This window comes from Burkholderia sp. lig30, from assembly GCF_000687455.2.
Taxonomy (GTDB): domain Bacteria; phylum Pseudomonadota; class Gammaproteobacteria; order Burkholderiales; family Burkholderiaceae; genus Burkholderia.
In genome coordinates this window covers 1-55756 of sequence record NZ_JGVW01000059.1, presented here as the reverse complement: position 1 = coordinate 55756, position 55756 = coordinate 1, and the positions used below count along the sequence as shown (strand labels likewise).

The following is a 55756-nucleotide window of genomic DNA, read 5'->3' as shown; positions in this document are numbered from 1 at the left end:
TGCGTGCGCTTTGGCCGCTTTCAGCGCTCGCGAATCAGGCCGATCTTCCGGCGAATAGCGCCGCCACGACGAACTCGGCAATTTATAAATTTTTGTGAATGGGTAAGTTTATTAAAATTTGCAAAAACAAGGGGTTACGCTAAAAATCGACCGAATGTGTATACTGCCGGGCATGAAGATGTCCGTGCCTGGAGATTCGAGGACTGGAACATGATGCAAAGGGCTCAATCACAACAAAGAATCGGGGCAGGTGCCCCGAAGGCCACGCTTTCGGAGCAGGCCCACGAGTACTTGCAGAATGACCTGCTGGCCGGTGCGTTCTCGCCGGGCGAGAAATTGCGTCCCCAGGCGCTTCAGGAGCGATACGGCGTCGGCATCAGTCCCATCCGTGAGGCACTGATGCTGCTCAGCTGCGATGGACTCGTCACGAACGAAGGCCAGCGTGGCTTCAGGGTTGCGGAAGCGTCCCGGGACGATCTTCTGGACATCCTTGACGCTCGAAAGAAGATCGAGACGGAACTTCTCGCCGATGCCATCGAACACGGCGACGAAGAGTGGGGCGCGCAAATCACCGCGGCCTTTTACAAACTGGCACACACACCGCTGCCTGCGGCCGACGATGCCCATGCCGCGACGCGCTGGGAACTTGCGCATCGACGTTTCCACGCTGCGTTAATGAGCGCGGCCCGCTCGAACTGGTTGCGGCGCATCGACGAGCAACTGGTGCGTCACTCCGAGCGATATCGCCGCATGCGATTCGCGGGGCCTGTTCCGAAAGAAGTGTTGGCGCGCGACATCATCAGCGAGCACAAGGCGTTGATGGAAGCCACGCTCGATCGTGAAACCGAGCGTGCGTGCGCGTTGCTGCTCGCGCATATCGATGAAACCGCGAAAGCGGTGGCGCCGTTTCTACCCTGACTCGGTCCCGGGCGGTTCCGGTAGTCGCTTCAGCCTGCCGAGCGCGATGCCGGATGCGATGTCCGGCGCGATGCGCCCGGGAAAGGCAATGAGGCGGCCAGCAGCGCAGCGGCCGCGACGCTGCCAGCCATGAAAAACAGCGCGTTCGAGAAATCGGGCGAATGCCCGCGGATCCAGCCGATCATATACGGACCGAGGAACCCGGAAAATCCGCTGATTACGTTGACCAAAGCAAGCCCTCCGGCCGCGGCCGGTCCCGTCAGGAATGACGAGGGGATCGACCAGAACACGCTCAGCGAGGCGCCGATACCGGCCAGCGCGACACAGACGAAGGCCAGTTCGAGCGTCGCGGTGCCGGCAAGCGCACTCGCGGCCAAACCCAGACTTCCGATCGCCAGCGGAATGGCCAGGTGCCAGCGACGCTCGACAGACCGATCCGAATGCCGGCCGTTCAGGACCATCGTGATGGCGCCCAGCAGAAACGGAAGTGCGCTCAGAAATCCGACCTGGATCGTCGACATTCCGGAAATCTGCTTCACGATCTGCGGCAGCCACAACGTGATGCCGAAGAAGCCGATCCCGACCAGCAGATAGAGCAGGCCGAGCAACCACACGATCGGTTCCCGCAACGCCACGCCCAGCTTTTCCGTACCCATTGCGGCGGCGGATTCCTGGTCCTGTTTCATCTTGTCGATCAGCCAGACACGTTCGGATTCCGAAAGCCATGTCGCGTGGCCGGGTTCGTCCGACAGCGAAAAATAGGTGAACACGCCAAGTGCGATCGCCGGCAACGCCTCCAGGATGAACATCCATTGCCAGCCCGCGATGCCGGCCAGGTCGTTCATCGACATGACGGCGGCGGAGAGCGGTGCACCGATCACGACGGCGATCATGTTGGCAGACATCACTTGCCCGATCGCCCGGGCCCGGTGCTCGGCCGGAAACCAGCGCGTCAGATAGTAGAGGACGCCGGGCAGGAAACCCGCTTCGGCCACGCCGAGAAGGAAGCGGATCACCACGAAGCTCGTCTCGTTGAATATGAACGCCTGCATCGCCGACGCGATGCCCCAGGTGACGATGATTCGTGCCAGCCAGATGCGCGCGCCGAAACGCCGTAGCGCCAGATTGCTGGGGATCTCGAACAGGATGTAGCCGATGAAGAAGATTCCGGCGCCAAAGCCGTAGACTTCAGGCGTGAAATGAAAGGTTTTTGTCAAGTCGAGCGCCGCGAAGCTCACATTGACCCGATCGAGAAAATTCACGAGCCACAGCACGAACAGCAGCGGCACGATCTTGAGTGTCACCTTGCGCATCGCGCTCACGGCAACTGACTGGACCATCATTGTCTCCTGACTGGCGTGTAAGACCTCCACGTGACCGCATGTCCGGGAGGAAGCGTTGTTGTTCCGTCGACGGCACTCCGTCCGACCCGGCGCATTGTTGGTCTGTAAAAATTCAGCGTCAACATAAAATTCGTGCTTTTTATAAATTTCATGTTCCTCTATTATGTGAGGCATGCAAACCTTTCCGCGCCTGCCGCGTGCCTGCGGACGGCGCGAAGACCTTGAGGAACCGAATTGACGCCATCGACGTTGCCGCTCGAAGAGCAGATGCCCCTGCCGACCGCAGAGGCGGAGCTGTATGCCCGCACAGTCCAGTCCTGGGCATTGGAGGTGTCGCCCGGCCTCCCTTCCGAACGCAATGTCGCCTACGGACCGAGCAGGTTCCACCTGTATGACGTCTTCTATCCTCGTGCGGCCGACATGCCGCCCGTCGTCATCTTCTGGCACGGCGGGGGCTGGACAAATGGATACAAGGAGTGGAGCTACTTCATGGCGGAGCATGTGACCCGCCTGGGGGCAACGCTCGTGCTGCCGAACTACCGGCTGGCGCCCGAATTCCGCATGCCGGCTGCCTTTGAAGACTGCGAGCGCCTACTGTGCTCGCTCGCCGCGTCGAGATCGTTCAACGGCGATATGCGCAAGGTCTATGTCGCTGGACATTCGGCCGGCGGTCATTTGGCCACGCTGACGGCACTGCGCTCCAGCCGAAACCGCGAAATTGCGCGGGCAGGCGTCGAGATTCGAGGCGCCGCGCCGATAAGCGGGATCATGGATCTCGCGCATCCGGCTCCCGGTGCCGGGAGCCTGGAGGCGCGAGTGTATGACATGGTGCTCGCGCGAGACGACGACGACGGGGTGTTGAGTCCCGTCTGCTGGGCGGCCGGCAACGAGGTTCCGCTCGTGCTGAGTTACGGTGAATACGATTCGGAACGCGTCATCAGGTCGAATCGGCGCCTGGCTGCATTGCTGGCGTGCCAGTCGGCACCGGTCGCCGCACACGTTGCCGGTGGCCGGAATCATTTCGATACGCATCTTGCGCTGCGTGATCCGGGCGACGACTGGTACACGACGCTGGGCGAACTGATTTGGGGAAATGGACGATGAAGGAAGTGATCGACACCGGTTTGCCTCCGCTCGGCCAGCCTTTTTCGTGGGCGGTGCGCGCAGGATCCCTGGTTTTCACGGCGCACGGTCCGGTCCGGCTCGACGGCACCATCGACACGGGGCCGATCGAGGATCAGGCGCGTTTGACCTTCTCCAATCTGGCGCGCGCAATGAGGGCCGCGGGCGGCTCTCTCGATGATGTGACTCAGGTACAGATCCAGATGACGGACATCGACAGTATGCCGAGCATCGACAGGGTGTACCGGGAGTTCTTTCGCCCACCCTATCCGAACCGTTCGAGCGTGGCCGTGAAGGCGCTCGTCGTGCCCGGTATGAGTATAGAGATCGTCGCTAGCGCAGTGCTGGCGGACCAGGCCGGGGCAACCGTCCCGGGAGATTGACGGGGTGTTTCAACGGCAAGACGCCGGGGTGGTTTGCCGACGCGATGGGCGAAGCGGGGTATCGAACGCTCGTGGTGCCGTCTTTGCGCCCGGCGAACGCTTCGCGCTCTTTCGCTCGGAAGCTGCTGCTTTGGCGGGAAATTCGCTCCTGACTCAATGAAGGGTTTCCTGTCGTCGTGCAGCGGCAACCTGATCCGAACATCGGATCCGTTCCGGCTCGCTGGTAATCGCTTGTGGTCGTCGCTCGCGAGTACAAGCGGGATGCGATGCCGCCGATCTGACCGTCAGGCATCCTGAAAGCCGGCGCTCTTGCCCGGCCCCGGACACGCGCTGCGCCGGCCCCGCCATCGCACAGCGGTATACTTCCGTCCTTTCATTGCCTTTTTCTGGCGTCAAGGATTTCAAATGAGCGCACTGCCTCCCTGTCCGAAATGCAACTCCGAGTTCACGTACGAAGACGGCGGCGTCTACATCTGCCCGGAGTGCGCACATGAATGGTCGGCGCAAGCTGCCGCGACGACCGAAACGTCCGAACGTGTCTATCGCGATTCGGCCGGCAACGTCCTGCAGGACGGCGATACCGTCACGGTCATCAAGGACCTGAAGCTGAAGGGCGGCGGCGGCGTGGTCAAGATGGGCACCAAGGTCAAGAACATCCGTCTGGTGGACAGCGACCACGACATCGATTGCAAGATCGACGGCTTCGGCTCGATGAGCCTGAAATCGGAGTTCGTCCGCAAGGCGTAACGTCGTGCGCGGCGCATGACCGGCGGCGGCAGGCCTGCCCCGGTTCGCCCGCATTGTTCCATTAGTGCGAGATTCATTCATGACCCGATTGATCAAGCGCGCGTCCGCCGAGGCGCGCGCATTCGAACGCAGCGAGCCGTCGTCGTACAACGGTTCCTCAAAGCTCAAGACGCCGCGCGTGAAGCGCCGCACCGAAATCGACGCGCACGACGAGGTGCCGGTGCTCGAGGCGCCGCGCAAGCCGCGTTTCGCGCCGGTGACGTTCTCCGAGGAGCGCGGCGTGCGCTACCTGCATTTCGGCACCGAGTGGGTGCAGGGCGCGATGCGGCTCTCGAAACCGCTTCACATCGAGCTGGAATACGCGCAGCAGATGATGGCGTGGCTGCTGTTCCTCGAAACGCCCGAGCGGATCGTTCAGCTCGGGCTCGGCACGGGTGCGTTGACCAAGTTCTCGCATCGCTTCCTGCCGCGCGCGCGCGTCGAGGCGGTCGAGCTGAACCCGGCCGTGATCGTCGCGGCGCGCACGATGTTCGAGCTGCAGCCCGACGATGCGCGCCTGACCGTCCACGAAGCGGACGCCTGGGACTTCGTCAACGATCCGGCCAACCGCGGCACGACGGGCGCGATGCAGATCGACCTGTACGATGCGACCGCGCGCGGCCCGGTGCTCGACAGCGTCGCGTTCTACCGCGCGGTGCGCGGCTGTCTCGCCGACGCGGGCATCGCGACGATCAACCTGTTCGGCGATCACCCGAGCTTCGTGCGCAACATGAAGCACCTGAACGCGGCGTTCGACAACCGCGTGATCGCGCTGCCGGAAGTGCATGACGGCAATCGCATCGCGCTCGCGTTCTCCGGCCCGCCGCTCGAGGTCACGTTCGCGCAGCTCGACGCGCGCGCAAAGCTGCTCGAGGAGCAGTTGCACCTGCCCGCCCGCTCGTGGGTGAAGGCGCTGAAAGCGTCGGTCGAGCCGCGCGCGAAGACGTTCTCGATCTGACGCCTCATGCGCCGGCCGCACGCCGGCGCGCGCGCATCACGGGGACGGACCGCTCCGGGTTCGTCCCTGCTTGACCGCACCGATGCGGCTCCTATACTGGCCCGATGCCAGGGGAGCCGCAGCTTACCCGTTTCGTCGCTCCTCTCGCGCCGCCGTACCCGTTCACACAATCGATAATCGGGAATGTTGAGGAGACGTCATGGCTCACGATGCCGACGCCAACCAGGCCGCCAAGCGCTGGCTCTGGCTGCTGGTCCTGCCGCTGGTCGCGATGGTCTGGGTGCCGTCGTACAGCAAGATCGAACCGCAATGGTTCGGCTTTCCGTTCTTCTACTGGTATCAGCTCCTGTGGGTCTTCATTAGCGCGGTGATCACGGCGCTCGTGTACTTCAAGACGAAAAACTGCTGGAAGGCGGGCAGCCCGCAGGGAGACGGCCGATGAATCGCGCCGCGACCTTCGTCTTCGTGCTGTTCTTCGTCGGGGTGACGATCATCGGCTTTCTCGCCGCGAACTGGCGGCGCGGCAATCTCGCCCATCTCGACGAGTGGGGGCTCGGCGGCCGGCGCTTCGGCACGATCGTCACCTGGTTCCTGCTCGGCGGCGACCTCTATACCGCGTACACGTTCATCGCGGTGCCGGCGCTCGTGTTCGGCGCGGGCGCGATGGGTTTCTTCGCGCTGCCTTACACGATCCTCATCTATCCGTTCGCGTTCGTCGTGTTCCCGAAGCTGTGGAGCATCGCGAAGCGCCACGGCTACGTGACGGCCGCCGACTTCGTCAACGCGCGTTACGGCAGCCGCACGCTCGCGCTCGCGGTCGCGGTGACGGGCATCGTCGCGACGATGCCGTACATCGCGCTGCAGCTGGTCGGCATCGAGGTCGTGATCGGCGCGCTCGGCTTCGACACGAAAGGCTTCGTCGGCGACCTGCCGCTGATCATCGCGTTCGCGATCCTCGCCGCGTACACCTACACGTCCGGCCTGCGCGCGCCCGCGATGATCGCAATCGTCAAGGACATCCTGATCTACATCACGATCGGCGCGGCGGTCGTCGTGATTCCGGCGAAGCTCGGCGGCTTCGGGCACATCTTCGCCAGCGTGCCGAGCGCGAAACTGCTGCTGAAGGCGCCGGATGCGGCGAGCCTGAACGGCTATAGCGCGTACATGACCCTCGCGGTCGGCTCCGCGCTCGCGCTGTTCCTGTATCCGCACTCGATCACGGCGATCCTGTCGTCGTCGTCGGGCAACACGATCCGCCGCAACATGGCGTTGCTGCCCGCCTATTCGTTCGTGCTCGGCCTGCTCGCGCTGCTCGGCTACATGGCGCTCGCGTCGGGCGTGAAGGACATGCCGCAATACGCGCCGTACTTCAAGGCGTTCGGCCCGAATTTCGCGGTGCCCGCGCTGTTCCTGGAGTTCTTCCCGCCGTGGTTCGTCGGCGTCGCGTTCGCGGCGATCGGCATCGGCGCGCTGGTGCCGGCGGCGATCATGTCGATCGCGGCCGCCAACCTCTACACGCGCAACATCCACCGCGAGTTCGTCAACCGCAACATGACGCACGAGCAGGAGACCAACGTCGCCAAGCTGGCGTCGCTGATCGTCAAGGTCGGCGCGGTCGCATTCATCCTCGGACTGCCGCTGACCTACGCGATCCAGCTGCAGCTGCTCGGCGGCATCTGGATCATCCAGACGCTGCCCGCGATCGTCCTCGGCCTCTATACGCGCATCCTCGACTATCGCGGCCTGCTGCTCGGCTGGGTGGCCGGCCTCGTGTGCGGCACGTGGATGGCGATCTCGCTGAAGCTCGCGGGTTCGATCTTCACCGTGCATCTGTTCGGCTATGCGATCCCCGGCTATGCGGCGGTCTGGTCGCTGATCGTGAACCTCGTCGTCGCGATCGTCGTGAGCGTGCTCGTGCGGGTCCTCGGCATGGCGCATGCGGAAGATCGCACGCGTCCGGAGGACTATCTCGACGTCGTCGAGAGCTGATGCGCGGCGCGTGCGGCGCCGTCACGCGCCGCGCGCAAATGACAATCCCCACGCAGCGTCGTCCACTGCGTGGGGATCGGCCTGACCTTCTCATCAACGCCCGTCGCGTTGCGGCAACGGGCGTTCGTGCGCCGGCGTTACTGCGCGTGCTTCGCGAGCGCCTCGCGCTGGGATACGTCCTCGACGTTGATCATCCACTGCACGCCGAAGCGGTCCTTCAGCATGCCGAAGCCGAGCGCCCAGAAGGTCTTCTGATAGGGCATTGTCACTTCGCCGCCGTCGGCGAGGGCGGTGAACACCTTCTGGCCCTCTTCGGCGGTCGCCGGGTTCAGCGACAGCGAATAGCCGGAGTGTGTGCCGGACGGATTGCTGCAGTCGCCGTCCGAGCACATCAGCATCGACTCGCCGATCGTGAAGCTCGCGTGCATGACCTTGTCCGCCAGTTCGGGCATGGCGGGGCGGTTCGGGTCGGGCGGCGCGTCCTTGAAGCGCATCATGAACATCGTCTTCGCGCCGAGCGCTTTCTCGTAAAACTTCAATGCGGCCTCGGTCTGGCCGTAAAAGCACAGATACGGTTGTACTTGCATTGACGTCTCCTGTCGAACAGATGTCGACCGAACCCGGCGCTTCAGCGCCTGGCGCGGTTCCGTGCAAAGCGGTTAGCGCGGGTGTCGACCGGCGTTCGTGCACGGGCACGTGCTCCGGTTCCGCGCATCGCGCTCTGGACTCTTGCAACGTTGACTGACTGGGACGGGCGCGCCGGGAAGCGGCCGGCGCGCCCGTGACGTGGATTGTAGTGCGCCGCGTCGACGGCCGGATGAAAAATAAAACGGCCGCGAACACGCGGTTCGCGGCCGTGGGGGGCGTTGTCGCAGCCGCCTGCCGGCGGGTCAGCGCAGCGCGTCGATCATCTTCTCGAGCTTCACCGCGTCGGCGGAGAACAGGCGGATGCCTTCGGCCAGCTTCTCGGTCGCCATCGCGTCGTCGTTCAACTGGAAGCGGAACGACGCTTCATCGGTCGCGACGCGCACCGCACGCGCATCGCCGCGCGCGTCCGGCGACAGCTTGCGCGTGACGGCTTCCGTGCTGTCCTGCAGCTTCTGCAGCAAATCGGGACTGATGGTCAGCAGGTCGCAGCCGGCCAGCTCGACGATCTGGCTCGTCGTGCGGAAGCTCGCGCCCATCACCTCGGTGTCGTAGCCGAAGGTCTTGTAGTACGTGTAGATGCCGCGCACCGACTGCACGCCCGGATCGTTCGCGCCGCCGTTCTTCACGTCATCCCAGTCGGCGCCGGCCTGCTTCTTGTACCAGTCGTAGATGCGGCCGACGAACGGCGAGATCAGCTGCGCGCCGGCTTCCGCGCACGCGGCCGCCTGCACCAGCGAGAAAAGCAGGGTCATGTTGCATTTGATGCCTTCCTTCTGCAGGATCCCGGCCGCGCGAATCCCTTCCCAGGTCGATGCGAGCTTGATCAGCACGCGTTCGCGGCCGATGCCGGCTGCTTCGTACAGCTTGATGATCTCGTGCGCCTTGTCGACCGAGCGCTGCGTGTCGAACGACAGGCGCGCATCGACCTCGGTCGACACGCGGCCCGGGATCAGCTTGAGGATCTCGGTGCCGAACGCGATCAGCAGGCGGTCGATGATGAAGTCGGCGCTTTCGCCGCGATGGTCGCGGACGGTCTTTTCGAGAACCGGCCGGTAGGCATCCTTCTGGACCGCCTTCAGGATCAGCGACGGGTTCGTGGTCGCGTCCTGCGGCTTGTACTGCGCGAGCTGCTGGAAATCGCCCGTGTCGGCGACGACGGTGGTGTACTGCTTCAGCTGGTCGAGTGCGGTAGTCATGGCGAATCGAGAAGAGGGCGCGGCGCGCCGGGGTTCCCCAGGGGCCGCGCGAGCGCGGCGGCGAAGCGAGGCGGCGCGGGGCGCGCCGCCTTCGATGCACTATTCTAGGCCCGAAAGACGGCACGCACGTGGCGTGCGCCGGGCCGTCGCGGCGTCACGCGGGGCGCCGCGCGTTGAGGATCACCTGCGTGACGATCCCGGCGACGAGGCCCCAGAACGCGGAGCCGATCGACAGCAGCGTGAGGCCCGATGCGGTGACCATGAACGTGACGAGCGCCGCTTCGCGCTGCTTCACATCGTGCATCGCGTTCGCGAGGCCGCTCATGATCGAGCCGAACAGCGCGAGCGCGGCGACCGACACGACGAGCGCCTTCGGCAGCGCCGCGAACAGCGCGGCGATCGTCGCGCCGAAGATCCCGGCGATCAGGTAGAAGGTGCCGCACCACACCGCGGCGGTATAGCGCTTCGAGCGATCCTCGTGCGCTTCCGGCCCGGTGCAGATCGCCGCGGTGATCGCCGCGAGGTTGACGCCGTGCGAGCCGAACGGCGCGAGCACGAGCGACGCGAGGCCGGTCGTCGCGATCAGCGGCGACGACGGCGTGTGATAGCCGTCCGCGCGCAGCACCGCGATGCCGGGCACGTTCTGCGACGCCATCGCGACGACGAACAGCGGGATGCCGATGCTGACGATCGACGCGACCGAGAACGCCGGCATCGTGAACACCGGCTGCGCGAGCGCGACGTGGAAGCGGCTGAAGTCGAGCAGGCCCAGGAAGCCGGCCATCGCGGTGCCGGCCGCGAGCGTCGTGACGATCGCGTAGCGGGGCGCGGCGCGCTTCACGATCAGGTAGGTGAAGAACATCACGAGCACGAGCGCGGTCTGGAATTGCGCGGCGCGGAAGATCTCGATGCCGATCTCGAACAGGATGCCGGCGAGCAGCGCGGCGGCGATGCCGGCGGGAATCCGGCGCATCAGCGTGTCGAACAGGCCGCTCACGCCGACCGCGGTCAGCAGCAGCGCGCACACGATGAACGCGCCGATCGCTTCCGCGTACGGGACGCCGGGCAGCGACGCGATCAGCAGCGCCGCGCCGGGCGTCGACCATGCGACGACGACGGGCGCGCGAAAGCGCAGCGACAGGCCGATCGTGGTGAGCGCCATGCCGATCGACAGCGCCCAGATCCACGACGAGATCTGCGCATCGGTGAGGTGCGCGGCGCGGCCGGCCTGGAACATCAGCACGAGCGAGCTGGTGTAGCCCGTCATCATCGCGACGAAGCCGGCGACGAGCGCCGAGACCGAGGTGTCCGCAAGGAAACGACCGCTCGCGCGGCCCGCGCTCGCGGTGGACGACTGATTCATGCCTCTCTCCATGATTGACCGCCGCTATTGTGCGGCAGCCATTATTTGCTGAGCGTGCGCATCGCGGTTTCGAGACCGGCGAGCGTGAGCGGGTACATGCGCTGGCCGAGCAGGTCGCGGATGATCGCGATCGACTGCCGGTATTCCCACAGCCGCTCGGGCTCGGGATTGAGCCACACGTGATGCGGGAACTGGTCGGCGAGCCGCCGCAGCCACGCGGCGCCCGGCTCCGCGTTGTTGTATTCGACCGAGCCGCCCCGCTGCAGCACCTCGTAGGGGCTCATCGTCGCGTCGCCGACGAAGATCAGCTTGTAGTCGGGCGTGAACTTGTGCAGCACGTCCCAGGTCGGCGTGCGCTCCGCGTGGCGGCGCCGGTTGTGCTTCCACAGGTAGTCGTACACGCAGTTGTGGAAGTAGTAGAACTCGAGGTGCTTGAACTCCGCCTTCGCCGCCGAGAACAGTTCCTCGGTGCGCTGGATGTGGTCGTCCATCGAGCCGCCGACGTCGAGCAGCATCAGCACCTTCACGTTGTTGTGGCGCTCGGGCACCATCCGGAGGTCGAGCCAGCCCGCGTTCGCCGCGGTGCTGCGGATCGTGCCGGGCAGGTCGAGCTCCTCGGCCGCGCCCTCGCGCGCGAAGCGGCGCAGCCGCCGCAGCGCGACCTTGATGTTGCGCGTGCCGATCTCGACCGAATCGTCGTAGTCGCGGAACGCGCGCGCCTCCCAGACCTTCACGGCGGTGCGATGCCCCGCCGACGGCCCGCCGATGCGGATGCCTTCCGGGTTGTAGCCGCCGTGGCCGAACGGCGACGTGCCGCCGGTGCCGATCCACTTGTTGCCGCCTTCGTGGCGTTCCTTCTGCTCGTCGAGCAGTTGCTTGAGGCGCTCCATCAGCTTGTCGAGGCCGCCCATCGCGTCGATCTGCGCCTTTTCCTCCGGGCTCAGCTCGCGCTGCAGGCGCTTTTCGAGCCAGTCGAGCGGAATCTCGAACGCGTCGGACGGCAGCGCCGACACGCCGTGGAAATACGCGCCGAACGCCTGGTCGAACTTGTCGAAATGCTGCTCGTCCTTCACGAGCGTCATGCGCGCGAGATAGTAGAACGCGTCGATCGACGGCGCGATGAGCCCGGCCTTCAGCGATTCGAGCAGCGTCAGGTATTCCTTCACCGAAACGGGCAGCCTGGCGGCGCGCAGCGCGTAGAAGAAATTGAGCAGCATGGCCGTGCCTTTCCGGTGGGCGCGCGGTCAGCGCGCGAGCTTCAGTTTCAGGTTCGCGCGCACGGCCGGCCACTCGGTCGGCAGGATCGAGAACACGACAGTGTCGCGCAGCTCGCCTTCGCGGCCGATCTGGTGATTGCGCAGGATGCCGTCCTGCTTCGCGCCGAGCCGCGCGATCGCGGCGCGCGACGCGTGGTTCATGAAATGCGTGCGGAACTCGACGGCGATCGCGCCGAGCGTGTCGAACGCATGGCCGAGCAGCAGCAGCTTCGCCTCGGTGTTGAGCGCGGAGCGCTGCACGCGCTGCGCGTAGAAGGTGGTGCCGATCTCGAGGCGGTGGTTCTTCTCGTCGACGTTCATGTAGCGCGTGGAGCCGACGATCTCGCCCGACGTGTCGCGCACGACGAACGGGCACCAGCCTTGCTCGTCGCGCTGCTTCAGCGCGGTTTCGACATACGTGCGTTCCTCGCCCGGCGCGGGGATGGCCGTGTACCAGAGTTTCCACAGCTCGCCGTCGGCGGCTGCCGCGGCGATGCCCGGAACGTGGTCGAGCGTCAGCGGCTCGAGCCGGACGTGGCGGCCTTCGAGTGCGACGGGTTCGATCCAGCGGCTCATGCGTGTCTCCTCGATGAAGGTGGCGGGGCGGCCCGGCTCAGCGGTTGTGCCGGTTCATGTAGACGAGCCGCTCGAACAGGCTCAGGTCCTGCTCGTTCTTCAGCAGCGCGCCCGCGAGCGGCGGCACGATCTGCTTGCGGTCGGCGCCGCGCAGCGCGTCGGGCGGGATGTTCTCGGCGAGCAGGAGCTTCAGCCAGTCGAGCAGTTCCGACGTCGACGGCTTCTTCTTGAGGCCGGACACGCCGCGCAGCTCGAAGAAGCTTTCGAGCGCGGCCTGCAGCAGCTCCTCGCGGATGTTCGGGTAGTGGACCGCGACGATCTGCTGCATCGTCGACGGATCGGGAAACTGGATGTAGTGGAAGAAGCAGCGGCGCAGGAACGCGTCGGGCAGCTCCTTCTCGTTGTTCGACGTGATGATCACGAGCGGGCGGTGCTTCGCGCGCACCGTCTCGCGGGTCTCGTAGACGTGGAATTCCATCCGGTCGAGCTCGCGCAGCAGGTCGTTCGGGAATTCGATGTCGGCCTTGTCGATCTCGTCGATCAGCAGCACGCTCGGGTGATCGGCATCGAACGCCTGCCACAGCACGCCCTTGACGATGTAGTTCGCGATGTCCTTCACGCGCGCGTCGCCGAGCTGCGAATCGCGCAGCCGCGACACCGCGTCGTATTCGTACAGGCCCTGCTGCGCCTTCGTCGTCGACTTGATGTGCCACTGCAGCAGCGGCATGCCGAGCGCCGCGGCGACCTCCTCGGCGAGCATGGTCTTGCCGGTGCCGGGCTCGCCCTTGATGAGGAGCGGGCGTTGCAGCGTCAGTGCGGCGTTGACCGCGAGCTTCAGATCGTCGGTGGCGACGTACTGCGAGGACCCTTCGAAACGCATGGCGGCGCTCTTTTCGCGAAAAAAAGCCCAGTATAAGTCAGAAGGGCGGCGCGGTCGGCACGCGCGCGCAGCGCAGCGCGGCGGGGCAGGGCCGAGGCGGGCGCCCGGGCGCGATGTGGACGCCTTCCCCGCCGACGCGGTACAATCTGGCCGTTTTTTTGGCCTGCGTGGCGACCCGATAAGCAAAACGGCGCGGGCCGTTGCCGCTTAGGCGCCAGTTTCCCCTCAAGCTAGGTTACAAGAGCTATGAACAAATTCGTCGGCAAACATGTCGTTGTCGCAGCGCTCGTGGCGCTCGCGGGCAGCGCGCAGGCGGCCGGTGTGGTCGGCAACCCGAAGGACGGGGCGAGCAAGGCCGCCATGTGCATCGGCTGTCACGGCATCGCCGGCTACCGCGTGGCGTACCCGGAGGTCTACCGGGTGCCCATCCTCGGCGGCCAGAACCAGCAATACCTCGAGAACGCGCTGCAAGCCTACCGCAAGAAGGATCGTCACTTCCCGTCGATGAACGCGATCGCAGGATCGCTGACGGATCAGGACATCGCCGATCTGGCGGCCTACTACGCCGCGCAGAAACCCGACTCGAAGGACAATCCCTACAAGTAAGCGTCGCGCTTGCTGATCTCACACGCGGGATAGGAGCATTCATGAACAAGGCATTCAAGACGGCAGCGGCGATGGTGCTCGCGGCCGGCTTCGCGATCGGCACCGCGCACGCGGCGGACCTCGCGAAAGGCAAGGATCTGGTCGAGTCGCACAACTGCGCGGCTTGCCACGGCGCGAAGTTGAACAAGCCGATCAACGCCGAGTATCCGCGCCTCGCCGGCCAGCACGCCGACTACCTGGTCTGGGCGATGCGCCAGTACCAGATGGGTCTCGGGAGCCCGCTGCTCGGCCGCAGCAACGCGATCATGCAGGCGCAGGTGCAGAACCTGTCTGTCGCCGACATGAAGGACATCGCGGCCTACATCGAGTCGCTGCAGGGCGACCTGGTGTTCAAGAAGTAAGCGCGCCGGCCCCGGACGGGCCGCCGGGTCGCGAGATGCCCCGCCTCGGCGGGGTATTTTTTTGTCCGTGCGCGGCGTGATGCGCGCACGGCGGCGCGCGTCAGCCGCGCGACGCGCGGCGCAGGATGCGCTGCAGGTACGCGTCGGAGTCGGGCGGCGTGCCGGTGCGCTGCGCTTCCCAGATCGTCTCGCCGAGGCATTCCATGATCGCGTGCTGCGCGTCGTGCGTGGAATCGAGCTTCGCGGCGAGCTTGTCGTGCGCGGCGCGAATCCCGGGCGGCTGGTCGATCGACAGCTGCTCGCTGATCGCGAGGTGCATCGACAGGTGCAGGAACGGGTTCGTGCGGCCTTCCTCGGGCGCGTAGTTCTGCGTCGCGGCGCCTTCGGTGTCTGCGAGGTCGGCGTGGTATTCGGGATGCTCGACGATCCAGTCGGCCGCCATCGCTTCCAGCGGGGTCAGGATGTCGCCGGCGCGCTGCTTGCGCCAGGTGTCGATGAAAAAGCGACGCACTTCGTCGCGGCTCGGATTGAACATGATGGGGGCGATCGGAATTCGCGCGGCGTCATGCCGCGTCGGCGCATTGTACGCCGGCTCGGCCGGCGCCGCTGGCGGCCCGCTGTCGGCAGGCACGGGCAGGCACGGACAAGCACGGACAAGCACGGGCAAGCACGGGCAAGCACGGGCTGGCTCGCGCGCCGAACCGCCGATACACTCGATTCCCTTCCGTCATCCGCCCGTTCGCCCACCGCGCCGCCATGGTTTCCTCCCTCCGACCCTCACCGTCATCCGCCGCCGTGCAAGGCGCGCTCTACGTCGCGCTGTCCGCCGCCGCGTTCGGCGCGATGGCGATTTTCGGCCGCTACGCGTATGCGGGCGGCGTCGACGTGCTGGGCCTGCTGATCGTGCGCTTCGCGATCGGCGGCGCGGTGCTCGCGGCGATCGCGCGGCACCGGCGCGTCGCGTGGCCGCGCGGCCGGGCGCTCGTGCCGCTCGCCGCGATGGGCGCGTTCGGCTACGTCGGCCAGTCGTTCTGCTACTTCAGCGCGCTGCAGCACGCGCAGGCGAGCCTCGTCGCGCTGCTGCTGTACCTGTATCCGGCGTTCGTCACGCTGCTCGCCGCATGGTGGCTCGGCGAACGGCTCACGCGCGTGAAGGGGATGGCGCTGGTGCTGTGCGTCGCCGGCTCCGCGCTGATGGTCGGCGGCGGGCATGGCGAGCCGCTCGGCATCGCGCTCGCGCTGGCGGCCGCGGTGATCTATTCGCTGTATATCGTCGCGGGCACGAAGGCGACGCGCGGCATCGACCCGCTCGCGACGACGGCGGTGATCTGCGTATCGGCCACCGCCATGCTGATCCTGCTCGCCGTCGTCCGCCGCGCCGCGCTCGGCGTCGCGCCGCACTGGCCGGTCACGGCAGGCGGCTGGGCCGCGATGCTGGCGATCGCACTGGTGTCGACGGTGGCCGCGATGCTCGCGTTCTTCGCCGGCCTCGAGCGGCTGGGTGCGGCGCGCACGTCGATGCTGTCGACGCTCGAGCCGGTCGTGACGGTCGCGCTCGCGGCGCTGCTGTTCGGCGAGGCGCTGTCGCCGATGCAGTGGATCGGCGGCATCGCGATCCTCGCGGCGGTGCTGTGGCTCGTGCGCGCAGGCGGCGCGGCCGACGACGCCGCGACCGCGACGTCCAACGCGTGACCGGCACGCGACGGCGGCTCACTCGACGGGCGCGGGCGTCTTCGGCCTGAATTCGCAGAGCGGCTCGATCGCGCAGTGCCAGCATTCCGGCCGGCGCGCCTTGCACACGTAGCGTCCGTGCAGGATCAGCCAGTGATGCGCGTCGTGGCGGAACTCCGGCGGCGTGAATTTCTCCAGCGCGGCTTCGACGGCCCGCACGTCCTTGCCCGGCGCGAGGCCGGTGCGGTTCGCGACACGGAAGATGTGCGTGTCGACCGCGATGGTGGGCTGGCCGAACGCGGTGTTGAGCACGACGTTCGCGGTCTTGCGGCCGACGCCGGGCAGGCTCTCCAGCGCCTCGCGATCCGCAGGCACTTCGCCGTCGTAGCGCTCCAGCAGGATCCGGCTGGCGGCGACCACGTTCTTCGCCTTGGTGCGAAAGAGGCCGATCGTCTTGATGTACTCGGTGACGCCTTCTTCGCCGAGCGCGACAATTTGCCGCGGGGTGTTCGCGACGGGGAACATCCTGCGCATCGCCTTGTTGACCGATACGTCGGTCGCCTGCGCGGACAGCATGACCGCGATCAGCAGCTCGAACGGCGTCGCGTATTCGAGTTCGGTCGTCGGATGCGGATTGAGGCTCTGCAGCGTTTCGTAGATCGCGCGTCGTTTGCTGGCGTTCATTGCGAGTGCGTGTCGGGCGGCGTGGACGGGCCGCTGTCGTTCGAGGGCTGGCCCTGATCCGCTTGCGGCGCCTGCCCGGCGAGCCGCTTGCGGCGCGCTTCGGCCGCATCGATCTGCGCCTGGACGGCGGCGCTCACGCTTTCGGTGTTCTTCGGCGCGTTGCCTTGCTCGGCGAGCTCTTCCTTCTTCTTGCGGGCACGCTCGAGCGCCGCGGCGATGATCGCACGCTTCTTCGCGTCGGCATCCGCCGCCGCGTCGGCGGTCGCCGTCGGTTGCGCGGCGGGCTGCGAAGCGGGTTGCGAGGCGAGTTGAGCGGCGAATTGAGCGGCGGGCTGCGCCGCGGCGCTGGCCGAGCGGCGCGCGGCTGCGCGCGCTTCGGCCGCCTCGCGCTCGCGGCGCTGGCGCGCGAGCCGGCGCTCGTGGCGCTCGCGCGCGTCGTCGGCCTGTTCCTGTGTCCATGCGTCCCAGCCGGTGCGCTCGCCGGTGACGGGCAGCATCGCGATGCAGTCGACCGGGCACGGCGGCACGCACAGATCGCAGCCGGTGCACAGCGACGCGATCACGGTATGCATCTGCTTCGGCGCGCCGGCGATCGCGTCGACCGGGCAGGCCTGCATGCACAGCGTGCAGCCGATACAGAGCTGCTCGTCGATGAAGGCGACGGGGCGGGGGCGCTCGACGCCGTGTTCCGGGCTGATCGGGATGACGGGCTTGCCGAGCAGGCGCGCGAGGCGCGCGACGCCTTCGGCGCCGCCGGGCGGGCACTGGTTGTAGTTCGCGTCGCCGGCGGCGATCGCTTCGGCATACGGACGGCAGCCCGTATACCCGCACTTCGTGCATTGCGTCTGGGGAAGCAGATCTTCGATGCGATCCGCGAGGGTCTTGGAATCGGTCACGGTGACAACAGGCGACGGCGCGCGGCCGCGCCGCGCGGCGTGGCCGGAATGGTTTGCCAAATCAGGATTATCGCCGATTTCCCGCATTGCGCTTGACGGTGCCTGTGCCATAATCGAAGCGCTTTTTTGCAGGGGCGCAGCAGCAGGTACGCCGTGCGCGGTGTGCCCGTTCCAGTGTCGCCGGTGCCGCGCGGCCGAGGCGATCGATCCGGATGACGCGGCTCACATAGCAAAACGCCACCATGAATCAGCCAAAAATCAAAAGAGACCCTGAAGGCACACGCCGCCGCATCCTGTTGGCCGCGGCCGAAGAATTCGCGAGTGGAGGCTTGTTCGGCGCACGCGTCGACCAGATTGCGCGCCGGGCGGAAACCAACGAGCGCATGCTCTATTACTACTTCGGCAGCAAGGAGCAACTGTTCACCGCGGTGCTCGAGCATGCATTTTCCGCGCTGACCGAGGCCGAGCGCGTGCTCGAGCTGGATGGCGTCGCGCCTGTCGAGGCGGTCACGCGCCTCGCGCATTTCGTCTGGGACTATTACCGCGACCATCCCGAGCTGCTGCGGCTCATCAACAACGAAAACCTGCACGAGGCCCGCTACCTGCACAAGTCCACGCGGATCCGCGAAATGATCTCGCCGATCGTCGCGATGCTCGGCAACGTGCTGGCGCGCGGACAGAAGGCCGGCCTGTTTCGCACCGACGTCGATCCGCTGCGCTTCTACGTGACCTTGTCCGGGCTCGGCTACTACATCGTGTCGAACCGGTTCACGCTCGCCGCGACGCTCGGCCGCGATTTCAGCGCGCCGGACGAGCGTGCCGAGATGGTCAAGATGAATACCGAGGTGCTGCTCGCGTACCTGCTGCGCCGCTGACCCGCACCAGCGGGCCGTGGGCCGGAGCGCGGAGCCGGAAAAGGAAACGCCGCCATGCGAAGTGCATGGCGGCGTTTGTGTTTGCGCAAGCGGCGCGTCAGGCGGCCTTGCGGGCGCGGGCGGGTTTCGCCGGGCGCGCGCCGCGCTTCGCCGCGGCCGTTTTCGACGGCGCGCCGGTGCCGGGCGCTTTCACCCGCATGCGCTTCGCCGCGGCGGCCTTTGCCTGTTCGGCCGTGGCGGATGCGGAGGATGACTCGACTGCCACGGGCGCAGCGGGTGCAATCGGCTCGACCGTTGCCGTCACGGCGGAGGCGGACGGCTCGACCGGCGCCGGCGCGACCGGTGCGGGCGGCACGGCTGCGAGCGGCGTCGCCGCGTCCGGATGGCTCTTCGTGGCGCCGTGCTTCGGCTCCGGCGCATGCTCGCGGATGAAGTCGCGCAGCTGCGGATAAATGATCGTGCGCCAGCGGCGGCCGGAGAAGATGCCGTAGTGGCCGCATTTCTCCGCGGTCAGGCTGCGGCGCTGGTCGTTCGGGATGCCGGTGCACAGCTCGTGCGCGACGTGGGTCTGGCCGCTGCCGGAAATGTCGTCGAGCTCGCCCTCGATCGTCATCAGCGCGGTGTGGCGGATGTCCTGCGGACGCACGCGCTCGCCGTCGATGTCCCACGTGCCTTCGGCGAGGCTGAAGTCCTGGAACACGATGCGGATCGTCTCCAGGTAATACTCGGCGGCCATGTCGAGGACCGCGTTGTATTCGTCGTAGAAGTTGCGGTGCGCTTCCGCATCGTCTTCGTCGCCGCGCAGCAGGCTTTGATAGAAGTCCCAGTGCGATTGCGCGTGGCGCTCCGGATTCATCGCGACGAAGCCCGTGTGCTGCAGGAAGCCGGGGTAGACCTGGCGGCCTTCGCCGGGGTAGTTCGCGGGCACCGTGTGGATCACGTTGTTCTCGAACCACGAGATCGAGTGCTGCGTCGCGAGCGAATTCACCGACGTCGGGCTGCGGCGCGCGTCGATCGGGCCGCCCATCATCGTCATCGTGAGCGGCGTGTCCTCGCCGCGGCTCGCCATCAGCGAAATCGCCGCGAGCACCGGCACCGTCGGCTGGCACACCGAGATCACGTGCAGATTGCGCGCGCCGATGTGGCGGATGAATTCCTGGATGTACGCGACGTAATCCTGCAGGTGGAACGGGCCGACTTCGACCGGCACCATGCGCGCGTCGATCCAGTCGGTGATGTAGACCTTGTGATCCTGCAGCAGCGTGCGCACGGTGTCGCGCAGCAGCGTCGAGTGATGCCCCGACAGCGGCGCGCAGACCAGCACGACCGGTTCGTCCTTCAGCTGGCCGACCGCGCCCGCGTCGTCGGCGTAGCGCTTGAAGCGCAGCAGCCGGCAGAACGGCTTCTCGAGGATCGTCTGCTCGACGATCGGGATGTTGTGTCCGTCCTTGACGATCTGGTGAATCGCGAATTCGGGCTTCTCGTAATCCTTGCCGAGCCGGAACATCAACTCGTAGGCCGCCGACATGCGCGTCGCGCCGGGGATCAGCGACAACGGACTGGATGGATTGGCGAAGGATTTGGAGGCGGCCTGGGCCCAGGCGGTGAGCGGGCTCAGCAATGCCCGCTGGAATTCGTGCAGTTGGTAAAGCATGCAGGCTCCCGAGGGGAGGACGGTGCGCGAGGGCGGCGCGTGGCGTCGCGGCGTGCCGTGTGGGTCAGCGACCGGCCGTGATGCGACGCAGCCGGTCAGTCGTCGTCGATCATATCGGACAACGATGCGTGGTGCAATGCAACAATTCCATGATTTTTCACGAAACTTTTACGATTTGACCATCCTTGAAGATACATCGTGGATGCGTCTTTGGGGGCCGGCTTATCGGCCGGCTGCCGCTTCGGCGGGCGTGGGCTGTCCGGCCGCCCGCGCCATCGCTTCCTCGTGGTGCATCAGGTTCATCGCGGTATGCACGAGCGCGACGTGCGAGAACGCCTGCGGGAAGTTGCCGACGAGCCGGCGCGCGGCCGGATCGTATTCCTCGGCGAGCAGGCCGAGATCGTTCGACAGCGACAGCAGCCGGTTGAACAGCCGGTGCGCCTCGTCGATGCGGCCGAGCAGCGCGTAGTTGTCGACGAGCCAGAAGCTGCACGCGAGGAACGTGCCTTCGCCGGGCGGCAGGCCGTCGTCGTACTGGGTCGTGCAGTAGCGCTGCACCAGGCCGTCGTGGAGCAGGCCGCGCTCGATCGCGGCGACGGTGCCGACGACGCGCGGATCGGTGGGCGGCAGAAAGCCGAGCAGCGGCAGCAGCAGCACGCTCGCGTCGAGTTCGTCGCTACCGTAGCTCTGCGTGAACGCCTGCAGGCGCGGGTTCCACGCGTTCGCGCAGACGTCCGCGTGGATCTGCTCGCGCAGCGCGCGCCAGCGCTCGAGCGCGCCGGGCAGGCGGAACATCTCCGCCGACTTGATCGCGCGGTCGAACGCGACCCACGCCATCACCTTCGAGAACGTGAAATGGCGGCGGCCGCCGCGCGTTTCCCAGATGCCCTCGTCGGGCTCCTGCCAGATCTTCTCCAGATGGTCGAGCAGCGTGCACTGCACCGACCAGACCGTGTCGTCGGCCTGCAGGCCGCCCACCCGGGCGAGGTGCAGCGCCGCCATCACTTCGCCGAACACGTCGAGCTGCAGCTGGTTGGCCGCGTTGTTGCCGATCCGCACCGGCCGCGCGCCCTGGTAGCCGGGCAGCCAGTCGAGCGTCATTTCGGGCAGGCGGCGTTCGCCGGCGATGCCGTACATGATCTGGATCTGCTCGGGCGAGCCGGCCATCACGCGGCCGAGCCACGCGCGCCACGCGCGCGCCTCGTCGTAATAGCCGCCGCGCATCAGCGCGAGCAGCGTGATCGTCGCGTCGCGCAGCCAGCAGTAGCGGTAGTCCCAGTTGCGGGTGCCGCCGAGCTGCTCCGGCAGCGACGTCGTCGGCGCGGCGACGATGCCGCCCGTCGGCTCGTACGCGAGCGCCTTCAGGGTGATCAGCGAGCGCCGCACGGCTGCCGCGTAGCGGCCTTTCACCTGGCAGCGCGCCGACCATTCGAGCCAGTGGTTCTCGGTGCGCGCGAGCATCGACAGCGGATCGCGCGCGGGCGGCGGCCGCAGGTGCGACGGTGTGTAGCCGAGCGTGAACGGCACGCGCTCGTCGGCGCTCACCGTGAATTCGGCGAGCGTGTGCAGGTTCTTGCCGGTCAGCGGCACGGGCGTGCGCAGTACGACGGTGTCCGGTCCCGCGATCGCCTTCATGCCGCCTTCCTCGCGGGCGAGCTGCGTCACCCACGGAATCGAGAAACCGTAGTCGAAGCGCAGCACCAGCTCCATGCGCATCTTCATCGTGCCGTGCCGGCCGACGACGATCCGCACGAGCTCCGACCAGCCGTCGCCGGGCGGCATGAAGTCGACCACCGTGACGGCGCCGTCGGCGCTCTCGTAATCGGTTTCGAGTATCAGCGTGTCGCCGCGATAGCGGCGTGCGGTGTGCGTGACGGCGGCGTCGGCCGCCGGCGCGATCAGCCAGCGGCCGTGCTCGGGCGTGCCGACGAGGGCCGCGAAGCAGGCGCCCGAATCGAAGCGGGGCCAGCACAGCCAGTCGACGGAGCCGTCGCGCGCGATCAGCGCGGCCGTATGGCCGTCGCCGACGAGGGCATAGTCTTCGATCAGGGCGGACATGATCGGCGATCCTTGGTTCGGGTTCATGATCCGGGCGGCGGCAGCCGGGCTTCATGCCCGCGCGCGGCGGCCCGCATGCCCGGCCGGACGGCGAAGCGCGCGCCCGGCCGGCGTTTCGTCACATCTCAACACTTGAGACGGCTCGATGCAAGGAGGTTTCGATGCCGAACCGTTTTCGCGCGCCGTCGGCTTCGTGTCGCCGGATGACGCTGCCGCAGCGCCGGACGGGGGGCGCCGCCGCCGGGCCGCACGTCGCCCCGGCGACACGAAGCCGCCAGCGCGGCGACTTCGGCGCGTCTCGCTTCGGCGCAGACGGGCGCCGCGTGAGCGGGTGGCGCCCCTCATCAGCAGTGCGGCCGCGCGGGCTCAGTCGGCGGCGGCCGGCACCAGCACCTCGCGGCTGCCGTTGATGCCCATCGGCGAGACGAGCCCGGCGGCTTCCATCTGCTCGACGAGGCGCGCCGCGCGGTTGTAGCCGATGCGCAACTGCCGCTGCACCGACGAGATCGACGCGCGCCGCGTGCGCACGACGAACGCGACCGCTTCGTCGTAGAGCGGATCAGCCTCGGCTTCCGGCGCGTCGCCGAACAGATCCTGCGATGCGCCCTCGGCGGCCGGGCCGTCGAGAATCCCTTCCTCGTACTGCGGCTCGCCGAACTGCTTCAGGTATTCGACGACCCGGTGCACTTCCTCGTCGGCGACGAACGCGCCGTGCACGCGCTGCGGATAGCCGGTGCCGGGCGGCAGGAACAGCATGTCGCCCATGCCGAGCAGCGATTCGGCGCCCATCTGGTCGAGAATCGTGCGCGAGTCGATCTTCGACGACACCTGGAACGCGACGCGCGTCGGGATGTTCGCCTTGATCAGCCCGGTGATCACGTCGACCGACGGACGCTGCGTCGCGAGGATCAGGTGGATGCCGGCCGCGCGCGCCTTCTGCGCGAGGCGGGCGATCAGTTCCTCGATCTTCTTGCCGGCCACCATCATCAGGTCGGCCAGCTCGTCGATCACGACGACGATGAGCGGCAGCGTCGACAGCGGCTCGGGATCGTCGGGCGTGAGCGAGAACGGGTTGCCGATCTTCTTTTCCTTCGCTTCGGCGTCGCGGATCTTCTGGTTGAAGCTCGCGAGGTTGCGCACGCCGACCGCCGACATCAGCCGGTAGCGCTTCTCCATTTCGCCGACGCACCAGTTGAGCGCGTTCGCCGCGAGCTTCATGTCGGTGACGACCGGCGCGAGCAGGTGCGGAATGCCCTCGTAGACCGACAGTTCGAGCATCTTCGGGTCGATCATGATGAGCCGTACCTCTTCGGGCGTCGCCTTGTACAGCAGCGACAGGATCATCGCGTTGATCGCGACCGACTTGCCCGAACCGGTGGTGCCGGCGACGAGCATGTGCGGCGCCTTCGCGAGGTCGGTGACGACCGGCCGGCCGGTGATGTCCTTGCCCATCGCGATCGTGAGCTGCGACGTCGAGTGCTGGTATTCGCGCGCGGCGAGGATTTCCGACAGGCGGATCATCTGGCGCTTCGCGTTCGGCAGCTCGAGGCCCATGCAGGTCTTGCCGGGAATCGTCTCGACGACGCGGATCGACGTGAGGCCGAGGCCGCGCGACAGGTCCTTCATCAGGCCGACGATCTGGCTGCCGCGCACGCCGAGCGCGGGCTCGATCTCGAAGCGCGTGATCACCGGGCCGGCGGACGCGCCGACGACCGTGACCGGCACCTTGAACTCCTGCAGACGCTGCTCGATGATCTGGCCGGTCTGGGCCAGGTGCTCGTCGCTGATCGTTTCCATGTCGCCGGATGCGGGCTCGAGCAGGTCGAGCGCGGGCAGCTCGACGAGGGACGCGGCGGGCGCGCGGAACTCGAAGGCGTTCGGGCGCGGCTGGCGCGCGGGCGGAGTGTCGGCGGCGGGGGCCGCGGCAGGGGCCGACGCGGCGGGTACGGCAGGTGCTGCAGGTGCGGCAGGTGCGGCAAACGCCACCGGCGCGAAGGGCGCGACCGGTGCGGGAACGGCGATCGGGGAAGTCGGGGCCAGCATGACGCCGGTTTCGGTCGCCGCAGCGAAGGCGTAAGCGTCCGCGGGCCGATCGGCGGCCGCATGCGTGGGAGCGGCGCCAGCCGATGGTGCGATCGACGTAAACGTGGCGAACGGTCGAGCCGGGGCAACGGCGGCCGGCGGCTGCGTCTCCACGTCGGACGATGCGGTTGTGTGGACGGCGTTCGACGGTGCCGGGACGGACGGCTCGGACGGAGATGCATTCCCTGTGGCGAACGTCTGCACGAAGGGCGGCACAAACGTCGAGGCGAATCCAGACACAGACGAGGGCGTTGTGCCCGGCGCGTAAGCGGGAACGATGGAACCCGGCAGCGTCAGGCCAGGAGCGGTGAATGTCGCGATGGCCACGGGCGTTGCCGACGAGGCTGCCAGTGCCCGATCGTCGGCCGATGCGCCGACGTGCGTCTCGGGCTCGGGGATGCGCGTTGCGTCGATCTGGCTGGTGGCCGGGATGGCCGTTGCGGACGGCAAGTCGGCGTCGCGCGGGGGCGTGGCGGTTGCCGCGGCCGACGTGGTCATGAGCATCGTGCTCGTCATCGCAGTCGGGACCGGCGTGATCTCGTTCGTGCCCGAGAACGGCGAAGCGGCTTCGCCGGCGTATGCCGATGCGGTGGTCACGGCCGGAGCCGGCGAAGTGGCGGCGTCACCGAACGTGGGTGCGGCGACGGTCGATGCGCCCGGCACCACATTGGGTGCTGGCGTGTCGGCGTTCGAGGCCGGAAGCGTTGAAGCCGCTTCCTCCGTGTACGCCGATGCGGCGGGCGTGGCCGGCACCAGTGAGGGCGCGGCGAATTCGCCGAAAGTCGGCACAGCGGCAGGCGACTCGCTCGGCAGCATATTGGGCGCTGGCGCGTCGGCGTTCGAAGCCGGAAGCGTTGAAGCCGCGTCATCCGTGTACGTCGATGCAGCGATTACGGCCAGAGCCTGCGAGGTTGCGGCGAATTCGCCGAGAGGCGGCACGGCGGCAGGCGGCTCGCTCGGCAGCACATTGGCCGCTGGCGTGTCGGCCGGCGCGGCCGACGGCGTCGGCGCCGTGAATGGCGACACGATTGCCGCCGGCGCGTGCGTGGCTGCGGCGATGCCGCCCCACGTCGAAGCGAGTGCGGTTGCCGAAGCCGTGTCCGAACGCGGGGCATCGATGTGCCCGGAGACCGGCGCGTGTCTGGCCGCGACCGTCTCTTCCCAAGGCGCGATGTCGCTTGCCGCATTCGCGGGAGCGGCGTCGAGCGGCGCGGTCAGCGCATCGACCGGAATGGATTGCGCGTCGAGCGTCACCGTGTCGGCGGTTTCGACATCGAGTCCGGTCCGGGCGACCTCCGACGCCGCCATGGCGTCGCTTGCCGCATCGGCGCCGGGCGCGACGTGCGGCGCGGGCTGCATGTCGCCCGGCATGCTGGACGTCATCACGTCGTCCGTCGCGACGTGCGGGCCGATCGCGTCGGTGCCCGGCGCGTTGACCGCGTGCGCGGCGGGCGATTCAGCGACGGCAGGCGCGATCGTGTCGACGGAGGCGGCGGCCGGCGCGGCATGCCCGTCGGCCGGCATGAGTTCGGCGGTCGCGCCGACGGGATGCGCGAAGTCGTCCGCGACGAAATCGAAGGCAAGCGGCGCGACCAGCGACGCGGACGGCTCGGCCGAAGCCGCGGCCATGCCGATCGCAGCGCCGGCAAGCGGTGCCGCGACGTGCGCCGCATCGACGTGCGGCGTGCCGTCGAGTGACGCCCACCGTGCGGTGCTCGCCTCGATCGAGCGCAGCGTTTCCTGCAGGCTCGGCGCCGGCGCGATGCGTTCCGCCGGTTTTTCGGTCCATGCATACAGCGGCGCGCGCGTCGGCGCGGCCGGGCGCCTGCGAGGCGGGACGGGCGGCGTCGCGGGCGTTTGCGTCGCGATGGCTTGCGGCGGCACCGCATGCGTCTGCGTCGGGGCAACCGGGCGCGGCATGGCGGCGGCGCGTGGCGCAACGGTCTGGCGGGGCGCCGTGACCGGGCGCGGCGGCGTGAACGGCTGCGGCCGCGTGCGGACCGGCTCACCGATTCCAGGCGCGGAAGTTTGCGCCGGTGCCGAAGCGGGGCGCGGCATCGAGGCTGAAGCAAACGCCGACGCCGACGCCGACGTGGATGTGGATGCGGATGCGGATGCGGATGCGGATGCCGCTGCAGCCTGCGCGGCAATCGCCGCCGCAGGGCGTGCGATGCTTGCCGCGCCTGCACCGACGCCAGCCGCCGCCGCCGGACGGGCGGCCGGCGCGGGTTTCTGCGCGGGTTTCAGCCAGCCGGCGGGCGCCACCGGCTCGGCGAGCGGCCGGGACGGCGTCTGGCCGCGCTGACGCTGGCGCGGTTGCGAATCGGGTTTCCAGAGCGTCGGCCGCGCGAAGCGGCCGTTCTGGCGCGGCGCCATCGAGTTGACGGTATGCGCGCTGGTCGGCTGGACGTCGCCGGCGCGGCGCACGCGGCGCTCGTCGTCGCGATGCAGCGCGCTGCGCGGCAGGTCGGCGATGCTGCGGGCGTCGTCGCCGTCGTCGTGCGACAGCTTGAGTCCGAACGACGTGTCGAGCCATTCGGCGACGTGCCGCCAGCCGATGCCGGTCAGCCACGGCAGGCCGACGAAGAACAGCACGGTCATCGCGATCGGGGTGCCGATCCGGCCGAGCACGCGTTCGAAGCCTGCCGACAGCGCGTGGCCGAGCAGGTTGGTGTCCGCGCCGGACAACACGCTCGTGAGCGTGCAGCTCGCGACGAACACGCAGGCGAAGCCGAGCCAGAGCCGGATCGGCCCGGAGCCGGCGGCATCGCCGCCGGGGAGCATCGCTTTCACGAGGCGCCAGATGAGAAGGAGGAACCAGGCAGAGGAGATGCCGAACCAGCCGAGAACAACCGTGTGCATGCTTGAAACAGGAAAAAGGCGGGGAGCGCAATGCGCGACCCGCCGAGTTTAACCGGCTGACGAAGATGCTTTCGAGTCGGGCGCGCACCGGACGATGGGCGCACGGGGCGCGGTCAGCCGTCCGCCCCCGCCCGCGAACGGGACTACTCGCCGCGGCGCGTGAAGGTCAGCGTCGCGCCGCCGTCGGTCACGATCAGCAGCTGCTGCGGCGCGCGCATCTGCACGCCGGCCTTCGCGACGTGCGCGAGCGCGTCGAGATAGGCGCTTTCGAGCTTGCCGCCGAGCGTCGCGACGCAGGCCATGCGGGTGCCGGCGAGCGGACCGAAGCTCAGCACGCCGTTCTTGATGTCGTAGGTGCCCATGTAGCGGTTGCAGCCGGAAAAACCGGACACGCGGCGCGAGCCGGACGCGGTGGACAGCATGAGCTTGATCGGTTCGCCGTTGTCGCCGTGCGGAATCGTGCGCGGCGTGCCGTCGGCGTTCTGCCAGCCGGTCAGCTCCCAGTTCGTGTCGTCGATCAGCTGGATCGTCGCGGGGTTGAACGGATCGGGGGCGGACGCGGACGCATCCGGATGGGTCGGCATGGCACAGGCGGAGAGAAGCGTGGCGAGCGTCAGCGCACCAAGCGGCGCGCGCAGCGGGCGAAGCAGGCGCGCGCGCGTGCGGGCGGCTGCGGTCGTGTGGGACATGAGCCTCGTTCCTCGTCGAGAACTGAACAAGGCGTAAGAGTAACGCACTCGTGTCGCGTCAGGGAGGCGACCATCGGCACGCCGATTCGTTCGCGGTGCGCCGCGCCGGCGCGGGCGTCGTTTCGACGCGCGGCGCGGGCCCGAACGGCCGCGGTGCGCGTGTTAACATCGCAGTCGTTTTCGCCATCCACCTAAATACAGCAGGGAATCACATGCAGATCGGTCAGCGGCTCGGAACGCCGCTTTCGCCTTCGGCCACGCGCGTCATGCTGCTCGGCGCGGGCGAACTGGGCAAGGAAGTCATCATCGCGCTGCAGCGCCTCGGTGTCGAAGTGATCGCGGTCGACCGCTATCCGAATGCACCGGGTCACCAGGTCGCGCATCGCGCGCACGTGATCGACATGACCGACGCCGCCGCGCTGCGCGCGCTCGTCGAGGCCGAGCGTCCGCACCTGATCGTGCCCGAGATCGAGGCGATCGCGACCGACGCGCTCGCGGCGATCGAAGCGGCCGGCATCGCGGAGGTGATCCCGACCGCGCGCGCGACGCAGCTCACGATGAACCGCGAAGGGATTCGCCGGCTCGCGGCCGAGGAACTCGGCCTGCCGACCTCGCCGTACGCATTCGCGCAGTCGTTCGACGAATTCAAGGCGGCCGTCGCGACGATCGGCATGCCGTGCGTCGTGAAGCCGGTGATGTCGTCGTCGGGCAAGGGGCAGTCGGTCGTGAAGGCCGAGTCCGACCTCGAACCGGCATGGCAGTACGCGATGGCGGGCGGGCGCGTGAATCACGGTCGCGTGATCGTCGAGGGCTTCATCCATTTCGAATACGAGATCACGCAGCTCACCGTGCGCGCGATCGATCCCGACAGCGGACAGGTTCGCACGTCGTTCTGCGAGCCGGTCGGCCACGTTCAGGTGGCGGGCGACTACGTCGAGTCGTGGCAGCCGCAGCCGATGAGCCCGGCGGCGCTCGCGCGCGCCCGCGAGATCGCGCACAAGGTCACCGAGGCGCTCGGCGGCCGCGGGCTGTTCGGCGTCGAGCTGTTCGTGCGCGGCGACGAGGTCTGGTTCTCCGAGGTCAGCCCGCGTCCGCACGACACCGGCCTCGTCACGCTCGCGTCGCAGCGTCAGTCGGAGTTCGAGCTGCATGCGCGCGCGATCCTCGGCCTGCCGGTCGACCCCACGCTCGGCTCGCCCGCGGCGTCGGCGGTGATCTACGGCGGGCTCGACGAGGCGGGCATCGCGTTCGAGGGCGTGCGCGACGCGCTCGCGGTACCGGGCGCGGACCTGCGCCTGTTCGGCAAGCCCGAGAGCTTTGCGAAGCGGCGCATGGGCGTCGCGCTCGCGACCGGCGCGAACGTCGACGAAGCCCGCGTGCGCGCCAAGCGCGCGGCAGCGGCGGTCAAGCCGGTTTCGGCCCGCTGACGACGGGCGGCGCGCCGTTCGTCCACGCCTGGTGAGGAGATTCCGCATGCATCGGTCGTCATTCGCCGCGCTCGCGTTCGCCGGGCTGGCCGCTTCCGCCGCGCACGCTGCGCCGCTGACAGTCGGAGAACTCGACGCCGGCACCCGCCGCACGATCGCCTACCAGTGCGAGAACGAGAAGCGGCCGGTGCGCGTGTCGTACTGGCTCGCCGCCGACGGCCAGAGCTTCGCGCTCGTGCCCGTGAACGGCGAGCGCTTCCTGTTCGTCGACACCGTGGCGGCGTCCGGCGTGCGCTATCAGGCCGGACGCTACATCTGGTGGACGAAGGGCAGGGAGGCGACGCTGCGTGACGAGATCGCCGACGAGAAGGCGCCGCCGCTGTTGTCCGGCTGCGTCGAGATCGCGGGCAAGAAGACGGCGGACTGAACGGCGGCCCGACCGGCGTGCGGCGCGCCGGCGGCGGCGCATGTCCGGGTTGTCACGGGTTCTCGGCCGTGCGGTGCTACAATATGGCCCTTTCCGCCGGCATTCGCGCCGGACGGAGCCCGCACGGCCCGAGCGCCGGGGCGGCGCGGCGCGCCGCGGCTCCGTCTTCATTCCGAAGTGTTATTGCGCAGCGGCCCGCCGGGCCGGTCTGACGCGAGATGTCCCGCCGCGCCTTTTGAGCGATACGCCACCATGTCCGATTCTGTTGCCACGCCAGTCGACGCAACCTTCGATCAATTCGGCCTTGCCGCCGACATCCTGAAAGCCATTACGGAGCAGGGCTATACGAAGCCGACGCCGATCCAGGCGACGGCGATTCCGGTCGTGCTCGCCGGCCGCGACGTCATGGGCGCCGCGCAAACGGGCACCGGCAAGACCGCGAGCTTCTCGCTGCCGATCCTCCAGCGCCTGTTGCCGCAAGCCAACACGAGCGCGTCGCCGGCGCGCCACCCGGTGCGCGCGCTGATCCTTACGCCGACCCGCGAGCTCGCCGACCAGGTCGCGGCCAACGTGCATTCATACGCGAAGCACACGCCGCTGCGCAGCGCGGTCGTGTTCGGCGGCGTCGACATGAATCCGCAGATGGCCCAGCTGCGACGCGGCGTCGAGATCCTGATCGCGACGCCGGGCCGCCTGCTCGACCACGTCCAGCAGAAGACGGCGAATCTCGGCCAGGTGCAGATGCTCGTGCTCGACGAAGCCGACCGGATGCTCGACATGGGCTTCCTGCCGGATCTGCAGCGGATCCTGAACCTGCTGCCGAAGGAGCGCCAGACGCTGCTGTTCTCCGCGACGTTCTCGCCGGAGATCAAGAAGCTCGCGTCGACCTACCTGCGCAATCCGCAGACGATCGAGGTCGCGCGCAGCAACTCGACGAACGCAAACGTCACGCAGATCGTCTACGACGTCGCCGAGGGCGACAAGCAGGCGGCCGTCGTGCAGCTGATGCGCGGCCGTTCGCTGAAGCAGGTGATCGTGTTCTGCAACAGCAAGATCGGCGCGAGCCGCCTCGCGCGCCAGCTCGAGCGCGACGGCGTGGTCGCGTCGGCGATTCACGGCGACAAGACGCAGATCGAGCGGATGCAGGCGCTTGACGCGTTCAAGCGCGGCGAGATCGAGGCGCTGGTCGCGACCGACGTGGCCGCGCGCGGGCTCGACATCGCCGAGCTGCCGGCGGTGATCAACTTCGACCTGCCGTTCAGCGCCGAGGACTACGTGCACCGGATCGGCCGTACCGGCCGCGCCGGGGCGACGGGCGACGCGCTGTCGCTGTGCAGCCCGAACGAGCGCAAGCAGCTTGCGGACATCGAGAAGCTGATCAAGCGGCCGCTCGAGATGCAGACGCTGGCGCTCGACAAGCCGTCGCGTCCGCGCCACGACGATCGCGGCGGCCGCCGCGAGCGCGACGAGCATCGCGGCGCATCGGGCAGCCGCCGGCCGGCCGCCGGGGGCGAGCGCGAGCGCGAACGCGGTCACCATCGCCGCCACGAGGCGCCGGTCGACGATTTTTTCCTGAAGCCGTACGAGGCGTCGGCGCCGTCGAAGCGGGCCGAGGAAGCGCAGCCCGTGCAGCCGGAGAAGAAGCCGAAGCGGCAGGTGGCCGCGCTGCTCGGCGGTTTCGGGATGCCGCGCAAGCCTTCCGCGTGAACGATTGACGGTTACGCGAGTAAGCGATGAAACGGGCGCATGCGATGAGCATGCGCCCGTTTTTTCTTGGCATGCGCGGCGCGATACAGACCACCGCGTACCGTGTTCATTTATGTTAGTTATTCTAAGCGATGCAGCGGTGTCCATCGAAAACAGGCGCTGGTAGGAAACTCGCCACTTCAAGCATCTCGAACAATATCAAGATAGATCCTCGCGCCGTACAGCTACGATGATGGCTCTCTGAGAGGGCCAAACGATGAATCGACGCATTGCAGTTGTTGGAGATAGTCTTTCAACCGGCGGGACAATTAACCCATACGGCGGGCCGCCCTTCCTGGTGCACGGGCATCAAGCAGCACTGATTGGCGGTAGCGCGTTCTGCACCGCATGCCAAAGCACCGGCATCATCGCAAAGGCCGGCGGGCCGTATCGGCTCAAATTTCAGGGGGAGGTCGCACTGGACCGCGATATCGTCCTGTGCGGTTGCTCGACGCCACCGAGCATCATTGCGTTACTAGCCGGTGAAGCATGGTGCGATGATGGGCTAAAGGGCCTCGGAGAAGTCGTTTCGACCCGCACGACAACGGGCGGCGTCGCGTCGGTCAAGAAAGGCGCGTTTGACGAGCAAGTCGCGACGAAGGTAAGCGGCGGCGCTGTCAACGAATCGGAGGGCTACCCCTATTACATCGAGACGGCGGACGGACGCGTACATTCCGGCGTGCTCGACGCGAGCGGCGAGCTACCGCGCGTCCATACGGGCGATGCGTCCGGAGACTACACCGTCTATTGGGGAGACGAAGCCATTGCGAAACAACACGGCGGGGTAAGCCATGCCTAATCCAGCCACGAAGGTTCGCACGACCGACGCACCAAAATCAAAGAAGCACGTGCAGCTTCAAGCGCTGTCCTTTCAGGAGCTTTGGAACGCGTACCCGAAGAAAGACCCCTACGACGACCCCACCGGCCAGTATGAGAACCAATGCGCCATTCGCATGAGCGTCACATTCCACAACGTCGGAAGCGACATGAAGTCGTTTTCTCAAAATGTGTTACAGCCGATGCCCGGCAAAAAAACGCTAGGCCGCCTGATTCTTGGCGGAAAAGCGACAGCGACGCGCGCTTACGAGCTGGCTGAATGGTTAAAGCTTCGCCCGTTCCTAGGGCTCGGCAAACCCGAAAACATCACCGGTCAGGATTGGCAAGACAAGATAAAAGGTCGAACCGGTGTCATCTACTTCTTCGGCTATTGGCGACAGGATGGCGACTCAGCCGACACACTGAGCGGCGGTCACATCGACCTGTGGAACAAAGATACGCTTACACCGTCCTTTGCATCGTTCTGGCGGTTTCGTCTTGGTAGGCGAACGATGCCGGACCCACGGTCTTGGCTTCTTCCCGGCAGGAACGAGAACTGGATATCAGACCTATCGGAATCCAAAGAAATTCTTTTCTGGGAAGTGAAATGAAGCGTATGGCTTTCGCTGTTCTAGGCTTCGTGTGGGGACTGCTAGTGACAGGGGCATCATTCTTTGTTTTCAACCGCATTGATTGGCCAAAACCATCATCCCCCGCAGTCGGTTGTGGGGAATCTTGCGCGTCGCACGCCGGTCTAGTCGTGACCATGCTATTTATTCTGCTATGGCCGTCAGTTGTCTTTGCCGCGCTCAATGCGATTGCCTATCGGCGTTGGTCGCTGCGTAAATGGCGCATCGCGTTCGCCGTTGTGACCTTGCTGGCAATCCTGTTTCATCTTGCCACCTATATGGTCTAACCGATTATCCTTCGCACCAAGTATTCTGGGAAGTGAAATGAAGCGTATAGCGCTCGTTATGCTGGGGTTCGTATGGGGATTGCTCGTCACATGGGCGACCGTCTACGTCCTCAATCGAATCCATTGGCCCGAGGTGAAATCGCATGCGACCAGTTGCAACGACATGGAACATTGCACATCGCATGCGAAGTTCCTGTGGGGCATGCTTGCGACGCTGCTATGGCCGGCTGTCGCGTTCGCTGCTTTGAACGCGACAGCGTTTAGTCGATGGTCGAGGCGTCGATGGGGCATCGCATTTTTCGCGTCGACGTTGTGCGCAGTCCTGTTCTATGGCGAGCCCTACGTCGCACCCTACCTAGGTCTTGCCAGCTAACCGCCACCCCCGCTTTCAGGAATTTTGCTGACGTCGAGGGGAATGCCGCCCGCCTTGCGCATAGTCCGCACGGCCTTGGGGATATGTCTGCGAGTCAGGCGATAGCGCATCAGATTGGGACTCGCGCGGTCGATTGAATGGACGAATTCGAGGTCATTGATCGTTGTTTTTTCTGCCCCGCCGCCATGACCGTCCGCGTCAATTGACGGCGAACCCTAGTCCGCCTGCGGGCCGAACCGCCTTGCCCACGCCGCCGTGGCGGCCGCGTAGAACGCGTCGAGCGGCATGTCCGGCGCTGCGCCGTCGAGCGCGAGGCCGAGGTGCGCGGCCGCGGCCCGCAGCGCGGGCAGCGGATCGCTGCACTCGAGCGCGGTCGCGCCGGTCTGCTTGCTGAGCTTTTCGCCGTGCGCGTCGACGACGACCGGCACGTGCAGATACGTCGGCGTCGGCACGCCGAGGCAGCGTTGCAGGTAGATCTGTCGCGCAGTGGAGTCGAGCAGGTCGGCGCCGCGCACGACATGCGTGATGCCCGCGTCGGCGTCGTCGACGACGACCGCGAGCTGGTACGCCCATTGCCCGTCCGCCCGCTTGAGGACGAAGTCGCCGACCTCGGTCGCGAGGTTCTGCGTCTGCGTCCTCTGCCAGCGGTCGTCGAACGTAACGATCGCGGCGTCGCCGTCCGGCACGCGCAGCCGCCACGCGCGCGCGGGCTTGCCGTGCAGGCCCGCGCGGCAGGTGCCGGGATAGGCGAGCGTCGTGTGGCGCTCATGCGCCGCGCGCAGCGAATCGGCGATTTCCTTGCGCGTGCAGCCGCACGGATAGACGAGCCCGGCCGCCTGCAGCCGCGCGAGCGCCGCCGCGTAGTGCGCGTCGCGCCGGCTCTGCCAGACGGGTGGCTCGTCCGGCGTCATGCCGAAATGCGCGAGCGTCGCGAGAATGTCCGCGTCCGCGCCCGGCACCGTGCGCGGGCCGTCGAGATCCTCGATGCGCACCAGCCACGCGCCGTGGTGCGCGCGCGCGTCGAGCCAGCTCGCGAGCGCGCCGACGAGCGAGCCGAAGTGCAGCGGGCCGGTCGGCGACGGCGCGAAACGGCCGCGATAACCGTTCATCGGACGGCGTGCCGGGCGGCGCTCAGGCCGCGTGCGCGGTGGCGCAGGCCGGGCACGACGTGCCCGGCACGTAGCTCGGCGATTGCTGCGCGTCCGGCGTGACGACCGCGCGGCACGCGAAGCAGGTGACGTTCTCGGTGGGCGCGAGCTGCGGGTTGAGCGCGGTGCGGTAGTCGAACACGAAGCAGTCGCCGTGATAGTGCGCGCCGCCGACTTCCTCGAAATACTTGAGGATGCCGCCTTCGAGCTGGTAGACGTGATCGATGCCGACCTCCTTCATGTGGATCGCGGCCTTCTCGCAGCGGATGCCGCCCGTGCAGAACGACACCACCGTCTTGCCTTCGAGATCCGCGCGGTTCGCCTCGATCACGCCGGGGAATTCGCTGAACTTGCTGATCCGGTAGTCGAGCGCGTCGTCGAACGTGCCGACGTCGACCTCGAACGCGTTGCGCGTGTCGAGCATCACGACCGGACGGCCTTCGTCGTCGTGGCCGCGGTCGAGCCACGCCTTCAGCGTGCGCGCGTCGACGGACGGCGCGCGGCCGAGTTCCGGCTTGATCGCGGGCTTCTTCATCGTGATGATTTCGCGCTTCAGGCGCACGAGCATGCGGCGGAACGGCTGCGAGTCGGACAGGCTCTCCTTGAACTGCACGCCCGCAAACTTGCCCTCGAACAGCGGATCGTGGCGGATGTAGTCGATGAACGCGTCCGTCGACTCGCGCGGGCCGGCGATGAACATGTTGATGCCTTCCGGCGCGAGCAGGATCGTGCCGCGCAGGCCGAGTTCGTTGCAGCGGGCGGTGACGAGCGGGCGCATGTGCTCGGTCGCGTCGAGCGATGCGAAGTGATAGGCGGAGAGATTGACGATACGCATGATGATCGGACGAGAAAGCGGCCGCGGCCGTGCAATGGGGCACGGGCGCACGCATAAAAAGGGTGCGACGCCGGGGCGGATGAATCGGAAACCGCCATTATCCCGCAAACGGAGCCCGGGCCGCCAATCTGCCGTACGGCCGGCGGCTCGGCGCGTGGCCGCGGGGATCGGCCGAACGGCCGGCGCCGGGATTTTTTGGGCAGCCTCCGCGACGGGACGGCTACAATAACGCCCATGTCAGATCCCCGCTTCGTCCATCTCCGCGTCCACTCCGAATTCTCGATTGCCGACGGCATCGTGCGCCTCGACGACATCGTCAAGGCGGCCGCCGCCGACGGTCAGGGCGCGCTCGCCCTGACCGATCTCGGCAACGCGTTCGGCCTCGTCCGTTTCTACAAGGAAGCCCGTGGCAAGGGCATCAAGCCGATCGCCGGGTGCGACGTCTGGATCGCCAATCCGGACGATCGGGACAAGCCGTCCCGGCTGCTGCTGCTCGTCAAGGACAAGCGCGGCTACCTGAACCTGTGCGAGCTGCTCACCAAGGCGTGGCTCACGAACCAGTACCGCGGCCGCGCCGAGATCGACGCGCAATGGCTCGAGACGGAGCTGGCGCAAGGCCTCCTCGCGCTGTCGGGCGCGCAGCACGGCGACATCGGCATGGCACTCGCCGCCGGCAACGAGGACGCGGCGCGCCGTCACGCGCAGCGCTGGGCGGCGTGCTTCCCCGGCGGCTTCTACATCGAGCTGCAGCGTTACGGCCAGCCGGGCGCCGAGGCGTACATCCAGCAGGCGGTGACGCTCGCCGCATCGCTGAAGCTGCCGGTCGTCGCGACCCATCCGCTGCAGTTCATGATCTCCGACGATTTCACCGCGCACGAGGCGCGCGTGTGCATCTCGGAAGGCGACATCCTCGCGAACCCGCGGCGCCAGAAGCGCTTCACGACCGATCAGTTCTTCTGCACGCAGGAGCGCATGGCCGCGCTGTTCGCCGACCTGCCGTCCGCGCTCGCGAACACCGTCGAGATCGCGAAGCGCTGCAACCTGACCCTCGAGCTGGGCAAGCCGAAGCTGCCGCTGTTCCCGACGCCTGACGGCATGTCGCTCGACGACTACCTGATCCAGCTGTCGAAGGAAGGGCTCGAAAAGCGCCTCGAACAGCTGTATCCGGACGCGGCGGAACGCGACGCGCAGCGCGAGACGTACTACAGGCGCCTCGACTTCGAATGCGGGACCATCACCAAGATGGGGTTCCCGGGCTACTTCCTGATCGTCGCGGACTTCATCAACTGGGCGAAGAACAACGGCGTGCCGGTCGGGCCGGGGCGGGGCTCGGGCGCGGGCTCGCTGGTCGCGTATGCGCTCGGCATCACCGATCTCGATCCGCTGCGCTACAACCTGCTGTTCGAGCGCTTCCTGAACCCGGAGCGGGTGTCGATGCCCGACTTCGACATCGACTTCTGCCAGGAAGGCCGCGACCGCGTGATCCAGTACGTGAAGGGCAAGTACGGCGCGGACGCGGTGTCGCAGATCGCGACGTTCGGCACGATGGCCGCGAAGGCGGCCGTGCGCGACATCGGCCGCGTGCTCGACCTCGGCTACATGTTCACCGACGGCATCGCGAAGCTGATCCCGTTCAAGCCGGGCAAGCACGTGACGATCGCCGACGCGATGAAGGAAGAGCCGCTGCTGCAGGAGCGCTACGACAACGAGGACGAAGTCCACCAGCTGCTCGACCTCGCGCAGCGCGTCGAAGGGCTGACGCGCAACGTCGGGATGCACGCGGGCGGCGTGCTGATCGCGCCCGGCAAGCTGACCGACTTCTGCCCGCTCTATACGCAGGGCGACGACAGCGGCGTCGTCAGCCAGTACGACAAGGACGACGTCGAAGCGGTCGGCCTCGTGAAGTTCGACTTTCTGGGTCTCACGACGCTGACGATCCTCGACTGGGCCGAGCGCTACATCCGCCGGCTCGATCCGGCGAAGGCCGACTGGTCGCTCGCGGAGGTGCCGCTCGACGATCCTGCGTCGTTCCAGATCCTCAAGAAGGCGAACACGGTCGCCGTGTTCCAGCTGGAAAGCCGCGGCATGCAGGGCATGCTGAAGGACGCGCAGCCGGACCGCTTCGAGGACATCATCGCGCTCGTGTCGCTGTACCGCCCGGGGCCGATGGACCTGATCCCGAGCTTCTGCGCGCGCAAGCACGGCCGCGAGAAGGTCGAGTATCCCGATCCGCGCGTCGAGCCCGTCCTGAAAGAGACCTACGGCATCATGGTCTATCAGGAGCAGGTGATGCAGATGGCGCAGATCATCGGCGGCTACTCGCTCGGCGGCGCGGACTTGCTGCGCCGCGCGATGGGCAAGAAAAAGGCCGAGGAGATGGCCGAGCACCGCGAGCTGTTCCGCGCGGGCGCGGCGAAGAACGGTCTCGCGTCGGAGAAGGCTGACGAGATCTTCGACCTGATGGAGAAGTTCGCGGGCTACGGCTTCAACAAGTCGCACGCGGCGGCCTACGCGCTGCTCGCGTACTACACCGCGTGGCTGAAGGCGCATCATCCCGCCGAATTCATGGCGGCCAACATGAGCCTCGCGATGGACGACACGGACAAGGTCAAGATCCTGTTCGAAGACTGTCTCGTCAACCAGATCGTGGTGCTGCCGCCCGACGTCAACCACTCGGCGTACCGCTTCGAGCCGGTCGCCGAGCCGGACGGCAAGCGCTCGCGCACGATCCGCTATGGCCTCGGCGCGGTGAAGGGCAGCGGCCAGAACGCGATCGAGGAGATCCTGCGCGCGCGCGAGGAAAAGCCGTTCACCGACCTGTTCGACTTCTGCGAGCGGATCGACCGCCGCGTCGTGAACCGCCGCACGATCGAGGCGCTGATCCGCGCCGGCGCGCTGGATTCGCTGCACGCGAACCGCGCGCAGCTGATCGCATCGGTGCCGCTCGCGATGGAGGCCGCCGAGCAGGCAGCCGCCAACGCGCTGCAGGCGGGCCTGTTCGACATCGGCGGCGAACCCGGCCATGTCCACGAGCTGGTCGACGAGCCGGCGTGGGACGACAAGCGCCGGCTGCAGGAAGAGAAGGGCGCGCTCGGCTTCTACCTGTCGGGCCACCTGTTCGACGCGTATCGCGACGAAGTGCGCCGCTTCGTGCGGCAGAAGGTCGGCGAGCTGAAGGAAGGCCGCGACAAGCTCGTGGCGGGCGTCATCGCGTCGCTGCGCACGCAGATGACCCAGCGCGGCAAGATGCTGATCGCGCTGCTCGACGACGGCTCGGGCCAGTGCGAGATCACGATCTTCAACGAGGTGTTCGAGGCGCACAAGGCGCTCTTCAAGGAAGACGAGCTGCTGATCGTGCAGGGGCAGGCGCGCAACGACGCGTTCACCGGCGGCATCCGCTTCACGGCCGAGACGGTGATGGATCTCGAGCGCGCCCGCAGCCGCTACGCGCAGTCGGTGCGGCTGACGATGAACGGCAACGCCGATGCCGCCGTGCTGCGGCGCGTGCTCGAGCCGCACGTCGCGAAGGACGAGCCGGCCGCGCCCGCCGTCGAGGCGCCCGCGCCGCGCGGCGGACGCGACGGCGGCCGCCGGTCGCCGCCGCCGCCCTTGCCGAACGGACTCGCAGTGCAGATCCATTACAGCAACGCGCGCGCGCAAGGCGAGATGCGTCTCGGCGACGCGTGGCGCGTGAAGCCGAGCGACACGCTGCTTACCGAGTTGCGCGCGGCGTTCAACGGCAGCACGGTCGAGATCGCGTATTGAACACCAGGCGCCTTCGGGCGCCGGAAACCCCCTGTACATGGCGAGCCCTGCTCGCCTGCTAGACGGATCGATTGCCGTGGCCCTGTTTTCTTCCGCCCGCCCGCCCAGAACCATCCTCGTCGCCGCGCCGCGCCGTATCGGCGACGTGCTGCTCACGACGCCGCTCGTGCGCTCGCTGAAGGCCCGCTGGCCGGACGCGCAGATCGACATGCTGGTGTTCCGCGGCACCGAAGGCGTGCTGGAGCACAACCCGGACGTGCGCCGCGTGATCGTCGTCGCGCAGCGCGCCGGGTTCCGCGAGCGGCTGCGCGACGCGATGTCGATGTGGCGCCGCTACGACCTCGCCTGCGCCGCGCTCAGTTCGGACCGGCCGCGCTTCTACAGCTGGTTCGCGGGCCGCAAGCGGGTCGGCCTGGTCGATCCCGAGCGCGTCACCTGGCTGACGCGGATGATGCTGCACGGCATCGCAATCAATCATCACCAGTCCGCGCATACGGTCGTCAGCACGCTCGCGCTCGCGCCGGTGATCGGCATCGAGCCGGTTTCCGAGGTGGTCGCGCCCGGCATCGGCGACGATCCCGCGCGGCGCGCGCGGTTCGACGCGTGGCTCGCCGAGTCGCCCGCGATTCGCGACGGCAAGCCGCTCGTCGTCCTGCATCCGTATCCGATGTTCACGTACAAGCAATGGCGGCGCGACGGCTGGGTCGAGATGATCGACTGGCTGCGCGGGCAGGGCTTCGCGGTCGCGCTGTCGGGCGGCCCCGCCGCCGGCGAGCGTGATTACGCGGCGCAGGTCGCGGCCGAGGCGGGCGGCGACGTGCTGAATCTCGTCGGCCGCCTGACGTTCGGCGAGAGCGCCGAACTGGTGCGGCGCGCGCGTCTGTTCATCGGGCCCGATACCGGCGCGACGCACGTCGCCGCGGCGACCGGCACCGACACCATCGCGCTGTTCGGGCCGTCCGATCCGGTGCGTTGGGGGCCGTGGCCGCAGCATTGGCCGGCGACCGAAAATCCGTGGCCGCTGCGCGGCTCCGGCCGGCACGGGAACGTCTATCTGCTGCAGGGAGAGGGCGATTGCGTGCCGTGCCGGCACGAGGGATGCGAGCGTCAGGTCGAGAGCCGCAGCGACTGCCTCGTCAATCTGGGCACGGAGCGCGTGAAGGCCGCGGCGGCCGAGATGCTCGGGCTGGCCGCGCCCGGCGCGGCGGCTGTCGTCGATACGTCGCAATTGCGGCGCGCCGGGTCGAACTGAGCCGCGCCCGGCGAGCGCCTGTTCGCGGCGAAGCGCGAACGCCCCGGGCGATTCCGCGCGGGACCGCCCGGGATCGCGCGCAAATCAGCTGAAAGCCCGCTTGATCCGGGAGCGCAGCAGCGCGCGCCGCAGCTTGCCTTCGACGACCGGCGTGTCGAGCGCGACGCGCTCGCCCGCCGGCTTGCCGCGGTGCAGGTAGTAGCGGTCGAAGGTCGCCTGCGTCATGCCCCACTTGTTGAGGAACTGGCGGCGGCCGTCGTTCTTGACGATCTTGCCGGTGCTCTTCTGCTGGAAGTGGTAGACGAGGCTGTCGCCGACGCCGAGGAAGATCCGGCAGCCGGCATCCCAGAATTTCATCGAGAAGTCGTTGTCGCTGCTCATCCCCGGGGAGAGTTCGCTGCTGTAGCCGCCGATGCGGTTCCACCAGTCGCGGTGCACGAGCGTCGGCGGCCAGGTCGAGCCGAGCCAGTCGGCGCGCGCGAGGCGCGGCGCGGCGGCGACGAGGCCGTCCGCATCGAAATGCCCGGCGTCCCGGCCGAAATCGGCGACCACGACGCACGGATTGCGCGTGTCGACCGGCTCGACCATCGTTCCGGACAGCATGAAGAGGTCGCCCGGCATCTGCGCGATGCGGCGCGCGAGCGCGGCGTCCCAGCCGGGGCAGCAGTACATGTCGTCGTTCATGTAGACGACGTACTCGCGCGTCGCGCGCGCCGCGGCGAGGTTCACCGCATGGCAGATGCCGATGTTCGCCGGCGACGCGGTGTGTTCGATGCCCTGTTCCCGCACCCAGTCGAGCGTGCCGTCGGCGCCGTCGTTCACGTGCACGATGATCTGATGCTCGTACGCGGAATGCCGGCGCAGGCTGTCGACGACGAGCTTGAGGTAAGGCAGGTTGTTCCAGGTCGGGATGATGATGGAGAACATGGCGGTCGGAATCGGTGGTCGTCGTGTCGGGGCGCGTCGTTGCGCGGCCTCGCCGATGTGCGCGCGCGGCGCGCGGGCAGGGCGGCATTGTACCGCCGCGGCGCCTGCGCGCCGCCGCCGGCCGCGCGTCAGCGGGCCGGTTCGTGGCCGAGTTTCAGGAAGCGGTAGTAGACGGTCTCGGCGTTGAACACGGCGATCATGAAGCCGGCCCGCCCGTCGAGGAACCCGCGCCGCAGAAGGTAGGTCCGTACGAAGGCCCACGCGCCGCGCGCGAGCGCCTTGCCGAAGCCGCCGCGCTGGCCGGCCGCGCGCCGCTGCCGGGCGCCCGCCGTCGAATACGCGTCGAGCTTGCGCACGACGGTCTCGAAGTCCTCGTACGAGTAGTGCATCAGCTTGCCCGCGAGGCGTTGCGCGGGCGTGTCGAACACCAGCCGTTCATGCACGAGGTCGTCGGAGAAGCGCGCCGCGCCGCGCCTGAACAGGCGCGGCACCCAGTCCGGATACCAGCCGCTGTGACGGACCCACTGGCCGCAGAAGCTCGACAGCCGGTCGAGCGCATAGACCTGTGCGGCCGGCGCGCGGAGCGCCGCGCGGATCGACTGCGCGAGCTCCGGGCTGACGATCTCGTCGGTGTCGATCGACAGGATCCAGTCGGTGGCGAGCGCGTCGAGCGCGCGGTTCTTCTGCGCGCCGAAGCCGGGCCAGTCGGGCTGCGCGATCACGCGGGCGCCGTGCGCGCGGGCGATCGCGACGGTGTCGTCGGTGCTGCCGCCGTCGATTACGACGACGTCGTCGGCGAACGCCAGCGCGTCGAGGCATTGCGCGAGCCGCGCGGATGCGTTGAGGGCGATGAGGGCGACGCCGAGGGTGGGTTCTGCCATGTAGTCGTCAGGTGCGCGGAGGGTACGGTGAGCGGCAGTATACCCGCGGCCCTCCGTGGCGGCGGAGGCGGTGCGGCTATAATGTCGGGCCTTTTCGGCACCCGCCCGGCGCGATCGGGCCCCGGGCGATCCGCGCGCCGGGCGCCGCGCCGCGGCTCAGGAATGATCGCCTTGGACACTCAGAACACGCTTCGCAAACCCATGGACGAGGCCGGCACGTCGCCCGCCACGGTCCTCAAGCGCCTGTGGCCGTACATCAGGCCGCTCGTCGGCATCGTGGTGCTCGCCGTCATGACGATGGGCGTCGTCGCGGCGACGGAGGCGGGGATCCCGGCGCTGCTCAAGCCGCTCCTCGACCACGGCTTCGGCTCGCACGGCAGCGACCGCGCGAAGTGGTACGTGCCGGCCGCGGTGATCGGCCTCGCGTTCGTGCGCGCCGTGTCGCAATACGCGTCGAACTACCTGCTCAACTACGTCTCGAACCGCATCCTGCTGCAACTGCGGCTCAAGATGTTCGAGCGGATGATCCACACGGGCGCGTCGTTCTTCCAGCGCGAGAACGCGAGCACGGTGATCAACGCGATCGTCTTCGAGGTCAACCAGATCCTGTCGGTGCTGACCGGCGTGATGGTCACGCTCGTGCGCGATTCGCTGACGGTGATCTTCCTGCTCGGCTACCTGTTCTACCTGAACTGGCGCCTGACGCTGATCGTCGCGGTGATCCTGCCGGGCATCGGCTGGCTCGTCAGCAAGATCAACCGGCGCCTGCGGCGGCTCAACCGCGAGCACCAGACGCTCACCAACGAGCTGTCGTACATCGTCGAGGAAACGGTCGCCGGCTACAAGGTCGTCAAGGTGCACAACGGCGAGCCGTACGAGCTCGACCGCTTCACCGCGATGAGCAAGCGCCTGCGCGGCTATGCGATGCGCATGACGGTTTCGGGCGGTCTCGCGCAGCCGCTCACGCAGTTTCTTGCGTCGATCGCGCTCGCGGTCGTGATCACGATCGCGGTCGTGCAGTCGTCGAACGACCAGACGACGGTCGGCGGCTTCGTCGCGTTCGTCACGTCGATGCTGCTCGTGATCTCGCCGCTCAAGCACCTGATCGACGTCAACCAGCCGCTGCAGCGCGGCATGACCGCGGCCGAGCTGATCTTCGGGCTGATCGACGAGCCGGTCGAGCCGCAAGGCGGCGGCCGGCCGCTGCCGCATGCGCGCGGCGAGATCGAGTTCCGCGACGTGTCGTTCGATTACGGCGCGTCCGAGCGGCCCACGCTCGACGCGATCTCGTTCAAGGTCGCGCCGGGCGAGATGGTCGCGCTCGCGGGGCCGTCCGGCAGCGGCAAGACGACGCTCGTGAACCTACTGCCGCGCTTCTTCGATCCGACCGGCGGCGCGATCCTGCTCGACGGCGTGCCGACGGCCGATTACGACCTCCATGCGTTGCGCAGCCAGATGGCGATGGTCAGCCAGGACGTCGTGCTGTTCAACGACACGATCGCCGCGAACGTCGCGTACGGGCAGACGCCCGATCGCGCGCGCGTGCAGGCGGCGCTCGAGGCGGCGAATCTCGCGGACGCGGTCGCGGCGATGCCCGACGGACTCGACACGATCGTCGGCGGCAACGGGATGCGGCTGTCCGGCGGACAGCGGCAGCGTCTTGCGATCGCGCGCGCGATCTACAAGGATGCGCCGATCCTGATTCTCGACGAGGCGACGTCGGCGCTCGATTCGGAATCGGAGCGGCATGTGCAGGCGGCGCTCGAGCGGCTGATGGAGGGCCGCACGACGCTCGTGATCGCGCACCGGCTGTCGACCATCGAGCGCGCCGACCGCATCCTCGTGCTCGAGGCCGGCAAGATCGCCGAGGAGGGCAGCCACGCCGCGCTGCTGCAGCGCGGCGGCCTGTACGCGCATCTGCACCGCATCCAGTACCAGCAGCAGACGGCCTGACCCGGAGCGCGCGGCATCCTGCCGCGCGCACGCGCCGCGTCGCCCCGTTGTGCTAGGCTTGTCCGCGCATGCCGCAGTCGATTCATTCGTCCTGATACCAACGAGGAAACACGCAATGAAGATGCAACGCATGATGTGGATGGCACTGATCGCGGCGGGCAGCACCGCCGCCTCGCTCGCGCTGGCCCAGCCCCACGGGCCCGACGAGGGCGACATGCATCACGGGCCGGCCGATCATCGCATGGAGCGCGGGCCGGGCGATCACCGCATGGACCACGGCCGCGAGCCGATGCGGATGCAGCCGGGCCAGATGCGTCACGACGAAGGCCCCGGCCCAGGCCCCGGCGAGTACCGCGAATGGCACCGCGGCGACCGGCTGCCTGCCGAATACCGCGATCGCCAGTATGTGATCGACGACTGGCGCGAATATCACCTGAGCCAGCCGCCGCGAGGCTATCACTGGGTCGGCATCGGCGGAGATTACCTGCTGGTGCAGATCGGCTCCGGCATCGTGCTGCGGATCGGGCCGTAACGCGCCCGCGCGCGTGCTGCCTGGCGCCGGGCGTCAGGCAGCACGCAGCGGCGGCCGGACCCTCGCCGCCCGCTACGGGCGGCTGACCCAGTACCGTTCGATGCGCGACAGCCCCCAGCTGACCGTGAGCGCGCAGACGGTGCCGAGCGTCACTTCCCCGAGCCGCACGAGCGGAACGTCCCACAGCGGGCCATCCACCGGAAACAGCAGCACGATGGTCGCCGTGACGCCGCCGAGCCGCGCGGCGCTGCCGACGTTCAGGCACCAGCAGCAGACGATCACGACCGCGATGGTGATTGCGTACGCGACGAGATGTCCGCCGCCGAACGCCGCGCCGGCGAAGCCGAGCAGCCCGCCGGCCATCGCACCGATGAACTGGTCGCGCGACAGCGCCATGGTGTCCGCGTAGTTGTGCTGTGTCACCGCGATCGCGGTGATCGCCGCCCAGACGGCCTGTTCGGTGTGCAGCGCGCGGCCGATGCCGTACGCGAGGCACGCGCCGCAGACGGCCTGCAGCGCCATCAGCGCGCCCTGCGCGACGCGCTGGCTGAACGACAGCCCCTTGAACAGGTCCAGCACCGACTGCTGGATCTGCCGCCGGGTTTGGTTGAGTGCTTTCATTGTTTCCATGGACTGGCAGTCTTTCGCCGCGCGCCACCGGCGCGCGGCTCGCATCAGCGTGCCTGCTCGGCCGGGGCGCCCGCGGAATCGGCGGCGTCGGCCGGGTCGGCGCCGTTGTCGACGCGCGTTTCCGGCATGCCGAGCCAGACCAGCAGCACGGCGAGCGCGCCCGCGCCGGCCAGCCCGAAGAAGCTGGTCGCGTTGCCGAAGCGATCGGCGACGAAGCCGGCGGCCGCGGTGCTGAGCGTCGCGCCGATGCCGGCGGCGAGGCCGAACAGGCCGATGCAGAGGTTGTAGCGGCCCTTGCCGCCCGCGACGTCGGCGGCGATCAGCGGCAGCATCACGCCGAACACCGCGGCGCTGATGCCGTCGAGCATCTGCACCGGCACCAGCAGATACGGGCTGCTCACGCCCGCGAACAGCAGCGCGCGCACCGGCAGCGCGGCGAAGCCGAGCAGCAGGATCGGCCGGCGGCCCCAGCGCTGCGACGAGCGGCCTACCCACGGCGACAGCATCGCGACGATCGCCTGCGGCACGACGATGCATGCGGCGATCACGAGCTGCACGTTGTCGCCCATGCCGGCCGTCACTTCGCCGGCGGCGAGGTTCAGCATCGCCGCATTCGACAGGTGGAACAGCACGATGCATGCGGCGAAGATCAGCATGCGGCGGTCGCGCAGCAATTCGAGCAGGGTCTCGCGCCGTTCGCCTTCGCTTTCGTCGCCGTCGCGCTTTGCCGGCACGTGCGGCGCGACGGTATGGGTCGGCTGGATCATCGCCAGCGCGACGAGCGCCGGCAGCGCGAGGACCGCAGTCAGCCAGAACACCGCGCGCGCGGAGAAATACTCGCCGGTGAGGCCCATCAGGCCGGCTGCGACCGCACTGCCGATCGACGCCCAGCGCGCGTTGCGGCCGAGCCGGTCGCCCAGGTTCGAGCGGCCGACGAGCGAGAACGAGATCGCCGCCATCGCCGGCACGAGCATGCAGCTCGCGAAGCCGTGGAACACCTCGGCGGCGATCACCGGCACGATCGTCGGGCTGGCGGCGAGCAGCACCGCGGACAGGATGATCGCGGCGATCGCCCAGGCGGCTGCGCCTTTCTTGTTCTTCAGCGCGTCGACGGCTGCGCCGCCGGGCACCTGGCTCACCATCGCGCTGATCGTGCCGATCGACAGCACCATGCCGATCTCGCCCTGCGTCCACTTGTGCGATGCGAGATACGACGCGATGAAGGGACCGAACCCGGTCTGAACGTTCGCGACGAAGAAATTGAGCCAGTCGAGGGCTCTCAGGCTGCGCGGGCTGACGGCTTGCCGGATCGTCATCGTGTGGCGCTCGCGGACGATGCCGGCGCGGCGGCGGCCGGCGGCGATACGGCGACGACCGGCTTGTCGGCCGCGTAGGGCGGCGTCGCCTTGATCTGGGCGTCGTTCAGGTCGAGCTGCGCGCGCAGCGTCTTGTCGCGGGTCACGAAGCGCAGCGCCGACCAGTTCGCGGCGATCGCGCGGCGATCCGGCGCGACGAATCCGTCCAGGTCGAGCACGATCGCCAGAGGCTGCGCGTCGCGGTCGATCAGCACGTCGACCACGCGGCCGATCTTCGTGCCGTTGGGGCGCTCCACGTCGCTGTCGAGCATCGGCAGCCGGGTCGCGGGCGAGGCGGCGGGCGAGCCGGACAACGGCACGATCCGCGGGCGAATCGCGGGCGGCAGCTCGCCGGCCGGCACGTCGAGCACGATCGGTTCGCGCTTGCCGCCCGGCGTGAAGCGGAACACGTTCCACGGAAAGCTGACCTTGCGGTCGCCGATCCCCATGAAACCCCGCAGGTTCACGATCATCTCGCGCGGCTTGCCGCTCGCGTCGGCGACCATGTCGACCGCGCGGCCGATCACCTTGCCGCCGCGCCGCTGCACTTCGCTGTCGAGCAGCGCGCGGACCTGGCTGCGATCGAGCGTGCGCGTCGCGACGAGCGGCGCGGGCGGCGGCGGCGCAGGCGGCGCCGGCTCCGGCGGCTGCGCAGGCCGGGGCCGGACCACGTCGTGGTGCGGCTTTTTCGGCGCCTCGGCTTCCGGTTGCTGCGGCGCGGGCGTCGGAGGCAGGGTGAGCGGCTCGCCGGCCGTTTCCTCGACCGCCTCGACGAGCGCTTCGCTGATCGGCGCGGGCGGGGTGCGAGTGGGCAGCATGCCGCAGCCGGACAGCAGCGCGGGGGCAACGAGAACCAGGAAGGCCGTCAGGGACGGGGAGGACAGGCGGGAAGCCGGATGCGGGAAGCCGCCGCTCATTGTGGCACTTACTCCAGGGGTCGGGGCGGACGCGAGGGACCGCTGCTGGCGATGGAAGGCGGGTGCGTGCGGCGCACCACGCGAGGGGAGAGTTTAACGCGTCTTGCCGGGAAGACCGATGCCCGCGCGAGCGATCAGGTGACTTGAGCCGCGCGCCAACGCGGTCGCGTGAGCGGGGCCGGCCGTCGGCGCGGGCGGCCCCGGCGGCGGGGCGCGTCACGGCGCGCCGCCAGGGGTCAGAACGTTTCCCAGTCGGATGCGGCGGCGCCGGCGGATTCCGCCGCAGGCTGCGCCACGGCGGGGCGCGGCGCGGGCGTCGCGATCGCGGGGCGCGCGGCCTTCTTCACCGCAGCGGTGCGGCTTCTGGCCGCGGCCGGCACCGCGGCGGCGGGCGCGTTGTCCGGCGCGTGCCCGGCCACCTTGAACACCGCGACCGTCGCGCGCAAGGTCTGCGCCTGCTGGACCATCGACTGCGCCGCGGCCGACGCTTCCTCGACGAGGGCGGCGTTCTGCTGCGTCACCTGATCCATCTGCGCGACCGCCGTATTGACCTGTTCGATGCCGGTGCGCTGCTCTTCGGAGGCCGCGGCGATTTCGTTCATGATGTCGGTGACGCGCTGCACGGAGTGAACCACCTCGTGGATCGTACGGCCCGCTTCGTCGACGAGCTTCGCGCCGAGATCGACCCGGCCGACCGACTCGGTGATCAGCTCCTTGATTTCCCTGGCGGCCGTCGCGCTGCGCTGGGCGAGCGTGCGGACCTCGCCCGCCACGACCGCGAAGCCGCGTCCCTGCTCGCCGGCGCGTGCCGCCTCGACGGCCGCATTGAGCGCGAGGATGTTGGTCTGAAACGCGATGCCTTCGATGACGGCGATGATCTCGGCCATCTTCGACGAGCTGGCGGAAATGCCCTGCATGGTTTCGACGACGCGGCCCGCCATCTCGCCGCCTTGCCGCGCGACGCCCGACGCGGTGGACGCGAGCGTGCTGGCCTGCTGCGCGTTTTCGGCATTCTGGCGGACCGTGCCGGTGAGCTCTTCCATGCTCGCGGCCGTTTCCTCGAGGGACGCGGCCTGTTCTTCGGTGCGCTGCGACAGGTCCTGGTTGCCCTGGGCGATCTGCGCGCTCGCGGTGGCCACGGATTCGGCGTTTTGCCGCACGGTGGTCACCACCTCCGACAGCGCCGTCTGCATGTCCTTCAGCGCGCGCAACAGCTGGGCCGTTTCGTTGGTGCCGGCGGCGTCGAACTGAATGCTCAGGTCGCCGGCCGCGACCGAGCGCGCGATCGCCACGGCCTGGCCGAGCGGGCGCGTGACCGCCCGGATGATCCATACGCCCATCAGGACCGCGATCACGACCGCCACCGCGCTGCATATCGGCAGGATGACCTTCATGCTGCCGACCGCGTCGAATGCCTGACTGGCGGAGCCGTCCATCAGTTCTTTCTGGCGGCCGATCAGGTCGTCGACGGAAGCGAAGTAGGCGAGCTGGTGCGGCCGGATCTCGTCCAGCAATACATGTCTGGCTTCGTCGGCTTGTCCGCCCGAAATCAGGCCCGTGAACTTTCCGTACGTCGCTTCGTAGTCCGCGCGCGCCTGCATGGCCTTGGCAAGCAGCGCCTTCGCCTTTTCGTCGTGGATCGTCGGGCTGAGCGTGGCCCAGCGTTCGTCGACGTCCTTGCTGGCCGATGCGAGCAGCGCGAGCTCGCTCCTGACGTCGGCCGGGTTGCTCATGATGAGCGTGTTGCGCAGCGAGCGGGCTTGCTGGTTCAAGCCGCCCTTGATGTCGTTGAGCGCGGCGATCTTGACGTAGCGCTCATTGACCACGGTGTCGAAGGCGCCGCTGACGGCGTTGATCTTGACCATCGAGATGGCGCCCACCAGGGCGATCAATAGCGACAGGATGCCGAATCCGAGCACAAGCCGGGTGGAGATCTTCATGTCGTTCAAATTCATGTGGCGCATGGCAGGGTGATGGATGGATACCCGGGCGATATCCGGACGTGCCTCGTGGGCAACGCCCGTTCTTCAGCCCGTGACGATCAGCAGTGCATGCGTCGACCTGCGCAGCGGGCAGTCAACGATGACTTCGGGGCGAAACGAAGCCCCGCCGGTTCAGGACCGCGGTTGCAAAGGTTTCATATTCATTACGTATAGTTGACGGAATTCTTTATGGCATCCCGCTATTTTTTTGATATCCGTCAATTTGTTTGCTTCGCGGGTTCGCCGATTCGTGAGCCGAGTCGCTGCCGCGCATTCGCGGCGGTGGCTGAATCATGCACGTCGTCAGTCGTGCGTGGGCTGCGTCAGGGTTTTCTCCCGTGGCGCATCGAATTGAAGCGCTACCAGAATGGTTTCCGGTGTGGGGTGAGGAGGAGAAGATGGAGATTCGCTGGGAGAGGCTGTATTCGGGTGGCCTCGGCGAGTACTACGAGTCACCGGCGGCAAGCCGTCGCGCGATGCGGCGCGCGAAGGCCATGCGCGCGCTCGCGGCAATCGCATGTACGTCGGTGGCGATGCTTGTCGTTGCCGCTGTCGTTTTCCATTGGCCGGGATAAGCCGCTGCTGCGGGGCCGCTCGCAAGCGGCGCTGTCGCGAACCTGTATCCGGGCGTTCCGTCAGCCGGTCAATCCATGATGGTGACGTGGGTGTCGTCGGGCGCGCGAAATTCAGTGACCCGGCCCGCGCGAACATCGAGCAGCAGGTGATCCAGCGCTTCGATCCTCGCAAGCGCGGCCCCGGCATGCCCCTCGATCCTGTCGGAAGCAGCCTGGTGCGCCTTGATCAAGAGCTCCAGCGCTTCTGTTCGTGTCATGAAAATACGATTCATCGTGCGTCACCTCGCTTTGGGTGGCGACGATAGCACAACTGACACCGTTCGATGCTTCCGATCGCACGCCCGATTGCGCGTGGCCCGAAAAAAAATGCCCGCGTGACGCGGGCGAGCTTCGCTGAGAGAAACCTTGAACCAACAGGAGTACTGATCCTACCGCCCGAATGCCGCGCGTTCGAGGCAGGTAAACCCGCTCGCTGTTTACCCTCCCGGCGTCGGAGCCGGATGGGCACGACGGGCGTCGAGATGCCGTTTCGGTCGGTGGATCGACGGAATGGCGGACGCATGTTCGCCGAAGCGGAACCGGGAGAAAAACAGCGGGGAATCTTGCGGAGGGGGAACGGCAATGTTGCCGTCTTCGCCAGCGGCGCACGTGGGCAGGATCGAACGGCCGGCCTCTCCTTCATCAGCGGAGGGCGTTACCGCCGGGCCACGTGGGCATGTGTAATGGAGCGGGAGACGAGTCTCGAACTCGCGACCTCAACCTTGGCAAGGTTGCGCTCTACCAACTGAGCTACTCCCGCATTACTTGGCTCCCCGACCTGGGCTCGAACCAGGGACCTACGGATTAACAGTCCGGCGCTCTACCGGCTGAGCTATCGGGGAAGAGGGGGCAGATTATGCACACCCGCCGGAAATTTGGCAAGTTTTTTGTGCGCCCTCGGGATGCTTGCGCTGTCGCGCCGAAAAAGACGGCAGTCCGGGCGTGGAGCCGGGTGCCGGCCGCGCGGTCATGATGGTGCCGCAGGGGCTGCGGGCGCCGGCCGCGAATCGCCGCCGTCGGCTGCCAACCGCGCATGGCGGCGCTCAGCGCGGGAACGAACTGAGCGAGGCGATGACGCTGGCGGCGATCGTGGCGACTGCGATCGCGCATCCCGCGATCAAATGGCCGTAGGGCGGTTTCATGATGAAAGTGAGGCGGATGCCGGTAGCGGGTGTTGAACTGAGGCTACTGTAGCGGACGCGGCCCGCCGTTCGGCTCGGGGTAAACGATTGCTTAATAAACAATTGCAGGATCTGCAAAAGACGTCGGGCGCGTCATTCGGCGAGGGCATGGGCTGACGCCGGGGTTGGCCGTTGTTTGCTGCGCATACCGGCTCCGGCATTGATGGAAATCAATGATCGGATCAAATGAAATGCGACAATCTGCCGCATCATGGTATTCACGGCGAACGTTCCCGATGAGTCGACGAATCAGGATTTTGGGGTGGCTGTCCGTTTTGGGCACGGCTTCTCTTTGTGCAGTGGAGTTTGCGCTTCACACATGGCTGTGGCATTAAACATCAGGGATTCATCTCGTGCGGACGACGCGGCGCGAGATAGCGCAAGCCCTACATCAAGACGATGTCGTACTGCTCCTGGCTCAGATTCGACTCGACCTGCAACGACACCGGCTTGCCGATGAAATCGATCAGCATCGCCAGATGCTGCGACTCCTCGTCGAGGAACAGGTCGATCACCTGCTGCGACGCGATCACGCGGAATTCGCGCGGATTGAACTGCCGCGACTCGCGCAGGATCTCGCGCAGCACGTCGTAGCAGACCGTGCGCGAGGTCTTCACCTGGCCCTTGCCCTGGCATACCGGGCACGGCTCGCACAGCACGTGCGCGAGCGATTCGCGGGTGCGCTTGCGGGTCATCTCGACGAGCCCGAGCTGCGAGAAGCCGTTGACCGTCACGCGCGTGCGGTCGCGCGACAGCGCCTTCTTCAGCTCGGAGAGCACCGCGTCGCGATGCTCGGCGTTCTCCATGTCGATGAAGTCGATGATGATGATCCCGCCGAGATTGCGCAGCCGCAGTTGCCGCGCGATCGTGTGCGCCGCCTCGAGGTTGGTCTTGAAGATCGTGTCGTCGAAGTTGCGCGCACCGACGTAGCCGCCGGTGTTCACGTCGATCGTCGTCATCGCCTCGGTCTGGTCGATCATCAGGTAGCCGCCCGACTTCAGGTCGACCCGCCGCGACAGCGCGCGCTGGATTTCCGCCTCGATGTTGTACAGGTCATAGAGCGGCCGCTCGCCGGTGTAGTGGTGCAGCTTCGGGCTCACGGCCGGCGTGAACTCGGCCGCGAATTCGGCGAGGCGCTGGTGCGTCTCGCGCGAATCGACCTGGATGCGCGTCGTGTCGTCGTTCGCAAAGTCGCGCAGCACGCGCTGCGCGAGGTCGAGATCCTGATACAGCAGGCTCGTCGCGGGCAGCCGCTGCGCAAGCCCGACGATTGTCGCCCAGGTCTTGCGCAGGTACGCGACGTCGGCGGCCAGCTCGTCGCTCGTCGCGTCCTCGGCGATCGTGCGCACGATGTAGCCGCCTTTCTCGTCGGCCGGGAGCACCGCGGTCAGGCGCGCGCGCACGGCCTCGCGCTCGGCCTCGCTCTCGATCTTCTGCGAGATGCCGATGTGCGGCTCCTGCGGCAGGTAGACCAGCGTGCGGCCCGCGATGCTGACCTGCGTCGACAGCCGCGCGCCCTTGGTGCCGATCGGGTCCTTGATGACCTGCACCATCAGCGTCTGGCCTTCGAACACCGTCTTCTCGATCGGCTGGTGCGCCGCGCCCGTCTGCGGATCGCCGGGCAGGCGCGGCTGCCAGATGTCGGCGACGTGCAGGAACGCCGCGCGCTCGAGGCCGATGTCGATGAACGCCGACTGCATGCCGGGCAACACCCGCACGACCTTGCCGAGATAGATGTTGCCGACCCGTCCGCGCGACAGCGTGCGCTCGACGTGAAGCTCCTGCACCGCGCCTTGTTGGACCAGTGCGACCCGCGTTTCCTGCGGCGTGATGTTGATCAGGATTTCTTCGTTCATGGTGCGATTCAGAAGTCGACGCGCGCCGCTCGCAAAAGCGCCGCCGTCTCAAAAAGGGGCAGACCCATGATACCCGAATGGGAACCGTCGATCCGCTCGACGAATTCGGCGGCGCGGCCCTGGATCGCGTACGCGCCGGCCTTGCCGAACGGCTCGCCGCTCTCGACGTAGCGCAGCAGCGCGTCGCGGGACGCGGCGCCGAAGCGCACCGTCGAGCGCGACAGCGCGGGCGGCAGCCGCTCGCCGTGCGCGTCGATCACGGCGAGCGCGGTCAGCACTTCGTGATCGCGGCCGGCAAGACGGGTCAGCATGGCGAGCGCGTCGGCCGGATCGGACGGCTTGCCGAGGATCGCGCCGTCGATCGTCACGGTCGTGTCGGCGACGATCAGCGGCGCGCCCGGGCGGTCGCTCGCGACGAGGCGGTCGCGGGCCGCGGCGGCCTTCGCGGCGCACACGCGCAGCACGTAATGATCGGCCGCTTCGCCGGGCAGCTCGGCTTCGAGCGCTTCGGCATCCTCATCGGGACGCGGCAGCAGCAGTTCGAAGCGCACGCCGAGCTGCTGCAGCAGCTCCTGGCGGCGCGGGCTTTGCGACGCGAGGTAGACGTACGGGAAAAGCTCGTGGAAAGCGCTGGACGGCATGGTGTCGTGAGTCTCGTTGGGCGCGCGCCGCGCGTCGCGAGGACGACGCGTCAGGCACGGTGGTAAGGGTGATTCTGCGTGATGCTCCACGCGCGGTAAAGCTGTTCGGCGAGCAGCACGCGAACCATCCCGTGCGGCAGGGTCATGCTGGAGATGCGCAGCAGCAGGTCGGCGCGCGCCTTCAGCGCCGGATCGAGCCCGTCAGCGCCGCCGATCACGAACGCGACGTCGCGGCCGTCCTGCTGCCAGCCGGGCAGCGCCTGCGCGAGCTGCATCGTGGTCCAGTCGCGGCCGCGCTCGTCGAGCGCGACGATGCGCGCGTTCTTCGGCAGCGCGGCCTCGATCTTCTGCCGTTCGGCCACCATCACGCTTTCGGCGCTGCGCCCGCCGGCGCGCAGCTCGGGCTTGATCTCGCGCAGCTCGATGCGCAGCTCGGGCGGCATGCGCTTCGCGTACTCGTCGAAGCCGGCGGCGATCCAGCCGGGCATCTTGTGCCCGACCGCCAGGATGTGAAGCTTCATCGGCCGGGCTTAGCGGCGGCGCGCCGGGGTCTTGCGCGCCGGACGGGCGGTGTCGTCTTCCTCGTCCTCGTCCTCGTCCGAAGCCTGCGCGGCGGCGCCGTTCGCGCCCGCGCCGCCGAGCTTCATCCGCACCGGCTTGTCGCCCCAGATTTCCTCGAGGTTGTAGTACTGGCGCAGCGCCGGCTGCAGGATGTGCACGACCGCGTCGCCGCAGTCGACGAGCACCCATTCGCCGGTGTCCTCGCCTTCGGAGCTGACGACGTCGCCGCCGGCTTCCTTGACCTTGTCGCGCACGTTCGACGCGAGCGCCTTGGTCTGGCGGTTCGAGGTGCCGGACGCGACGATCACGCGGTCGAACAGTTCGGTCAGGTGGGTCGTGTTGAACACCTTGATGTCTTGCGCCTTGATGTCTTCGAGAGCGTCGACGATCACGCGCTGCAGTTTGCGAATATCCATGGAATCAGGAGTGGTAGAGACGATGTTGAAGAATATAGGTCCAGACGGCGGGCGGCACGTGTTCGGCCGACGCGTCGGGCACCTGTGCGCGCCGCGCGATGCATTCGCGCAGGTGCGCGCGGATGTCGGTCGCGGCGATGTCGAACGCCAGCGTCGTATCGATCAGCAGATGGCCGGCCGGCGTTCGTTTGAGCAGGTCGGCGCCCGCCTGCCGCGCGGCGACTTCCTGCGCGACCGCGTGCGACGCCGCCGCGAGGTCGAAGCCGGGACGGGTCGACGCGCACACGTGCGCGAACGAGAACAGCCGTCGCCAGTCGCGCCAGGTGTCGAGCCGCACCAGTTGATCCGCGCCGATCAGCAGCGACAGCGACGCGTCGGGGCCGATGCGCGCGCGCCAGCGCTCGAGGGTCTCGACCGTGTAGGTCGGACCGACGTGTTCGATCTCGTCGGTCGCGACGCTGACCGACACGCCCGGCAGCACGAGCGACTGCGCGGCGGCGCGCGTCATCGCGAGCCGGTGCTCGGCGGCGGACACGTCGTGCTTCTGGTACGGCTGCCCGGCGGGCAGGAGCACCAGCTCGGTCAGGTCGAGCACCGCGGCGAAACGGCGCGCGAGGGCCAGATGGCCGTCGTGGATCGGGTCGAACGTGCCGCCCAGCAGGCCGATACGGCGCGGCAGCGGGGCGGGGCGGGCGGGGGTGTTCAGGGA

General features: G+C 67.8%; 52 protein-coding genes, 2 tRNA genes and 1 pseudogene. 22 read left to right on the top strand and 33 right to left on the bottom strand.

Annotation, left to right across the window (positions count from 1 at the left end):
- The first annotated feature begins 210 nt into the window (after positions 1-210).
- Positions 211-918 (top strand): GntR family transcriptional regulator, encoded by a 708-nt coding sequence (locus LIG30_RS07325; RefSeq protein WP_051994904.1) that lies wholly within the window; start codon positions 211-213, stop codon positions 916-918.
- A 29-nt stretch (positions 919-947) separates the two neighbouring features.
- On the opposite strand, the gene LIG30_RS07320 is transcribed toward LIG30_RS07325, so the two are convergent.
- Positions 948-2258, bottom strand: a complete 1311-nt coding sequence (locus tag LIG30_RS07320) for an MFS transporter (protein WP_038710920.1) — start codon at positions 2256-2258, stop codon at positions 948-950.
- Between the two features lie 237 nt (positions 2259-2495).
- On the opposite strand from LIG30_RS07320, the gene LIG30_RS07315 reads away from it, so the two are divergent.
- The 6 genes from LIG30_RS07315 (at position 2496) to mctP (ending at position 7499) form a co-directional block, all read left to right on the top strand.
- Entirely contained in the window at positions 2496-3365 is an 870-nt protein-coding gene (locus tag LIG30_RS07315) for an alpha/beta hydrolase (protein ID WP_152986027.1), read from the top strand.
- Entirely contained in the window at positions 3362-3766 is a 405-nt protein-coding gene (locus LIG30_RS07310) for a RidA family protein (RefSeq protein WP_038710889.1), read from the top strand. Before LIG30_RS07315 ends, LIG30_RS07310 begins: the two co-directional genes overlap by 4 nt.
- 405 nt (positions 3767-4171) lie before the next feature.
- A complete protein-coding gene (locus LIG30_RS07305) occupies positions 4172-4513 on the top strand; it encodes a zinc ribbon domain-containing protein YjdM (RefSeq protein WP_038710888.1) in 342 nt (113 codons plus the stop codon).
- Positions 4514-4592: 79 nt separating this feature from the next.
- Positions 4593-5510, top strand: a complete 918-nt coding sequence (locus tag LIG30_RS07300) for a spermidine synthase (RefSeq protein ID WP_038710886.1) — start codon at positions 4593-4595, stop codon at positions 5508-5510.
- Positions 5511-5709: 199 nt separating this feature from the next.
- Positions 5710-5952: a DUF3311 domain-containing protein gene (locus LIG30_RS07295; RefSeq protein WP_038710885.1), complete on the top strand. Its 243-nt coding sequence runs from the start codon at positions 5710-5712 to the stop codon at positions 5950-5952.
- The gene (gene mctP, locus LIG30_RS07290) at positions 5949-7499 is read left to right on the top strand and encodes a monocarboxylate uptake permease MctP (RefSeq protein ID WP_038710884.1); all 1551 of its coding nucleotides are present in this window, start codon (positions 5949-5951) and stop codon (positions 7497-7499) included. Before LIG30_RS07295 ends, mctP begins: the two co-directional genes overlap by 4 nt.
- A gap of 137 nt (positions 7500-7636) precedes the next feature.
- Here mctP and LIG30_RS07285 read toward each other — a convergent pair whose 3' ends face one another.
- The 6 genes from LIG30_RS07285 to LIG30_RS07260 form a co-directional block, all read right to left on the bottom strand.
- Positions 7637-8086, bottom strand: coding sequence for a VOC family protein (locus LIG30_RS07285; protein ID WP_038710882.1), 450 nt, complete (start codon positions 8084-8086; stop codon positions 7637-7639).
- A gap of 303 nt (positions 8087-8389) precedes the next feature.
- Positions 8390-9343 carry a transaldolase gene (gene tal, locus LIG30_RS07280; RefSeq protein WP_038710881.1) on the bottom strand — a complete coding sequence of 318 codons (954 nt, stop codon included), beginning with the start codon at positions 9341-9343 and terminating at the stop codon, positions 8390-8392.
- A 154-nt stretch (positions 9344-9497) separates the two neighbouring features.
- Positions 9498-10706: a benzoate/H(+) symporter BenE family transporter gene (locus tag LIG30_RS07275; protein WP_038710880.1), complete on the bottom strand. Its 1209-nt coding sequence runs from the start codon at positions 10704-10706 to the stop codon at positions 9498-9500.
- A 41-nt stretch (positions 10707-10747) separates the two neighbouring features.
- Entirely contained in the window at positions 10748-11923 is a 1176-nt protein-coding gene (locus LIG30_RS07270) for a vWA domain-containing protein (protein WP_038710879.1), read from the bottom strand.
- A 27-nt stretch (positions 11924-11950) separates the two neighbouring features.
- Positions 11951-12538: a GNAT family N-acetyltransferase gene (locus tag LIG30_RS07265; protein WP_038710878.1), complete on the bottom strand. Its 588-nt coding sequence runs from the start codon at positions 12536-12538 to the stop codon at positions 11951-11953.
- Positions 12539-12575: 37 nt separating this feature from the next.
- On the bottom strand, positions 12576-13418 hold the full coding sequence (locus LIG30_RS07260; RefSeq protein ID WP_038710877.1) for an AAA family ATPase: 843 nt from the start codon (positions 13416-13418) through the stop codon (positions 12576-12578).
- A gap of 246 nt (positions 13419-13664) precedes the next feature.
- Here LIG30_RS07260 and LIG30_RS07255 point away from each other — a divergent pair, with 246 nt between their 5' ends.
- Both LIG30_RS07255 and LIG30_RS07250 read left to right on the top strand, forming a co-directional pair.
- Positions 13665-14024 carry a c-type cytochrome gene (locus LIG30_RS07255; protein WP_038710875.1) on the top strand — a complete coding sequence of 120 codons (360 nt, stop codon included), beginning with the start codon at positions 13665-13667 and terminating at the stop codon, positions 14022-14024.
- A gap of 41 nt (positions 14025-14065) precedes the next feature.
- On the top strand, positions 14066-14425 hold the full coding sequence (locus tag LIG30_RS07250) for a c-type cytochrome (RefSeq protein ID WP_038710874.1): 360 nt from the start codon (positions 14066-14068) through the stop codon (positions 14423-14425).
- A 100-nt stretch (positions 14426-14525) separates the two neighbouring features.
- Here LIG30_RS07250 and LIG30_RS07245 read toward each other — a convergent pair whose 3' ends face one another.
- Positions 14526-14960 carry a DUF1841 family protein gene (locus LIG30_RS07245; RefSeq protein ID WP_038710873.1) on the bottom strand — a complete coding sequence of 145 codons (435 nt, stop codon included), beginning with the start codon at positions 14958-14960 and terminating at the stop codon, positions 14526-14528.
- A gap of 221 nt (positions 14961-15181) precedes the next feature.
- Here LIG30_RS07245 and LIG30_RS07240 point away from each other — a divergent pair, with 221 nt between their 5' ends.
- A complete protein-coding gene (locus tag LIG30_RS07240; protein WP_038710871.1) occupies positions 15182-16117 on the top strand; it encodes a DMT family transporter in 936 nt (311 codons plus the stop codon).
- 18 nt (positions 16118-16135) lie between these two features.
- On the opposite strand, the gene nth is transcribed toward LIG30_RS07240, so the two are convergent.
- Both nth and rsxB read right to left on the bottom strand, forming a co-directional pair.
- Positions 16136-16780, bottom strand: coding sequence for an endonuclease III (nth, locus tag LIG30_RS07235; RefSeq protein ID WP_038710869.1), 645 nt, complete (start codon positions 16778-16780; stop codon positions 16136-16138).
- Positions 16777-17763, bottom strand: a complete 987-nt coding sequence (gene rsxB, locus LIG30_RS07230) for an electron transport complex subunit RsxB (RefSeq protein WP_038710868.1) — start codon at positions 17761-17763, stop codon at positions 16777-16779. The genes nth and rsxB overlap by 4 nt, the downstream gene beginning before the upstream one ends.
- A 155-nt stretch (positions 17764-17918) precedes the next feature.
- Between rsxB and LIG30_RS07225 the strand changes: the two genes are divergently transcribed.
- On the top strand, positions 17919-18551 hold the full coding sequence (locus tag LIG30_RS07225; protein WP_038710867.1) for a TetR/AcrR family transcriptional regulator: 633 nt from the start codon (positions 17919-17921) through the stop codon (positions 18549-18551).
- Positions 18552-18648: 97 nt separating this feature from the next.
- Here the strand turns inward: LIG30_RS07225 and LIG30_RS07220 are convergent, their stop codons facing one another.
- The 5 genes and pseudogenes from LIG30_RS07220 to LIG30_RS07205 all read right to left on the bottom strand — a co-directional run bounded on the left by LIG30_RS07220 (position 18649) and on the right by LIG30_RS07205 (position 27896).
- A complete protein-coding gene (locus LIG30_RS07220) occupies positions 18649-20205 on the bottom strand; it encodes a polyhydroxyalkanoate depolymerase (RefSeq protein ID WP_038710866.1) in 1557 nt (518 codons plus the stop codon).
- A 222-nt stretch (positions 20206-20427) separates the two neighbouring features.
- Positions 20428-22263 carry a glycoside hydrolase family 15 protein gene (locus LIG30_RS07215; RefSeq protein WP_038710864.1) on the bottom strand — a complete coding sequence of 612 codons (1836 nt, stop codon included), beginning with the start codon at positions 22261-22263 and terminating at the stop codon, positions 20428-20430.
- A 366-nt stretch (positions 22264-22629) separates the two neighbouring features.
- The gene (locus tag LIG30_RS27620) at positions 22630-22854 is read right to left on the bottom strand and encodes a DNA translocase FtsK (RefSeq protein ID WP_442856846.1); all 225 of its coding nucleotides are present in this window, start codon (positions 22852-22854) and stop codon (positions 22630-22632) included.
- Between the two features lie 35 nt (positions 22855-22889).
- Positions 22890-27207, bottom strand: a pseudogene (locus LIG30_RS07210) (DNA translocase FtsK); the annotation flags it as partial.
- Between the two features lie 143 nt (positions 27208-27350).
- Complete coding sequence (locus LIG30_RS07205) at positions 27351-27896, bottom strand: META domain-containing protein (protein ID WP_038710862.1); 546 nt, start codon at positions 27894-27896, stop codon at positions 27351-27353.
- Positions 27897-28108: 212 nt separating this feature from the next.
- Between LIG30_RS07205 and purT the strand changes: the two genes are divergently transcribed.
- The 6 genes from purT (at position 28109) to LIG30_RS07175 (ending at position 33228) form a co-directional block, all read left to right on the top strand.
- Positions 28109-29323, top strand: coding sequence for a formate-dependent phosphoribosylglycinamide formyltransferase (gene purT, locus LIG30_RS07200; protein ID WP_038710861.1), 1215 nt, complete (start codon positions 28109-28111; stop codon positions 29321-29323).
- 46 nt (positions 29324-29369) lie between these two features.
- Entirely contained in the window at positions 29370-29750 is a 381-nt protein-coding gene (locus LIG30_RS07195) for an MliC family protein (protein WP_038710858.1), read from the top strand.
- A 252-nt stretch (positions 29751-30002) separates the two neighbouring features.
- The gene (locus LIG30_RS07190; RefSeq protein ID WP_038710857.1) at positions 30003-31457 is read left to right on the top strand and encodes a DEAD/DEAH box helicase; all 1455 of its coding nucleotides are present in this window, start codon (positions 30003-30005) and stop codon (positions 31455-31457) included.
- A 256-nt stretch (positions 31458-31713) separates the two neighbouring features.
- Positions 31714-32295: a PAAR domain-containing protein gene (locus LIG30_RS07185; RefSeq protein ID WP_038710856.1), complete on the top strand. Its 582-nt coding sequence runs from the start codon at positions 31714-31716 to the stop codon at positions 32293-32295.
- On the top strand, positions 32288-32923 hold the full coding sequence (locus tag LIG30_RS07180; protein ID WP_038710854.1) for a type VI secretion system amidase effector protein Tae4: 636 nt from the start codon (positions 32288-32290) through the stop codon (positions 32921-32923). The genes LIG30_RS07185 and LIG30_RS07180 overlap by 8 nt, the downstream gene beginning before the upstream one ends.
- Entirely contained in the window at positions 32920-33228 is a 309-nt protein-coding gene (locus tag LIG30_RS07175) for a hypothetical protein (RefSeq protein ID WP_038710852.1), read from the top strand. The genes LIG30_RS07180 and LIG30_RS07175 overlap by 4 nt, the downstream gene beginning before the upstream one ends.
- 369 nt (positions 33229-33597) lie before the next feature.
- Here LIG30_RS07175 and LIG30_RS25125 read toward each other — a convergent pair whose 3' ends face one another.
- Genes LIG30_RS25125 through LIG30_RS07160 form a run of 3 tightly spaced genes read right to left on the bottom strand, consistent with a single transcriptional unit; the run spans position 33598 to position 35584 of the window.
- Complete coding sequence (locus tag LIG30_RS25125; protein WP_083493940.1) at positions 33598-33804, bottom strand: type VI secretion system tube protein Hcp; 207 nt, start codon at positions 33802-33804, stop codon at positions 33598-33600.
- 12 nt (positions 33805-33816) lie between these two features.
- Positions 33817-34710, bottom strand: a complete 894-nt coding sequence (gene gluQRS / locus LIG30_RS07165) for a tRNA glutamyl-Q(34) synthetase GluQRS (protein ID WP_038710850.1) — start codon at positions 34708-34710, stop codon at positions 33817-33819.
- Between the two features lie 22 nt (positions 34711-34732).
- Positions 34733-35584, bottom strand: coding sequence for a sulfurtransferase (locus LIG30_RS07160; protein ID WP_038710848.1), 852 nt, complete (start codon positions 35582-35584; stop codon positions 34733-34735).
- A gap of 234 nt (positions 35585-35818) precedes the next feature.
- Here LIG30_RS07160 and dnaE point away from each other — a divergent pair, with 234 nt between their 5' ends.
- Both dnaE and LIG30_RS07150 read left to right on the top strand, forming a co-directional pair.
- Positions 35819-39349: a DNA polymerase III subunit alpha gene (dnaE, locus tag LIG30_RS07155; RefSeq protein ID WP_038710847.1), complete on the top strand. Its 3531-nt coding sequence runs from the start codon at positions 35819-35821 to the stop codon at positions 39347-39349.
- 76 nt (positions 39350-39425) lie between these two features.
- Entirely contained in the window at positions 39426-40601 is a 1176-nt protein-coding gene (locus LIG30_RS07150; protein ID WP_038710846.1) for a glycosyltransferase family 9 protein, read from the top strand.
- A gap of 84 nt (positions 40602-40685) precedes the next feature.
- Here LIG30_RS07150 and LIG30_RS07145 read toward each other — a convergent pair whose 3' ends face one another.
- Together LIG30_RS07145 and LIG30_RS07140 are read right to left on the bottom strand one after the other, a co-directional pair.
- A complete protein-coding gene (locus LIG30_RS07145) occupies positions 40686-41528 on the bottom strand; it encodes a glycosyltransferase family 2 protein (protein WP_038710844.1) in 843 nt (280 codons plus the stop codon).
- Positions 41529-41656: 128 nt separating this feature from the next.
- Entirely contained in the window at positions 41657-42409 is a 753-nt protein-coding gene (locus LIG30_RS07140; protein WP_038710842.1) for a glycosyltransferase family 2 protein, read from the bottom strand.
- A 201-nt stretch (positions 42410-42610) separates the two neighbouring features.
- On the opposite strand from LIG30_RS07140, the gene msbA reads away from it, so the two are divergent.
- Together msbA and LIG30_RS07130 are read left to right on the top strand one after the other, a co-directional pair.
- Positions 42611-44362 carry a lipid A export permease/ATP-binding protein MsbA gene (gene msbA / locus LIG30_RS07135; RefSeq protein ID WP_235510233.1) on the top strand — a complete coding sequence of 584 codons (1752 nt, stop codon included), beginning with the start codon at positions 42611-42613 and terminating at the stop codon, positions 44360-44362.
- 115 nt (positions 44363-44477) lie between these two features.
- Entirely contained in the window at positions 44478-44894 is a 417-nt protein-coding gene (locus tag LIG30_RS07130) for an RcnB family protein (RefSeq protein WP_038710838.1), read from the top strand.
- Positions 44895-44966: 72 nt separating this feature from the next.
- Here the strand turns inward: LIG30_RS07130 and LIG30_RS07125 are convergent, their stop codons facing one another.
- From LIG30_RS07125 to LIG30_RS27515, 4 genes are all read right to left on the bottom strand, one after another.
- Complete coding sequence (locus LIG30_RS07125) at positions 44967-45524, bottom strand: FUSC family protein (protein ID WP_038710917.1); 558 nt, start codon at positions 45522-45524, stop codon at positions 44967-44969.
- A gap of 44 nt (positions 45525-45568) precedes the next feature.
- Positions 45569-46840, bottom strand: coding sequence for an MFS transporter (locus LIG30_RS07120; protein WP_038710836.1), 1272 nt, complete (start codon positions 46838-46840; stop codon positions 45569-45571).
- Positions 46837-47796 carry a PRC-barrel domain-containing protein gene (locus LIG30_RS07115; RefSeq protein WP_038710835.1) on the bottom strand — a complete coding sequence of 320 codons (960 nt, stop codon included), beginning with the start codon at positions 47794-47796 and terminating at the stop codon, positions 46837-46839. Before LIG30_RS07115 ends, LIG30_RS07120 begins: the two co-directional genes overlap by 4 nt.
- 236 nt (positions 47797-48032) lie before the next feature.
- The gene (locus LIG30_RS27515) at positions 48033-49736 is read right to left on the bottom strand and encodes a methyl-accepting chemotaxis protein (RefSeq protein WP_038710915.1); all 1704 of its coding nucleotides are present in this window, start codon (positions 49734-49736) and stop codon (positions 48033-48035) included.
- Between the two features lie 335 nt (positions 49737-50071).
- Here LIG30_RS27515 and LIG30_RS07105 point away from each other — a divergent pair, with 335 nt between their 5' ends.
- Positions 50072-50353, top strand: coding sequence for a hypothetical protein (locus LIG30_RS07105; RefSeq protein WP_152986026.1), 282 nt, complete (start codon positions 50072-50074; stop codon positions 50351-50353).
- Between the two features lie 68 nt (positions 50354-50421).
- Here LIG30_RS07105 and LIG30_RS07100 read toward each other — a convergent pair whose 3' ends face one another.
- From LIG30_RS07100 to LIG30_RS07060, 9 genes are all read right to left on the bottom strand, one after another.
- On the bottom strand, positions 50422-50625 hold the full coding sequence (locus LIG30_RS07100; RefSeq protein ID WP_038710833.1) for a hypothetical protein: 204 nt from the start codon (positions 50623-50625) through the stop codon (positions 50422-50424).
- A 451-nt stretch (positions 50626-51076) separates the two neighbouring features.
- Positions 51077-51152, bottom strand: a tRNA-Gly gene (locus LIG30_RS07095).
- A 6-nt stretch (positions 51153-51158) separates the two neighbouring features.
- Positions 51159-51234: transfer RNA gene (locus tag LIG30_RS07090), tRNA-Asn, on the bottom strand.
- Between the two features lie 201 nt (positions 51235-51435).
- Complete coding sequence (locus LIG30_RS26085) at positions 51436-51651, bottom strand: hypothetical protein (RefSeq protein ID WP_152986025.1); 216 nt, start codon at positions 51649-51651, stop codon at positions 51436-51438.
- Positions 51652-51959: 308 nt separating this feature from the next.
- Positions 51960-53429 (bottom strand): ribonuclease G, encoded by a 1470-nt coding sequence (gene rng / locus LIG30_RS07080; RefSeq protein ID WP_038710829.1) that lies wholly within the window; start codon positions 53427-53429, stop codon positions 51960-51962.
- Between the two features lie 8 nt (positions 53430-53437).
- Positions 53438-54070 (bottom strand): Maf family protein, encoded by a 633-nt coding sequence (locus LIG30_RS07075; protein ID WP_038710828.1) that lies wholly within the window; start codon positions 54068-54070, stop codon positions 53438-53440.
- Between the two features lie 50 nt (positions 54071-54120).
- Complete coding sequence (gene rlmH, locus LIG30_RS07070; protein WP_038710827.1) at positions 54121-54591, bottom strand: 23S rRNA (pseudouridine(1915)-N(3))-methyltransferase RlmH; 471 nt, start codon at positions 54589-54591, stop codon at positions 54121-54123.
- Between the two features lie 9 nt (positions 54592-54600).
- Positions 54601-55047, bottom strand: a complete 447-nt coding sequence (gene rsfS, locus LIG30_RS07065) for a ribosome silencing factor (protein ID WP_038710826.1) — start codon at positions 55045-55047, stop codon at positions 54601-54603.
- 4 nt (positions 55048-55051) lie between these two features.
- Positions 55052-55753, bottom strand: a complete 702-nt coding sequence (locus tag LIG30_RS07060) for a nicotinate-nucleotide adenylyltransferase (protein WP_051994907.1) — start codon at positions 55751-55753, stop codon at positions 55052-55054.
- Positions 55754-55756: the final 3 nt, after the last annotated feature.

Coding starts and splice junctions, on each gene's coding strand:
- LIG30_RS07325 (WP_051994904.1), top strand. CDS start 211: ATGATGCAAAGGGCTCAATCACAACAAAGAATCGGGGCAGGTGCCCCG.
- LIG30_RS07320 (WP_038710920.1), bottom strand. CDS start 2,258: ATGGTCCAGTCAGTTGCCGTGAGCGCGATGCGCAAGGTGACACTCAAG.
- LIG30_RS07310 (WP_038710889.1), top strand. CDS start 3,362: ATGAAGGAAGTGATCGACACCGGTTTGCCTCCGCTCGGCCAGCCTTTT.
- LIG30_RS07305 (WP_038710888.1), top strand. CDS start 4,172: ATGAGCGCACTGCCTCCCTGTCCGAAATGCAACTCCGAGTTCACGTAC.
- LIG30_RS07300 (WP_038710886.1), top strand. CDS start 4,593: ATGACCCGATTGATCAAGCGCGCGTCCGCCGAGGCGCGCGCATTCGAA.
- LIG30_RS07295 (WP_038710885.1), top strand. CDS start 5,710: ATGGCTCACGATGCCGACGCCAACCAGGCCGCCAAGCGCTGGCTCTGG.
- mctP (WP_038710884.1), top strand. CDS start 5,949: ATGAATCGCGCCGCGACCTTCGTCTTCGTGCTGTTCTTCGTCGGGGTG.
- LIG30_RS07285 (WP_038710882.1), bottom strand. CDS start 8,086: ATGCAAGTACAACCGTATCTGTGCTTTTACGGCCAGACCGAGGCCGCA.
- tal (WP_038710881.1), bottom strand. CDS start 9,343: ATGACTACCGCACTCGACCAGCTGAAGCAGTACACCACCGTCGTCGCC.
- LIG30_RS07275 (WP_038710880.1), bottom strand. CDS start 10,706: ATGAATCAGTCGTCCACCGCGAGCGCGGGCCGCGCGAGCGGTCGTTTC.
- LIG30_RS07270 (WP_038710879.1), bottom strand. CDS start 11,923: ATGCTGCTCAATTTCTTCTACGCGCTGCGCGCCGCCAGGCTGCCCGTT.
- LIG30_RS07265 (WP_038710878.1), bottom strand. CDS start 12,538: ATGAGCCGCTGGATCGAACCCGTCGCACTCGAAGGCCGCCACGTCCGG.
- LIG30_RS07260 (WP_038710877.1), bottom strand. CDS start 13,418: ATGCGTTTCGAAGGGTCCTCGCAGTACGTCGCCACCGACGATCTGAAG.
- LIG30_RS07255 (WP_038710875.1), top strand. CDS start 13,665: ATGAACAAATTCGTCGGCAAACATGTCGTTGTCGCAGCGCTCGTGGCG.
- LIG30_RS07250 (WP_038710874.1), top strand. CDS start 14,066: ATGAACAAGGCATTCAAGACGGCAGCGGCGATGGTGCTCGCGGCCGGC.
- LIG30_RS07245 (WP_038710873.1), bottom strand. CDS start 14,960: ATGTTCAATCCGAGCCGCGACGAAGTGCGTCGCTTTTTCATCGACACC.
- LIG30_RS07240 (WP_038710871.1), top strand. CDS start 15,182: ATGGTTTCCTCCCTCCGACCCTCACCGTCATCCGCCGCCGTGCAAGGC.
- nth (WP_038710869.1), bottom strand. CDS start 16,780: ATGAACGCCAGCAAACGACGCGCGATCTACGAAACGCTGCAGAGCCTC.
- rsxB (WP_038710868.1), bottom strand. CDS start 17,763: ATGCGGGAAATCGGCGATAATCCTGATTTGGCAAACCATTCCGGCCAC.
- LIG30_RS07225 (WP_038710867.1), top strand. CDS start 17,919: ATGAATCAGCCAAAAATCAAAAGAGACCCTGAAGGCACACGCCGCCGC.
- LIG30_RS07220 (WP_038710866.1), bottom strand. CDS start 20,205: ATGCTTTACCAACTGCACGAATTCCAGCGGGCATTGCTGAGCCCGCTC.
- LIG30_RS07215 (WP_038710864.1), bottom strand. CDS start 22,263: ATGTCCGCCCTGATCGAAGACTATGCCCTCGTCGGCGACGGCCATACG.
- LIG30_RS07205 (WP_038710862.1), bottom strand. CDS start 27,896: ATGTCCCACACGACCGCAGCCGCCCGCACGCGCGCGCGCCTGCTTCGC.
- purT (WP_038710861.1), top strand. CDS start 28,109: ATGCAGATCGGTCAGCGGCTCGGAACGCCGCTTTCGCCTTCGGCCACG.
- LIG30_RS07195 (WP_038710858.1), top strand. CDS start 29,370: ATGCATCGGTCGTCATTCGCCGCGCTCGCGTTCGCCGGGCTGGCCGCT.
- LIG30_RS07190 (WP_038710857.1), top strand. CDS start 30,003: ATGTCCGATTCTGTTGCCACGCCAGTCGACGCAACCTTCGATCAATTC.
- LIG30_RS07185 (WP_038710856.1), top strand. CDS start 31,714: ATGAATCGACGCATTGCAGTTGTTGGAGATAGTCTTTCAACCGGCGGG.
- LIG30_RS07180 (WP_038710854.1), top strand. CDS start 32,288: ATGCCTAATCCAGCCACGAAGGTTCGCACGACCGACGCACCAAAATCA.
- LIG30_RS07175 (WP_038710852.1), top strand. CDS start 32,920: ATGAAGCGTATGGCTTTCGCTGTTCTAGGCTTCGTGTGGGGACTGCTA.
- gluQRS (WP_038710850.1), bottom strand. CDS start 34,710: ATGAACGGTTATCGCGGCCGTTTCGCGCCGTCGCCGACCGGCCCGCTG.
- LIG30_RS07160 (WP_038710848.1), bottom strand. CDS start 35,584: ATGCGTATCGTCAATCTCTCCGCCTATCACTTCGCATCGCTCGACGCG.
- dnaE (WP_038710847.1), top strand. CDS start 35,819: ATGTCAGATCCCCGCTTCGTCCATCTCCGCGTCCACTCCGAATTCTCG.
- LIG30_RS07145 (WP_038710844.1), bottom strand. CDS start 41,528: ATGTTCTCCATCATCATCCCGACCTGGAACAACCTGCCTTACCTCAAG.
- LIG30_RS07140 (WP_038710842.1), bottom strand. CDS start 42,409: ATGGCAGAACCCACCCTCGGCGTCGCCCTCATCGCCCTCAACGCATCC.
- msbA (WP_235510233.1), top strand. CDS start 42,611: ATGGACGAGGCCGGCACGTCGCCCGCCACGGTCCTCAAGCGCCTGTGG.
- LIG30_RS07130 (WP_038710838.1), top strand. CDS start 44,478: ATGAAGATGCAACGCATGATGTGGATGGCACTGATCGCGGCGGGCAGC.
- LIG30_RS07125 (WP_038710917.1), bottom strand. CDS start 45,524: ATGGAAACAATGAAAGCACTCAACCAAACCCGGCGGCAGATCCAGCAG.
- LIG30_RS07120 (WP_038710836.1), bottom strand. CDS start 46,840: ATGACGATCCGGCAAGCCGTCAGCCCGCGCAGCCTGAGAGCCCTCGAC.
- LIG30_RS07115 (WP_038710835.1), bottom strand. CDS start 47,796: ATGAGCGGCGGCTTCCCGCATCCGGCTTCCCGCCTGTCCTCCCCGTCC.
- LIG30_RS27515 (WP_038710915.1), bottom strand. CDS start 49,736: ATGAAGATCTCCACCCGGCTTGTGCTCGGATTCGGCATCCTGTCGCTA.
- LIG30_RS07105 (WP_152986026.1), top strand. CDS start 50,072: ATGCACGTCGTCAGTCGTGCGTGGGCTGCGTCAGGGTTTTCTCCCGTG.
- LIG30_RS07100 (WP_038710833.1), bottom strand. CDS start 50,625: ATGAATCGTATTTTCATGACACGAACAGAAGCGCTGGAGCTCTTGATC.
- rng (WP_038710829.1), bottom strand. CDS start 53,429: ATGAACGAAGAAATCCTGATCAACATCACGCCGCAGGAAACGCGGGTC.
- LIG30_RS07075 (WP_038710828.1), bottom strand. CDS start 54,070: ATGCCGTCCAGCGCTTTCCACGAGCTTTTCCCGTACGTCTACCTCGCG.
- rlmH (WP_038710827.1), bottom strand. CDS start 54,591: ATGAAGCTTCACATCCTGGCGGTCGGGCACAAGATGCCCGGCTGGATC.
- rsfS (WP_038710826.1), bottom strand. CDS start 55,047: ATGGATATTCGCAAACTGCAGCGCGTGATCGTCGACGCTCTCGAAGAC.